This window comes from Microvirga vignae, from assembly GCF_001017175.1.
Classification (GTDB): domain Bacteria; phylum Pseudomonadota; class Alphaproteobacteria; order Rhizobiales; family Beijerinckiaceae; genus Microvirga; species Microvirga vignae.
The window spans coordinates 1-55,654 of sequence record NZ_LCYG01000042.1; the positions used below are offsets into that span (position 1 = coordinate 1).

Here is a 55,654-nt window from a genome sequence, read left to right on the forward strand (position 1 = left end):
ATGTGCCGCCTGATGACCAAAAGGTTAGCCCATGCAGCAGCTTAATTTCCAAACATCCTCTAGAGCATCGGATGAGAACAGTGGAAACCACTTTTGGGTCCGATACTCCCTTCCCCTCATGAGCGCATCGTTGATTGCGGAAAACCGGATCCATTTTTGGAGCACGATGCGCCAATCACGGACGCCCGCACAAACGAAAACGGCCAGGCGAAACGCCTGACCGCTTCGACCTTCAAGCGCCGAGCGCTCAGCCGACGATGCGGTACTTCACGAAGCCTTCCGGGGCATCGCCCATCTTCTCGACCTTGATGCCGGCCGGCTGATAGGCAGCGGCATTCGGCCCCGTCGTGAAGGTCATGGTGACGCCTGCGGGCACTGCGAGCGACCACGAGCCATCGATCTTCGGCGCGACTTCCTTCTTCTCGATGATGTAGCGCATGATCGCATCGCGGGTGAGATCGGGCGCCTCGAACACGATGGTCGTGCCGTCGTTGCCAGGGAAGTTGCCGCCACCGCCCGCGCGGTAGTTGTTCGTCACGACGATGAACTGCTGATCGTCCGTCACGGGCTTGCCGTTATGGGTCAGGTCCTTGATGCGGTGCGCATCGGCATTCACCACCTTGCCGTTGTCGTCATAGCGCGAGGCTTGGGTCGGATCGATCTTATACTGCACGCCTGCGATGACGTCGAAGTTGTAGGCCGGGAACTTGGAATTGATGAGTTCCTGCTCGCCGCCCTTCGCCGGATCGATCTGGTTGTAGATGCCGGCCGAACGCTCGAGCCACTCGCGCACCTGCGCGCCCGTCACCTTCACCACGCGGATCGTGTTCGGATAGATGTAGATATCCGCCATGTCCTTGATGGCGAGCGGACCGGGCTTGATGTCGGTGAAGTAGTTCGGGCCGCCGCGGCCGCCGGCCTTGAAGGGCGCGGCAGCGGACAGGATCGGCAGATCCTTGAAGGCAGACGCCTTGAGCTGGTCCGCCACGTACCAGGCCTGCGCCTCGGCAACGAGCTTCACGGACGCATCGTCCGCCACGAGCGAGAAATAGGAATGGATCGGCACGGAAGTGGCGCCGACGGGCTCACGCACATATTTCAGCGTGGCGTCGTGACCGGCCTGGGCTGCGGCCATCACGGCTGCATCGGAATCAACCTTCGCCACCACCTTGCGGTCGACGCGGTCATAGATCGGGCGCGCCTCGGTGCTAAAGCCCGCCGCCTTCCAGGCATTGCCTTCCTTCGTCAGCTCGAGATCGATGAGGCCCAGGTGACTGCCCCAGAAGCCGGCCATCACGGCAGGCTTGCCATGGAGCGTGCCCGCCTTCACGTCGACGCCGGGGATGTTGTTGAATTCCTTGCCGCCGGGGAACACGAAGTGCTGGTGGCCGGTGAGGATGACGTCGATGCCGTCGACCTTCGCCAGATGCAGCGCAGCGTTTTCCTCGCCGCCCTTGCGTTCGCCGCCCGCGATGCCGGAATGGCAGAGCGCCACGACGATGTCGGCGCCGGCCTTCTTCAGATCCGGCACATGCTTGTGCGCAGCATCGACGATATCGAGCGTCGTGGCCTTGCCGTCGAGATGCGACTTGTCCCACTGCACGATCTGCGGCGGCACGAAGCCGATGACGCCGACCTTGATCGTCTGCCTGGCTCCCGCCTCGTCCACGAACTCGCGGTCGAGAACGAGCCAAGGCTTCTGCAACAGCTCGCCGTTCGCCTTGACGACGTTGGCGCAGACCAGCGGAAATTTCGCGGCACCCAGCGAGTTCTGCAGGAACTCGAGACCGTAGTTGAACTCGTGATTGCCGAGCGTGCCGCAATCGTAATTGAGCTCGTTCATGGCGGCCACCATGGGGTGCACGTCGCCAGCCTTCATACCGCGGCGATAGGCGATGAAATCGCCCAGCGGCGAGCCCTGGATCATGTCGCCGTTGTCGAAGAGCAGGCTGTTCTTCGCCTCGCCCCGCGCTGCCTTCACGAGGGTCGCCGTGCGCGCGAGACCCACCGTGTCGTCGGCCGCATCGCGATAGTAATCATACGGGAAGATGTTCACGTGAAGGTCGGTGGTCTCCATGATGCGGAGCTTCACCACCGGGCTGGCGGCCCAGGCGAGATTGGGCAGGCCCGAGAGAGCGGCGGCGGCCACGCCGGTTTGAAGGACGCGGCGGCGGGTAATCGACGATGTCATGAGATAGTTTCCCTCTGGTGGAACGTTGTTCCTTAACCGGAGGGAAGCACATCTTTTATGACAGGATCAAGATAGCCGGCTTAAGGATCTCGGCCGTACGACATCCTACGGCATCCCCGGCCCTGGCCCCTCCGCGTCATCCCCGGGCTTGGCCCGGCCATGACGGTGAAAGGCCATGACGTGGAGGATGTCATCACGATACCCGCAACGCCTCGTCGAGGTCGCGGTAGAGATCCTCCACGTCCTCGATGCCGGTGGACAGACGCAGGAGGTCGGACGGGCAAGGCGTTCCCGGGCCCTCGATGGAGGCGCGGTGCTCGACGAGGCTCTCGACGCCGCCAAGCGATGTCGCCCTTTTCCACAGGCGAACCTTCGCGGCCGTGCTGATGGCGGCAGCCTCCCCGCCCGTCACCTGGATCGAGAGCATGTAGCCGAAGCCGCCCTCCATCTGCCGCGCGGCGATGTCGTGACCGGGATGCTGCGGCAGGCCGGGATAGAGCACACGCGCCACCTTCGGGTGCGCGGAGAAGCGCTGCGCAAGTTCGAGAGCGCTTTTCGCCTGCGCGGCCGTGCGCACATGGAGAGTGCGCATGCCGCGCATCAGGAGATACGCCTCGAACGGGCCGAGGATCGCGCCCTGCATCTTGCGGATGGAAGCGACCTTCGCCCAGAACTCGTCGGCCTTCGCACCGGCGAGCGCGCCCGCCACCACATCCGAATGACCGTTGAGCACCTTGGTCGCGGCATGCATGACGATGTCGGCGCCGAGATTGAGCGGACGGGTATGAACCGGCGAGGCGGTCGTGGAATCGACCGCCAGACGCGCACCCGCCGCATGGGCGATCTCGGCGACGGCCGCGATGTCGGTGATTGTCCAGAGGGGATTGGAGGGCGTTTCGACCCAGAGGAGCTTGGTGCGGCCCGGAACGACGACGGCACGCAGGGCATCGAGATCGTCCGTCTCCACGAAATCGACCGCCAGGCCCCAGCGCACGGCCTCCGTCATCAGCCAGTTGCGGAGCGCCCAGTACATGACCTTGGAGGCCACGATGTGATCGCCAGGATTCAGCGCCTGGAACACGGCGGTGGCTGCCGCCATGCCGGAGGAAAACAGGAGAGCGCCGGCCTCGGCTTCTTCCAGCATCGCCAGCACGCCTTCAGCCTCGCGGATCGTCGCGTTGTCGGGGCGGCCATAGACGTAGCCGGAGGAATAGGCGTTGTCCTCGTCGCGGATGTAGGTGGTCGCCACATGGATCGGCGGCACCACCGCTTTCGTGATCGGGTCCACGTGGCCCATCGCCTGGGCGGTCAGGCTGCGCTTCGACCACGGAGAACGCGATGATGACATGGGAACCTCCGGCAAGCGTGACGGTTGCGTCACGGAATGTAAGACGCGCACCTCATAAAGGGATTTCAACGATGCATACAGATCAAACTGCGCCGGGCAGCCATGCAACGCCGCCTCTCTTGCGGCTTCTGATCTCCGTCCTGCCGGTCGTGGCTGTCAGCGCCGCCGGCGGACTCGTGACGAGGGCCAAGATCCCAACCTGGTATGCCAATCTCGCCAAGCCCGGATTGACGCCGCCGAACTGGCTCTTCGCACCCGTCTGGACCACCCTTTATGCGCTGATGGCCTATGCGCTCTGGCGCATCCTCTCCCTGCCGAAGAACCAGCCCGGGCGGACAGCGGCGGTAACGCTCTTCTTTGTGCAGCTCGCGCTGAACTCGCTCTGGTCCTTCGCATTCTTCGGCGCGCAGAGCCCGCTGGCGGGTCTTATCGTCATCGCCGCGCTGATCGTGGCGATCCTCGCCACGATCGTTGCATTCTGGAAGCTCGATCGCGTCGCCGCACTTCTTTTCGTGCCGTATCTCGCCTGGGTCTCCTATGCGACCTTTCTGAACGGCGCGCTCTGGCAGCTCAACAGCTGACTATTCCGGCTTGTCGAAGAGGTCCGGATTCGTGTTGTGGCGGTCGAGAACGCCGACGAACGGGAGCTGGCGATAGGAATGGGCGACATCCATGCCGTAGCCGATCACGAACACGTCGGGGCAGGTGAAACCCACATAATCCGGATCGATCGACACGGCGCGCTTGCCGGGCTTTTCCAGGAGAACGGCGGTCTTCACGCTCTTGGCGCCGCGGGCCATCAGAAGGTCCTTGGCGAAGGTGACCGTGCGGCCTGATTCGAGAATATCGTCCACGAGCAGCACGTCGCGGCCGCGCACGTCGCTTTCCACGTCGCGCAGGATCGTGACGTTGCCGGACGAAACGGTGCCGTCGAGATAGCTGGAGAGATGCACGAACTCCACCTGGGGGCTGAGGCCCGCACGGTGCAAGGCACGGATCAGATCCGCCGCAAACATGAAGCTTCCCTTCAGCACGGCGACGACCAGCAGGTTCTTAGGTTTGGAATTCGCGATTTCCTGCGCCAGAGCCTCGTTGCGCTTGGCGATGGTCTCCTCGTCGAAGAGAACCCGGATACGGTGGGAAGCAGTCATCGTCGGTCTGTCCAGAAACAAGTGGAAGCGTTTGAAGGCTTCTCCCTTCACGACCATGGCGGAGCGCGGAAGTCAAACGGACTTCACGATTTTCACGGCGAAATCGGACGCTTGAGCCGTTCCAGGACCGATCCTGCGGCAATGTCCCGCGACCACCTCGCTTTCCGTCCATGTCCCGCAAGTTTATGGCTTGCTAACCATGGCGGGGCGATAAGTTGAGACGAATCGCCTTGTGGCTGGACTTCCGGTCCGTCACTTTTGCAGATGCTCCAGGAGGGTTCAGGCGCGCGTGAGAGCCTATTACGACGAGGAATTCGATGAAGACATGGCTGTCCCGGCCGTGCATTTCGAGAATGTGGGCGTGCGTTACGGCATGGGGCCCGAGGTCCTGCGCGACCTGACCTTCTCGATCGAGCCGAATTCCTTCCAGTTCCTCACGGGTCCCTCGGGCGCAGGCAAGACCACGCTGCTGCGCCTCATCCTGCTCTCGGTGAAGCCGACGCGCGGGCTGATCTCGCTCTTCGGAGAGGATGTCTCCAAGATCTCGAAAAACGAGCTGACCGGCCTCCGCCGCCGCATGGGCGTGGTGTTCCAGGATTTCCGTCTGCTCGATCACCTGACGACCTACGAGAACGTCGCGCTGCCCCTGCGCGTCCAGGGCAAGGAGGAGGCGAGCTACCGCGCCGAGGTCGTGGAGCTGCTGCGCTGGGTCGGTTTGGGCGACCGCATGCACATGCTGCCGCCCGTGCTCTCGGGCGGTGAGAAGCAGCGCGCAGCCATTGCCCGGGCGCTGATCGTGCGGCCGGACCTGCTCCTCGCCGACGAGCCCACCGGCAACGTGGATCCCTCGCTCGCCCGGCGGCTGCTGCGCCTCTTTATCGAACTCAACCGGCTCGGAACTTCGGTGGTCATCGCCACCCACGATTTCAGCCTCATGGACCAGCTCAACGTTCGCCGCCTCGTGCTCGGCGACGGCCGGCTGCATATCGACGAGTAAGCCGGATGAACGCGCCCCAACCCCGCCTCAGGAAGGCCGCGGCGCAGAAGCCGCAGGGAGGAGAGAAGCGAAAGCTCCCCGCCTCCTTGAGCCGCAACGCGCCGCTCGTGCCGGTCGACTCGGCAGGCGGTCAGGCGCTCGCCGCCGTCATCGCGATCCTCACCTTCCTTGCTGCTCTGTGCGCGGGCGGCGCGGAATTGATCTCCGCCAGTTCCGCTCAGTGGCGCTCGGAAATCGCCCGCGAGGTCACCATCCAGATTCGTCCCAACCCCCAGCGCTCCATCGACGATGATGTGGCGCGCGCGGTGGCGTTGGCGCGCCAGGCACCGGGCGTGGAAGAGGCACAGCCCTTCACGAAGGAGGAGTCCGAGCGTCTTCTGGAGCCGTGGCTTGGAACCGGCCTCGATTTCAACGACCTGCCGGTGCCGCGCCTGATCGTGATCAAGCTCAAGGAAGACGAGCGCCCCGATTTCGCTCCCCTCAAGCAAAGCCTGCAGAAGGAGGTGCCCGGCGCGACGCTCGACGATCATGCGCTCTGGGTCTCGCGCCTCTCGACCATGGCCAATACGATCATTGCCACGGGCGTGTTTCTGGTGACCCTCGTTCTCATCGCGGCGGGGTTGGCCGTCATCTTCGCCACGCGCGGTGCCATGGCCGGCAACAAGGAAGTGGTGGAGGTGCTGCATTTCGTCGGTGCCAACGACGACTTCATCGCCAAGGAATTCCAGCGCCGCTTCTTCCGCTTAGGCCTTCGAGGCAGTGCTATCGGCGCGGGCGGCGCCCTCGTTCTCATCATCGTCTTGGGACTGATCACCCGCTCCTGGCGGGCGAGCCCGGCCGGCGACCAGATCGAGGCCCTGTTCGGGGCGTTCAGCATCAGCTGGACAGGTTATCTGGTCGTCATCCTGATCGCGCTCCTCGTGGCGCTGATCACGGGCATCGTGTCGCGCCTGACGGTGAGACGTTTTCTTAACGGAAATGGTTGATTCTGAGTTACCCGTGGAAAAAGAGGGCTGCCTCTCCATTGCCGCATTCTCCACTATCATCGCCCAGGATGACCTCGCGAACGCAGACTTGGCGAACGCAAAACTGGGCGACGCCGAGCGCCATGGAACCCGCTGAAGCCGTGGGCTGGGGCTGGACGATGCTTGGCGCTCCGACACATCCGACCAGGAGGTCCTTGACCCGACGGCTCTTGGGCGTCGGCGCTTGGAGCCTTTCCGCTTTCTGTCTGATCGGCTTCCTCGGATTTCTTGCCTTCGTCTACAGCATCGATCGCATCGAGCAGCCGCCCGAGACGCGTGCTGACGGCATCGTCGCGATGACAGGCGGCGCGCAGCGTATCGGTGATGCCATCGACCTCCTGGCGAAAGGCTACGCCAAGCGCCTCCTGATCTCCGGCGTCAACGAGAAGACCAACCGCGATCAGATCTCCCGCCTCAATCCCGGCCAGCGGCAGCTCTTCGATTGCTGCGTGGACCTGGATTACCGGGCCCGCAACACCATCGGCAACGCCATCGAGACGCGGCGCTGGGCTGAATCGAACGGGTTCGACACCATCATCGTCGTGACCTCGAACTACCACATGCCCCGCATGCTGGTGGAGCTCGACCACGCCCTGCCGAACCTGCAGAAGATCCCTTACCCCGTTGCAGCGACCATCGATCCGCACGAGTGGTGGCGCAATCCCGCGACAGCCAAGGTTCTCGTAACGGAATACGTGAAGTTCCTCGCCGTCTGGGTCCGCACCCGCTTCGAGGGAGATCCGGAGAGTTCCTCTGTCGCCCACATCATCAGCGGCGGCGCTCCGAGCCAGAGGGCGAACGTTCAGACATCGTTGCGCTAGAGCATCGTGCGGACCCGAAGGGCCGCGCCAGCGAAAAGTGGATCCGGTATTCCGCACGATGCTCTCATTTGAGGAGAAAGTATCGGATTGGCCCCAAAAGTGCCAATCCACTTTTGGGTCCGATGCTGTAGAGCCAGGAGATAAAACCGATTAAGGTGCGCCACCCGCGGAGCTGCACGCTCCGCTTTTTTACGTTTTTCACGAAGCCATGCTGTTCGTTCGATCCCTGCTGTTCAACATCGCCTTCTACGCCAATCTGATCCTGTGGCTGATCCTGCTCCTCCCGGGCCTCCTGGTGCCGCGTCGGACATTCATCAGGTTCGCTCAAGCCTGGGCGCACTCGTCTCTCTGGCTCCTGAGGGTTCTGGCCGGGACCAGGATCGAGGTCCGTGGACGCGAAAAGATCCCGGCCGGCGGGGCCCTGGTCGCCGCCAAGCATCAATCTCTTTGGGAAACCTTCGCGCTGGTGACCCTTTTCGATGATCCGACCTTCATCCTGAAGCGGGAGCTGATGTGGATTCCCTTCTTCGGGTGGTATCTCTGGAAGGCGGGCTGCGTTCCGGTGAACCGCAAGGCGGGATCGTCGGCCCTCATGCAGATGACGGCGCGGGCCAAGGAAGAGGCGCAGCATGGCCGCCAGATCATCATCTTTCCGGAAGGCACGCGCCGCCCACCGGGAGCGCCGCCCGCCTACAAGTACGGCGTGGCGCACCTCTATCATAACCTCGGGTTCCCCTGCATCCCGGTGGCGCTGAATTCGGGTCTCTACTGGCCCCGCCGTCAGTTCATCCGCCGCCCCGGCACGATTCGCGTTGAAATTCTCGATTCCATTGCTCCCGGACTATCGCGTGAAGAGTTCTTCAAGCTCGCCCAGGAGCGGATCGAGGAATCGTCCGACCGGCTGCTTGCGGAGGGGCAGCGGGAGCTGGGCATGAGCGATTCGGCCCAGAAAGCTGCCGTATCAGCCTCAAAAGTTTGATATTGCTAAGCTTTCCGGCATCTTGACGGTTCGCCTCGCCCTTCCTACATATAAGAACATATGGCGAACAAACGTACCATATCCTGGAATATGGCCATGCGGGATCTCCGCAACGACCGAATGCGGAGGGCTGGCGTGCGCGAGGAACGCTTACGGGCAACGGCGGGGCTTCGCTCCTCCTCCACCTTGAGCTCATGGCGCGGCCTGTCCGGCCGCCGTTACATCGTCGGCGTGCATCCCCTCGACCTCAAGGAACTGCTGGAAGTCACCGATGCGGTGATCCTGGCCGTCAGCCGCGACGAAGGCGGCACTGGTCACGTGGTCGATTCCGTGCTCGCCGGGCCTGAGCCCAGCACGGAGACGCGGACCCGCTGGCTCGAAAGGGTGCAGGAGCGCGGCGCCTCGGAACTCCACATCCACCGCCTTGCCGATACGGAAGCACGCCGCCGCGAGATCCTGGCCGACCTGCGCGAGAATGCCGATCACGCCTCCTGATCGAGCGCCTCGACGAGCCGCTGCATCAGCGGATCGACGACACCCATGCCGAGAAGATGCTCATGGGTCGAGCGCACGTAATCCGGATTGGCGCCGGAGATTCCTCGTCCCTGCCGCACCAGAGCCAGCACCTGATCGAAGGAGAGATTGCCCGCATATTGCTCATGCCTGCGGTCGGCCACGTAGCCGATGGCCGTGACAGCCCTGCCGTCGTCGAGCCGGACGGGCAGGTGCCGCTCCAGATAGACGCTCGTCACCTGTTCGCGCTCGCGCAGGTAGTGCACCGTGGATTCAGCCTCTTGCCTCGTCACGCGAAACGCGACGCCGTGGCAGCGCCCGCCGCGATCGAGCCCGAGAACGAGTCCCGGATTCTCGGGCGTTCCGCGATGGACATGGGAGAGAACGCAAAGCGCGCGGCGATAGCCGTGAAGATGAGCGTGGCGGCGCTCGACAAAGGGAAAGCCCGGCCTCCACATGAGGGAGCCGTAGCCGAAGACCCACAGATCGTCAGACCCGTCCATCATCGCTTTTTCGTGCCCGAACCTTGCCTGCTTTGTTTTTTAAGGAGCGCAGCAACCACGCAAAAAGTGCTCTCCACTTTTCCTCACGGGCGCTACCAGTTACGAAGCAGCAGCACAACAGGAGATCTTGCATGGCTGAGGCCATCCCCTCGGAAAACAGGCGCCGTAGCCGCTTCTGGCTCTACACGCCCTTCGTCCTGCTGCTTCTCGTCACGATTGCCTGGAGCGTGGCCTGGTTCTTCATCCGCCACCGCGCTACCGAGGCGCTCGACGCATGGCTTGAGGCAGAAGCACAAAGGGGCCGGCAATGGACCTGCACGGACCGCACCATCGCAGGCTATCCATTCCGCATCGAGATCATCTGCGACACGCTCGATCTGAAGCAGGGCGCGGTGACGGCCTCCTTCGGACGGACGGAGGCCATCGCTCAGGTGTATCAGCCGCGCCTCGTGATTGCCGAGATCGCAGGACCTCTCCGCGCGAGCGACGGCAAGGTGAATGTGCAGGGCCAGTGGAATCTGATGCAGGCGAGCATCCATGCCTCGCAGACCGGGCTTCAGCGCATCTCCGTTGCGGCGAACGCACCCAGGTTCAATGTGACCGGACTTCTGCCGCAGGAGATCGCAACGTCGGGCGAGCGTCTCGAACTGCATCTGCGTCCCAATCCCTCGCGAGCTTCCGAGAAGGCTTATGATGCGGCACTTTCCGTGAAGCAGGCGCGCATTCCGCTGCTCGATGCGCTCATCGGCGGCATGGAGCCTGCGGATCTGAATGCGGATGTCACGGCAACCCAGGTCGTCGGCTTTCAGGGCCGCCCGGTTGCCGAGGAACTCGAGCGCTGGCGGACGGCGGGCGGCACGCTCGACATCCTGATGCTGTCCGGCGCCAAGGGCCCGCGCCGCATTGAGGCGAAGGGCCGCTTGAATTTCGACGAGGAACATCGACCCGCGGGCCAGCTCAACGTGGCCGCCGCAGGCCTCGACGGCCTCATCGGCAATGTCACGGGCAACCGCACGGGCGGCGCGCTGCTCGGCGCGCTTCTGGGGCAGAACCCGCGCGCTCAGGGAAAGAACCCGCAGCTTGCCCCTCTGCCGCCGCTGACCCTCAACAACGGTTTTCTTGCGATGGGACCTTTCGTGGTCCCGAACGTCAGGCTGCAGCCGCTATATTAAGGGTCATTGCAATCTCACACACGTCATGGCCAGGCTTGTCCCGGCCATCCCGATGCGGACACACGTTGCGTCCCTCGTAAGCGAGATCACCGGCACAAGGCCGGTGATGACGAGAGAATGAACGCTCAAGCCTTGTCCTCCCGCCTGCGCCCAAAATCGGGCTCCGGCGTTTCCTGGCCCGACGAGATGATGCCGCGCCGGATCGCCCGGGTGCGGGTGAAGAGATCGAACAGCTTGTCGCCCTCGCCCCAGCGGATGGCGCGCGCGAGGAGCGCGATGTCCTCGTTGAGGCGACCCAGCATTTCGAGCACCGCTTCCTTGTTGTGCAGGAAGATGTCGCGCCACATGGTGGGATCGGATGCGGCAATGCGCGTGAAGTCGCGGAAGCCGCCGGCGGAGAACTTGATCACCTCGCCTTGCGTGACGGTTTCCAGATCCGCCGCCGTGCCCACGATGTTGTAGGCGATCAGATGCGGCACGTGGCTCGTGATGGCGAGCACGAGATCATGATGCTGCGCGGTCATGATCTCCACATTCGAACCCATGGCGGCCCAGAAGGCGCGCACGCGCTCGATCGCCTGCTCGTCCGTACCCTCCGGCGGCGTCAGGATGCACCAGCGGTTATGGAAGAGCGTCGCAAAGCCCGCATCCGGGCCTGAATGTTCTGTACCCGCCACCGGATGCGCGGGCACGAAATGCACGCTTTGCGGCAGATGCGGCTGAACCTGCGCGATGACGGAGGCCTTCACCGAACCCACATCGGACACGATGCAACCGGGCTTCAAGCCAGGCTTCATGGCTTCGGCCACGGCACCGCACACGCCCACCGGCACGCAGAGGATGACGAGATCCGCATCCTTCACGCCCGAGACGAAATCGGTCGTCGCCTCGTCCGCGATCCGCAACTCGCGCACGCGCGCCACCACCTCCTCGCTGCGATCGATCGCGACAACCGTACCGGCGAGATTGAGATGCTTCGTCGCCCGTGCGATCGACGAGCCGATCAGGCCGAGGCCGATCAGGGCAACGCGGTTGAACAGCGGCTTGTCGAGAGGAGGCCCAAGACGCTCAGGCATTCCTGGCTCCATTCATGAAATCACGCAGCGCCTCGACGACGAGGCGGTTCGCCTCCTCGCTGCCGACCGTCAAACGAAGAGCATGCGGCAAGCCGTAGGCATCGATGCGGCGCAGGATCAGTCCGCGGCTCGAGAGAAACTCGTCCGCGTCTTTTGCGGTCTTGCCCGTCTCTTCGGGGAAGTTGATCATCAGGAAGTTCGCAACGCTCGGCGTGACCTTCAGGCCAAGCGCCTCGATCTCGTTGGTGAGCCAGTCGAGCCATTGCGCATTGTGCTCGGCGGCTTTCGCCACATGCGCCTCGTCCTGAACCGCCGCGATGCCGGCGGCCATCGCGGGGCCGTTCATGTTGAAGGGACCGCGAATGCGGTTCACCGCATCGACGATATGCGCAGGCGCAACCATCCAGCCGATGCGCAGACTCGCAAGGCCGTAGATCTTCGAGAAGGTGCGCGTCATCACCACGTTCTCCGCGGTGGCGACGAGTTCGAGACCGGACTCGTAATCGTTGCGGCGCACGTATTCCGCATAAGCCGCATCGAGCACCAGCACCACATGCGACGGCAGGCCCGCATGCAGGCGCTTCACCTCGTCGAAGGGAATGTAGGTGCCGGTCGGGTTGTTGGGATTGGCCAGGAAGACGATCTTCGTCTTGTCCGTCACCCTCTCAAGGATCGCATCCACATCCGTGCGGTAGTTCTTCTCCGGCGCCACCACGGGCGTGCCGCCGGCAGCCAGGATCGCAATGCGATAGACGAGGAATCCGTGCTCGCTGTAGATGCCCTCGTCGCCAAGCCCCACATAGGCGGTGGTGATGTACGAGAGCAGTTCGTCGGAACCCGCTCCGCAGACGATGCGGTTGGGATCGAGCCCATACTTCGCGGCGATGGCCTCGCGCAGCTTGGTGGCGGAGCCGTCCGGATAAAGCTCGAAATGGTCCGCGTTCCGCACGGCCTCGATCGCTTTCGGCGAGGGACCGAGCGGCGTCTCGTTCGAGGAGAGCTTATAGACCTTCGATCCCCCTGCGGCCTTGCTCTTGCCGGGCACATAGGCGTCGATCTTCATCACGCCGGGACGGGGTTCGGGACGAACGGACATGGACAACTTCCTACACAATCAGGTCAGGGTCAGGCTCTAGCGCAGCTTTGCGATCATTTCACGTGGAAACGTTCGGCATGGCTGCCGACTTCCACCAGCTGGGCGAGGCTCGCGCCTGCTTCCGTCAACTCCCGATGGAGGCGGGAGGTCTCCACGATGCCGGGCACGGCAATGAGCTCGGAGAGGCCGTTGGCATCGGCGGCGCTTGCCACCACCTCGCCGCCGAGCCGCATCAGCGCCTCGTTCGCGCCCTTGTGCCAGCGCTCGAACTGGGCCGTATAGAGCACCACGTCGCGCACGGCGGCATCCGTGAGGGGCTTGGAGATCACGAAGACCGGAGTGCCCGCCGGGTGGTCCGGACGCTCGATGAAGGGCAGGCGCGCGATGATCTTCGGGCGGTCCCTCTCGGCGAGCGTGCGCCACCAGGCGCCGCTCGTCGCGCCCTGATCGAGGCGGAAGATGCCGAGATCGCCCTTGGAGTTCGCCACAGCCTCGATCACCGCAGCCGCGCTCGGATGGGTGACGTAGGGCACCGTGAAGCCGAAATGGAACCGGGCCGAGTCGCGCATGGGCGCATCGCCCCCCGACACGTCGGCATGGACCGAGTAGTTCGATTGCACATAGGTGAAGGTGCCGATGATCACCCGCCAGATGCTCTCGACCGTATCGAGCGGGAGCAGGCCCTGGTGGCGCTCGGCGAGCGAGCGCATCATCGCGGCCTCGCGGCCCGGACGGAAGGCGGAGCTCAGGCCCGTCTCGGAAGCCTTCTTGGACTCGATCAGCCGGTCGATGATGGTGCCGCGCTCCATGAGCAGCCGGTGCATCGCTTCATCGATCCGGTCGATCTCCTGGCGCAGCTCGGCAAGGGACGGAACGGGCTTCTCGGTGGACATGGCTTCAATCCTGGAACAGAGCGCTCTTCTTTGGCCGGTTTGGAGTCGCTTGTCATCACCCAATAGGCCGCGCCGGGGATGACACCTCTCGTAATGGCGGTCCCGGACGTGATCCGGGATCAGCCTTGGCCCGCTCAGCGTGTTCGCCCCATCCGGTCTACCCTCCGCGTCATGGCCGTCCCTGGACGTGATCCGGGGACAGCTCCGACCCTCCCGGTCTGTTCACATCGCCGATGAACCCTGCGCGTCATCCCCGTCTTGGACACGCGGCGCTCCCAAAGACGGAGATGCCCGGGACAAGCCCGGGCATGACGGCGGAGGGTGCTCCTAATCGCGGAGGATCGTTCCCACTTTGTTCTTGACAATGTTCCTAAGCTGGGCCATGGTCGGGCTGTCCTGACCTGCCGAGGGGCGCGCTCGCGAGGCGTCGTGACTGCGGGGTCGGGAGCGGTCTCGCGGGTGAGGGTACGCAGCCTCACCCGGCGGGAGGCCCAGGCTGCGGCGGGGGCTCACGGCTGGTCGCAGGCCGCCTGCTCTAAACGGGCAGTCTCCGCCTGCGGCAGTCGCTGAACTTCGGCCCGCCTGTCCGCCTAAAAGAACTGTGCGCGAGGGGCCGTCGGGTTCCTCTCACACTTCAGACCTCGAGCCGGACCGCTCCTCGCGCCTCCCTCGATCCCTCACCCTCGAAAGGCTCTCACGCCCCGAGGCCGCTTCCGCTCGCCCGCAGGCTCTTTGACATCTCACGCACCCGGGTCATCCCGACGGCCCGAATGCACCACGTCGGACTTCATGTTCGTTGACGGCTCGATCCGTCCGAAGTACCCGTTGTTCGGAAAATCGAACGCAGCTGCCAATCCATGACATCGTCCCCCCTCTCCCTGGAAGCGCGAAGCCAAGCCGACGACCCGTCGAGCCTGGTCATGCGCTTTGGCGCGGACGAGCCTTTGATCATGGATTCAGGCGTCGCCTTGGCCCCCTGGCAGATCGCCTACCAGACCTACGGCACCCTCAATGCCGGCAGGTCGAACGCGGTGCTGATCTGCCATGCGCTGACCGGCGACCAGCACGTGGCGAACGACAATCCCGTCACAGGCAAGCCCGGCTGGTGGCTGACCATGGTCGGCCCCGGCAAGCCGGTGGACACCAACCGTTTCTTCGTGATCTGCGCCAACGTGATCGGCGGCTGCATGGGCACCACGGGCCCGGCCTCGACCGATCCGGCGACCAGCCAGCCCTATGCCTTGAACTTTCCAGTGGTGACCATCCGCGACATGGTTCGGGCCCAGGCGGCCCTGATCGACAAGCTCGGCATTGAGACCCTGTTCTGCGTTCTCGGTGGCTCCATGGGCGGCATGCAGGTCCTGCAATGGGCGGCGAGCTATTCGCATCGGGTCTTTGCCGCGCTTCCGATCGCGACGGCCGCGCGCCATTCGGCCCAGAACATCGCCTTCCACGAGGTCGGCCGCCAGGCCGTGATGGCCGATCCGGACTGGCGCGGCGGGCGCTATCTGCTCGAGGGTACGCGCCCCTCGAAAGGTCTCGCCGTCGCCCGCATGGGCGCGCATATCACCTATCTGTCCGAGATGGCCTTGCACCGGAAGTTCGGCCGCAATTTCCAGGACCGCAGCGCGCCGACCTTCTCGTTCGACGCCGATTTCCAGATCGAGAGTTACCTGCGTTACCAGGGCATCTCTTTCGTCGAGCGTTTCGACGCCAACTCCTATCTCTATGTGACGCGTGCGATGGATTACTTCGATCTCGCAGCGGAGCACGGCGGCAGCTTGGCCAAAGTCTTCAAAGGCTCGGCCACCCGCTTCTGCGTGATCTCCTTCACCTCAGACTGGCTGTTCCCGACATCCGACTCGCGCGCCATCGTGCATGCGCTGAACGCCGCTGCAGCTTCCGTCGGTTTCGTCGAAGTGGAGAGCGACAAGGGTCATGACGCCTTCCTGCTCGACGAGCCCGCCATGTTCGCGGCAGCAAGCGGCTTCATCGATGCGGCGGCACGTGTGCGGGGGATCGCATGAGCCCATCGAGCCTCGCCCTTCCGGCGACGGACAACGTCACCGGCCACCGCCTCGATTTCCTGCTCGTCACCGACATGGTCGAGCCCGGCTCCCGCGTGCTCGATGTCGGCTGTGGCGATGGCGCCCTGCTGTCGCTCCTGCGCGAGCGCAAGAACGTCGACGGACGTGGCATCGAGATTTCCCGCGAGGGTGTGAATGCCTGCCTCGCCAAGGGTCTGCCCGTCATTCAGGGCGACGCGGATACGGACCTCGCCGATTACCCGGATGACGCCTTCGATTACGTGATCCTTTCGCAGACGATCCAGGCGACGCGCCAACCACGTGTCGTGCTGGAGCACCTGCTGCGCATCGGCCGGCGGGCGATCGTCTCGTTCCCCAACTTCGGACACTGGCGCGTGCGCGTGGATCTGGCCCTCAAAGGCCGGATGCCGGTGACGGAGAACCTGCCCTATTCCTGGTACGACACGCCGAACATCCATTTCTGCACCATCCGCGACTTCGTGGAGCTGTGCCGCGAGGTCGGCGCACAGATGGAAAAAGCCGTTGCGCTGAACGCGGGCGGCAGGCCCATGCAGGTGAGCCTGCCCTGGTGGGTGTGGAACCTGCTCGGCGATCAGGGCGTGTTTTTGTTGAAGCGGCGGTGAGATATCTCCGGCTCCGTCATGGCCTTACGCGCGTCATGGCCGGCCCTGTGCCGGCCATCCACGTCTTTAAGCCGGCGCTGTGTTTCCCAAGGCGTGGATCCCCGGGCCAAGCCCGGGGATGACGAGGATGGTTCGGGGACCGGCGGAGAGCGGGGATGACGAGGAGCATTATCCCTCCCCCGACGACAGCGGGTGCAGGTCGCGGACCATGCTCTTCAGGCGCTCGTCCAGAACGTGCGTGTAGATCTGCGTGGTCGAGATGTCGGAGTGACCCAAAAGCTCCTGCACCACGCGCAGGTCCGCACCGTTCTGGAGCAGATGGCTCGCGAAGGCATGGCGCAGCACGTGGGGGCTGATCTTGTCGGCCCGTAAGCCCGCTCCGGCGGCGACAGCCTTCAGGTCACGGGCGAAGGCCTGACGGGTGAGATACCCGCTCTCGCTGTCAGCCGGGAACAGCCAGGGACCGACCGCCTTCCCCTGCTCTTCGAGCAAAGCAAGATAGACGCGGGCCGCATCCCGCGCCGCGTCCGTGAGAGGGACAAGTCGCTCCTTCGCGCCCTTGCCCCGAACCATGAGGAAGCGGTCGCGGGTCTTGGCCGCACTCCGGGGAAGCGAGACCAGCTCGGAGACGCGAAGCCCTGTGGCGTAGAGAAGTTCCAGCAGACAAGCCATGCGGGCAGCCCGCAGGCGCTCGGCAGGGGGAGCCTCAGACCGGGCAACCCCCTCATGAGCGACTTGCAGCAGCCGGTCGACCTGATCGACCGAGAGAACCTTGGGCAGTGCCCTGCCCCGCTTCGGCGCGGAGACGGCCGCCGTGGGATCGGCGGGGGCATAGCCCTCTACGTAAAGAAATTTGTGGAACTGGCGGACCGCGGAGAGCCTGCGGGCGGCCGAGGTAGCCTTCAGGCCACGCTCTTCGAGACTGGCCATGAAGCCGCGGATGGTGGCAGCGGAGGCGTTGTCAGGTTCGACGCCAGCCTCGTTGAGAAAGCCAAGATAATCATCGAGATCGCGCCGATAGGCATCGAGCGTGTTCTTGGAGGCGCCGCGCTCTGCGGCGAGCATGTCCAGGAAAAGGCTGGCCTGGCGCGCGCCCTTCATGAGGACGAGGGCGTCCGCTGGGTGGGAACCGGCACCGTGATCTCGCGTGGATCAGGATTGACGAAGGTCGCCAGCGCGAACATGGCGGCGAAGCCCAGGCCCGCGAGAACGGCAATAACGAGGAGAAACCGGAACAATGTGGGCAAGGGAGCCTCTTTCAGCGTTCCTCCGCTAGAACCATGCAAAAGCCGCAAAGGCAAGACCAAACCTTGGGTTACATTCCACACGCCACACCATAAGCGCCCTATGCCGGAGCCGGAGCCCCGTGCTAGGACAGGGCCATGAACAATATCAGCCGCTTCAATCCGCTCGATGAAGCTGGCGGGCAGACTGAAAGTCGCCGGCGCGGCCATCCGATCAGCCGCCAGCTCGGCACGCGGTCGATCGTGCTCGTCGGGCTCATGGGCGCCGGAAAAAGCACGGTGGGTCGTAGATTAGCCCAGATGCTCAAACTGCCTTTCCGCGACGCCGATCATGAGATCGAGGCGGCCGCCGGCATGACGATCCCCGACATTTTCGCCATCCATGGGGAGGAGCATTTCCGGGACGGAGAGCGCCGGGTCATCGCGCGCCTCCTCCAGGAAGGTCCCATGGTGCTGGCCACAGGCGGCGGAGCCTTCATGAACGAGGAAACCCGCCGGAGCATCGCCGAGCACGGCATCTCGATCTGGCTGAAGGCCGACCTCGACGTGCTCATGCGCCGAGTCCGCAAGCGCGACTCGAGGCCCCTGCTGCGCAATCCCGATCCGGAAGGCACCATGCGCCGGCTCATGGAGATCCGCTACCCGGTCTATGCCCTGGCGGATCTCACCATCGATTCGCACGAGGCACCCCATGACCGCGTGGTGGCCGACATCATCAAGGCCCTAAGCGGCTGGTTCGAGAAGGAAAAGCAGGGGAGCGCCGAATGAGCATCGCAGCAGCTCAGGTCCAGAACACATCCGTGATCACGGTTCCGGTTCCCCTCGGCGACAGAGCCTATGACATCCTCGTTGGACGTGGTCTCATCGAGGTGGCCGGCCCCCGTATCGCGGCGCTAGGCGCGCGCGCCGCGGCGATTGTGACAGACGAGCATGTTGGCCCGCTCTACGCACAAGCCCTCAGCCAGTCCCTCCAAGCGAACGGCCTTCGCAGCTCAGTGATCACTCTGCCCCCAGGCGAGGCGACGAAGTCCTATACCAGCCTAGAGCGGGTCTGCGACGCCGTCCTGGAGGCCAAGATCGAGCGCGGCGATCTTGTCGTCGCCTTGGGCGGCGGCGTGATCGGCGATCTTGCCGGGTTCGTCGCGGCCATCGTGCGTCGCGGCGTGCGTTTCGTGCAGGTGCCGACCACCCTGCTCTCACAGGTGGATTCTTCCGTCGGCGGCAAGACCGGCATCAACTCCCGCCACGGCAAGAACCTTGTCGGCGCCTTCCATCAGCCGAGCCTCGTGCTCGCCGATACCGCGCTGCTCGATACGCTGCCTGTCCGGGAAATGCGCGCAGGCTATGCGGAGGTGGTGAAATACGGCCTCATCGACGATGCGCGTTTCTTCGCCTGGTGCGAGGCGAACTGGCATGGCATCTTCAACGGTGACCTTGAGCGCGATGAGGCTGTTGCGCAGAGCTGCCGCTCGAAAGCCGCCGTCGTGGTACGCGATGAGCACGAGACCGGTGACCGCGCGCTTCTCAATCTCGGCCATACCTTCGGCCACGCACTGGAGCGGATCACACGATACGATTCCGCGCGCCTCGTTCATGGCGAGGGTGTCGCCATTGGCCTCAACCTCGCCTTCCGTTTCTCCGCCGCGCTGGGGCTTTGCGCGATCTCGGACGCGGAGCGCATTGAGGCACACCTTGCGGTTGTTGGACTTCCCACGCGCCTCTCCCATGTACCGGGTGGGTGCGGCACGGTCGATGAACTGCTTGACGCCATGGCGCAGGACAAGAAGGTGAAGGGTGGATCGCTCACGTTCATTCTGGCGAAGGGCATCGGTCAGAGCTTCATCGCTCCCGGAATCGAGGCCGAGAAGGTCCGCGCCTTCCTGACAGGTGAAATCAACGCATCGCGATCATGATCGAGGAATCCTCTTCCGGCGATCTCTGGCTTGCAGCTCTGGTCGTCGTCATCTGCCTCTTGTGCTCGGCCTTCTTCTCAGCCGGCGAGACGGCCTTCACGGCCGCTTCGCGTGCCCGCATGCTCATGCTGGAAAAGGGCGGCGACAAGCGTGCCCAGCTGGTGAACCGGCTGCTCGAAATGCGGGAGCGCTTCATCGGCACTGTTCTGATCGGCAACAACATCGTCAATATCGGCGTTTCGGCCTTCGCCACCAGCGTGCTTGTCGCGATCTTCGGCGATGGCGGCGCGCTTTATGCCACCGCCATCATGTCGGTGCTGGTGATCGTGTTCGCGGAGGTTCTCCCTAAAACCATCGCCATCTCGTCGCCTGACAGCGTCACGCTCTTTCTCTCGCGGCCGATGTCCTGGATCGTGGCGTTGCTCGGTCCGCTTGCCATCACCATCGAACGCATCGTGCGCCTCATGCTGCGTCCCTTCGGCATCCGAATCGGCGAGAACACGCCGATCCTCTCGGCGTCCGAAGAAATCCGCGGTCAGGTGAATCTGCTGCACAAGGAAGGCGGTGTCGCGAAGGTGGAACGCGACATGCTGGGCGGCCTTCTCGATCTCGAGGATCTCACCGTCTCGGAAGTGATGGTCCACCGCACGAAGATGCGCACCATCAATGCGGATCTCTCATCGGAAGAGATCGTGCGTGAGGTGCTCTCCTCACCCTATACCCGCATGCCGCTCTGGCGCGGAAGCCAGGAGAACATTGTCGGCGTTCTCCATGCCAAGGACCTGCTGCGTGCGCTTGATGCAGTGGGCGGTGATGCGAGCAAGCTGAAGGTGGAGGCGATTGCGCTGGAGAGCTGGTTCGTGCCGGACACCACGTCTCTGCGCGATCAGCTCAAGGCCTTCCTCGCCAAGAAGACTCACTTCGCACTCGTCGTCGACGAGTACGGCGAGGTGATGGGCCTTGTGACCCTCGAGGACATCCTCGAGGAGATTGTTGGCGACATCAAGGACGAGCACGATCTCTCGGTGCAGGGCGTGCGGCCGCAACCCAACGGCTCGGTGAACGTGGACGGCTCCGTGCCGATCCGCGATCTCAACCGCGCCATGGACTGGAATCTGCCGGACGAGGAAGCTACCACCATCGCGGGCCTCGTCATCCATGAGGCTCAGACCATCCCCGATACGGGCCAGATCTTCACCTTTCACGGTTGCCGCTTCCAGGTGCTGCGCAAATCGCGCAACCGCATCACCGCGCTCAGGATCACGCCGCTTCAACCCGTGCGCGGCAGAGAGAGCTGACGCTCAGGCCTTCAGAAACGCAAGCAACGCCCTGTTGACGAGCTCGGGCTCCTCCAGGTGTACCCAATGCGTTGCCTTCTCGACCTTTTGTGCTTGGCCGTCGGCGCACAAGGCCAGACTCTCCTCACATAAGCCGAATTCCAGGAAACGGTCGCGCATACCCCAGATTGCAAGGACCGGCGGCCTCAGCTTGTCTGATGAGCGTTGAAGAGGCCCGAGAGGCAACGCGCGATACCAGTTCAGCATGCCTGTGAGCGCGCCGGGCTGCGACCAGGCTCTCTCGTATTCTGCCAGATCCTTTTCCGAGAACGTGCCTGTCCGGCTCGTGCGCAGGAGCGCACGCTTCAACGCACGGTGATCGTTGGCCGAGAAGAGAGCCTCGGGAAGATAGGGAACCTGAAAGAACCCGATATACGAGCTTCTCAGCATCTGGCTGGGATGACGGCGCATGTAAGCGCCCGCAATGGCTGGATGCGGCGCGTTGATGGCGATCAGCCGCTCGATTCGCTCCGGATATCGAGACGCTGCCCACCAGGCGACAAGGCCGCCCCAATCGTGACCGACGAGGGAATATCGGCCATATCCGAGCATCTCGCTTAAAGCGACGACATCCTTCGCCAGCGTGTCGAGATCGTAGGCCCTGCGGCCTTCCGGCTTGTCGCTGAGATTGTAGCCGCGTTGATCCGGCACAAGCACGTGAAGGCCGGCGCTCGCCAGCGGTTCGATTTGATAGCGCCAGCCCCACCAGAATTCCGGGAAGCCATGCAGGAGGAGGACGAGGGGCCCGTCCTTCGGCCCGGCCTCGATGCAATGGAATGTGATGCCGTTGGCCTGAAGGCGGATGCCGGTCGTGCGAGGGTCGATTGCCTGCGCCATGATCCGTCGAATTCAGGCCTGAGCGGCGACGGCTTCTCGCACGACCTGTAAGGTGGATTCGTCCGTCGCCATGAACTGCGCACGGGCGAGCTCGGCGAAGCGTCCGCCCTTTGCCACGAGTTCATCGAAGGTGCCGGATTCGATGATGCGGCCGTGATCGAAGACGAGAATGCGGTTGGCGTTGCGGATGGTAGCGAGGCGATGGGCAATCACAAAGGTCGTGCGACCTTTCATCACCTCATCGAGCGCCCGCTGCAGCTTCCGCTCGGTGGCGGCATCCAGTGCGCTCGTCGCCTCGTCCAGAATGAGGATCGGCGGGTTCTTCAACAGCGCACGCGCAATCGACAGGCGCTGGCGTTCGCCGCCGGAGAGCGAGCGCCCGCGCTCGCCGATCACCGTATCGAGCCCGTCCGCCTGACGGGAAATGAACTCGATCGCCTGGGCGCGCTCCAGCGCCTCGATCATTTCCGCATCCGTGGCATTGGGGCGACCGACCTGCAGGTTCTCGCGGATCGTGCGGGCAAAGAGCATCGGCTCTTGGAACACGACGCCGATATTGCGGCGAAGCGAAGCGAGAGTCACATCGCGGATGTCGTCACCATCGATGCGGATGCAGCCGGATTGCGGATCGAAGGCCCGGTGCAGCAATCCCAGTGTCGTCGACTTGCCGGAGCCCGTTGCGCCCACCAGCGCCACGTTCTCACCCGGATGGATCGCGAAGGTCACGTCCTGCACGGCGGCCCGCTTGCCGTCGTAGGAGAAGCTCACATTGTCGAACACGACTTCGCCCTTGAAGCGAGCAACCGTTTTGGCGTTGGCACGATCGTGCACGGCGGGTGTCGTGTCGAGAATCTCGAAGAATTCCTGCAACTTCGGTGCCTGCATGAAGAGCTGATTGATGAAACTTACAGCCTGCTCCAGACGTCCGATGAGCATCGTGGCCATGCTCATGAACATGACGATCTCGCCGATGGTCGCCAAGCCGTTGAGATGCAGCCATGTTCCGAGCAGGAAGATGGCGGTCACCGTGATGGTGGCCGAAGCCCGCGAGGCTACCGAGGCCAGCGCCCACCAGGACAGAACAGGGTTCTGCGCCTGCAGCAATTGATGGATGATCGTGCGCAGCGAGCGGCTCTCAGCCTCAATGCGTGTGAACGACTGGATGACCGGCACGTTGCCGAGGGCATCAGAGGCATGTTCGGCGAGGCTCGAGTGGTAGCGCTCGACGGACCCCTGCAGGGTTTCGGTCTTGCGCAGCACGATGGCGGTGAGCACCGAAAATACGCAGACGAGCACCACGAGGAGAATCCCCAGCCGCCAGTTCAGGAACACCGTGAGCGGCAGGAGAACCACAAGCGCGATGAGTGCAGACAGATGCTCCCGGAAGAAGCCGAGCCAGAGCCAGGACATGCCGCCCGAGCCTTCCAGCATCACCTTCAGAACACGGCCCGAATGGGTCGAGGTGTGAAAGGCGAGCGGCAGTTCGAGGACGTGCTCGAAGTAATTGGCGATGACGGCGAGGCGACGGCGATGGGCCAGCCTGTCCGCATGCAGCGCCACGAGGGCGCTTGCGCCAATGGAGAAGAGACCGAAGGCCACCCAGGCTGCAATCAGGGGCATCAGCACCGAGAAGGTGACCGGAGCCGAGCCCGGAATTTGCGCGCGAGTGAGAACGTCGATGATACGGCCGAACAGGATAGGCTCGGCAAAGGCCGAAATCGCCAGGGCGACGTTGGCCAGAGCCAAGAGGGCGCCAACCCTCAGGTCAGACCCGAGTTGGCCCAGAACCCGCACATATAGCCTGATCAGCCGCATGGGATCGACCTGCAACCGTGGCGAAGCTCATCAAAAGAACTCCGCTCCTGATAGAGAGTTTCGTAGTCCTGTTCGCTCAGAATGCCAAGGCTCGGGTCCATAGCCGCCTCACGCCTCACGCTGAGATTCGCCACGGGGATGAATATGGCCGTGTTTCCTGAAGCGTTTGTGGAGGCTACCGATCCACCTCCGCCTCGGGTGTGCCGCCCGCTGCAGCCGAGGCTTGGGCAGGAGGATAGCCCCCTCCTCCGTCTTACGGATGTGGAGGGTCCGCGTATGGAACTCCTCAAGGCCCGGACGGTGCCCAATGGACATGACGGTTGCACCTTTCAGTTCATCATCGAACAGGGACAGCATGGAGTCCTGGTTCTCCTCGTCGAGGGCGGAAGTGGCCTCGTCCATGAAGACCCAGCGGGGCTTGTGGAGCAGAACGCGGGCGAAGGCGACGCGCTGCTGCTGGCCGAGAGAGAGGGTCTTGTCCCAGCGCTCATGCTTGTCGAGCATGTCCAAAAATTCGCCTAGGCCGCAGCGCTCCAGGGCAGCACGGATATCCGCATCGCTGAAGGTATCGGGCGAAGCCGGATAGCTGAGCGCAGCCCTGAGCGTTCCGAGCGGCAGATAAGGACGCTGCGGCAGAAACATCATCTCGTTGCCGGGAGGAATGCGGATCCTGCCGGAACCCCAGGGCCAGATACCGGAGATCGCCCTGAAGAGCGTGCTCTTGCCGGCGCCGGATTCGCCCATGATCAGCACCCGCTCTCCGGGCTGAATTTCCGCCGTTGCATCTTCGATGAGAATGCTGCCGTCGCTCAATGCAATGGATACCCCCTCAAAGCTGAGCCAGCCGTTCGGGTGCGGCTGAATATCGATCTTGCCGTTCTCGGCCGTGACCTCTTCCAAGTCGATGGCCGCCTGGCGGAAGGTGGCGACGCGCAGCACCGCCGAGCGCCAATCGGCAATCTTCGGGAAATTATCGACGAAGTAGCGCAAAGCAGCCTGCACCTGATTGAAGGCACCGACCACCATCATCATGCCGCCAAAGGACAACCGCCCACTGAAGTACCCCGGCGCGGCGGCGATGATCGGAACCACGATCGCGACCCACCCATAGCCCGATGTGATCCAGGTAAGGCGGGCAAGAGCCCCCGAGAGGCGGCGTGTTGCCTTGAGGACCGCCTCCACGAATTCATCGAGGCTGCGCCGCTCGTCATTCTCGCCGTTGTACAGAGAAACGCTCTCCGCACTTTCATTCACGCGCACGAGCGCAAAACGTAAGTCGGCTTCACGCGCATAACGGAACGTGTTGAGGCGGATCAAGGGACGCCCCACGAGCCAGGTGAGTCCAGAGCCGATGCCTGCATAGCCGATCGCAACCCACACCATGTAACCAGGGATCGAGATCTCGTTGCCGCCGATGACGAAGGTTGTCGTGCCAGAGAGCGTCCACAAGACGCCGATGAAGCTGACGAGCAGGAGAAAGGCCTGAAGCATCCCAACGCCAAGCTCCGTCGACAGCTCGGAGAACAGGCGACAATCCTCCTGCAGGCGCTGATCGGGCTGGCCGCTCGCTTCTCCCATGAAACCGAGCTGATAGGCACGGTTGGGCTTGAGCCAGAGATCGAGCAGAACCTGGGTGAGGCGCTGCCTTAAGCGGATCTTGAGCCGCTCCTGAAGCCAAGTCTGCCCCACAACCAGCGCAAGCAACGCGGCGACGATGACAAGAAAAACAATGAGTTGGTTGAAGAAGGCGGATGCATCGCGCTTCTCCACTGCATCGAAGAAGGCGCCGTTCCATTGGTTCAGGCGCACCTGTCCGATCATGTTGCCGATCAGAACGACCACAATGGCGATGGCAAGCCGCAGCATCGGCCAGCCCTTTCGGTTCCGGAACATGTCACGAAACAACAGAAACAGTTCTCGTCCAATGCTGGGACGATGCTCTTGCGCAGGTTCTGGGCCCTGATGCAGCTCCGGCCGATGAGCGGCAGCGTGATCCGCCTCCTTCGCCAGAGTCTTCTCCTGACCGGGACCGACCTCCTGATCGCTCCCTGTCGCGGGAGGCGGGGGCATTTGTTTGCCCAATTTGGGATCGAAGTCCGGCATGGTCCCTAAAAGCGTACTCTTTCCGGGCCGACATTGGCGCTGAAAGCTAAAGAGCTACGCTTCCGTTTAAGTTCCGGACTGCGACAGAACGGCTAAGTCTTGCAATCAGGCGAAATCTTGGATCAGCGCCTGTCCGCTGCGACGACCAGCACCCAATAGACCTTGTACTTGGAATTGGGCGTATAGGCCGTGGCAATGCCGATCCGTGTTGCCTTTGAGTCGAGCAACACACGATTGTGCTGAGGGCTTTCCCGCCAACCGGAAAAAGCTTCGGCGAGCGTATGGTAGCCTGCAGAGAGATTGGCAGCCGGCGCGACGTAGCCTGCCGAGGACAGGCGGCTCTTGAGCGCATCGGCGGAACTCGGCCTGTCGGCAGCCGCCATCGCGTCTGCCTCCGCCTGCGCAGCCGCCTGCAGTTCGGGATCGAGGATGAGCGGACCCAGACCATTGTTGCGGCGATAGGCGCCGATCATGTTCCGCGCCATGGCTGCATCTACGGCAGCGCCTGGATTGGCCATCGAGGCATAGAAGCTCGGCGTCTGCGAACGGGCTTGGCGCTGATCGGACTGGCATCCCGCCAGGACGAACGCGGCAAGGCTTAAACAGATAAGGCTTTTCATGCCCGTGACTTATCCTTGAGAAGAGTTAAGGTTTCATCCTCATCCCCGGTCTTTTTGGACTCGTCTGCCTTGGCCTCCTCGGCTTCCTCGGGCTCAGGCGTGCTCGGTGTGGGCACGCCAATGCCCGCCTTCCGAAGCCCCCGGAAAATATCGAAATAGATATCGCTCGACACGCGGGCCGCCGCATCAATGTCGTCCACGAAGCAGACGAGATCGAAGTCGATCGTGTTCTCCGTCACCTTCTTGAAGAGCACGCGCGGATTGGGTTCGCTCATCACCTCGCGATGCGCCAGCGCTGCGCGGCGCATGATGTCCGCCATCAAATCAGGATCGGTTGCGCGCGGCACGGGAACCGAAACGAGCACGCGCCCGACGCGGTCGTTGCGCACGCGATTGCGCACAACGCCCGAAATCAGGTTTGAATTCGGCACGATCAGCGTTGAGCGATCGAAGGTCTGGATCTCGGTGGAGCGCACATTGATCCGGCGCACATAGCCCTCGCCATCGCCCACGACCACGAGATCGCCCACACGGATCGGGCGCTCCCAGAGGAGGATCAGGCCTGAGATGAAGTTGTTGACGATTGATTGCAGACCGAAACCGATACCCACCGACAGGGCACCGGCGACGATAGTCAGCCGCTCCAGGCTCAGACCCAGATAGGTGAAGGCAACGACGCCCGCCGTGATGACGCCTACATAGCCCGCCGCCGTGCGGATCGAGTTGCGCAAGCCTGCATCGAGGTCGGTGGCCGGCAGGAAGGTGTTGTCGAGCCAACGCTGAATGATGCGCGTGATCGTGAAACCCGCCGCGAAAAGCAGCGCCGCGATCAGGATCGATGACAAGGAGATCGTGACATCGCCGACACTGAAGCCGAAGAACAGGGCCCGCAGCGAACTCATGACATCCGTGGATTCGATGCCCCAGGGCAACAGGACCAACAGGATGGCAATGACGATAAGCGCGAGCCGCGCGATGCCGCTCGCCAGCACGCCGATCTGCTCCAGGGAGCGACGGCGGATACCCGTATTGGCCTGCAATGTCGTGGCAAGCCTGCTCTGTCCACGCAGCGACCCGCCGATGAACTCATCGGCCAACGCAATGCCGAGGATCAGCATGGCGATGATGGTTGAGATCGAGACCGCCTGCTCGACGACGAAGGAAGCAAGAGCCGTGTAGCCGCCCAGCACGCTGCCGAGGACAAGAGTCACGACGAACCAGCCGAGGCTTCGCACCGGACCGCCGATATCGACCTCTTGTGGAACGTAAGGACCTAGGCAGGCTTCATCCTGACTCTCTCGCGTCGCAAACCGGCGCAGCAATTCCGCGAAGAGAAGCGCCACGGCCAGCGCGAAAACCGCCCTGGTGATCACCGTGATCGGCAGGGCCGCGGCGATGGCCTTGTTGAAGGCTTCGATCACCTTGCCGACGACCATGACGGTGGCGAGCGTGACGGAGAAGCGCATGATGCGCGCAGCGGAAGCGTCCCGGATAGGGATGAGGCGCCACGACGGGTGATCCGGCGCAAGAATCGCATCGATGAGCGCACGCACGAAGGCAATGAAGGCCAAGCCGCCGAGCAGCGATCTCACGACCTGCTCCAGACGCGGCGGGACGACGTCCGCGGAGTCGAAGGCCACCCAGACGATCCAGCTTCCGGCAATGGCGGGACCCGCGCCCAGCACGAGAACGCCGACGGCAGCCATCAAGCGGCTCCGACGTGGAGGATCCGTGACCGCCGGATCACGGCGGACGAGACGCGGGGCGATCGAACGACGGCCGATATAAAGCGCGACGGCAGCGCCGATGGCCAGTCCAAGGAAGAAAAGGACGCCAAGGGTCGCGTTGCGCCGCAATTGGTCGAGGGCGTCGGACAGCACGATCCGCTGGGCTTTCAGCTCCCGCGGGATCGCCTGAATCACGTTCATCCAGAGGTTGGGGCTGAGGAGACCATCGCTCTGCTCGAAGAGCGCGCGCGCGAAACCGGCCCGGCGCAAGTCGCCGATCTGTGCGCTCAGTTGCTCGGCCTGCACCAGAAGCGCGCGCCCGAGACGCTGGGTTTCATCGAGCTCCGCAACGGCAGCCTCGCGGTCGGCACGATCCTTGGCGACATCGGCGCTTTCCTCGGGCTGGCCGTTGGCGGGCTTCGGTCCGAGCTGGGAGAGACGCTGGCGGCTTGCCTCCAGCCTCGGCGCCTGCTCGTCGATGACAGTGCGGATGTCGGAGATGATCGGTTCGATCTGCTGGCGCAGGTTCTGCAGCTCCGCATCGGACAGCACACGCCCCTGGAGCGCCAGCTCCTTCTGGTCGAGATCCGCCTTGAAGCCATCGAGCTTGGCACGGGCCGCTTTCGTTTCAGCCGAGACGTTTGCTGCGGGCGCATCGGAGGCGGCGGCCGGAGGCGGCGCCGATTGCTGAGGCGCGGGGGCCTGAGGTGCGGCAGGGGCTTGAGCCTGGGGTTGGGCCCGGGGTGGCGTTTGCGCCTGCTGGGCTAGAGCCAAGCCTCCCGAGGTCAGGCCGCACGCAATGATCGCGGCAGAAAAGAGCCGCTTCAGTCCAATCCCTGTCATTCAGTCCGCCTTATCGCATTCCCTTGGGAGCCGGTTCTTTGCGAATCAATAAGGCGAAAACTCGCCGCCGGGCAGCCGAAGCGCAACAAAAAAGCCTGGGCGGCTGGGTGCCCCCAGGCTTTCTCGAAGAATTTTGTCTTTTACCGCTGCGCCGGTTCGTTGGCCGAGGGCTTGGCCTCCGGCACGGGATAAGCCGGGTTCGCGGGCGTGATCCGGTTCGTGGGATTGGCATCGGAGGAACCGGTGGTCGAACCGGTTGTGGCCGAACGAGCGGCGTCCGTACCGGGATCATCAGGAGATTGCGAGCCTGCCCAGATCAAGTAGCCGCCCACGGCGATGACGAGCAGCAGGAGCGAACCGAGCAACACGCCCAGAACCGGGCGGCCGGAGGCACCCTGGCGGGCGCGATCGTCGGGAATTTGTTGAGCCATCTCAAGCCTCTTTGGAAAGCATGGGTTTCAGGGCGAGCAGCAAGGCTCGGCGTTATCAGGGCAACGCCAGATACGAGGGGCGGTTCCTGCCAAGCATCCGCACGTCGCCAGCAAGCATTCAGAGACCCTCCCCTGGATCCAATGCAGCGTTTCGCCGTTGTTCGAGACGGGCCACTAACCAGTGTCAGAGACGAGGGGTCGATGGTTTGGGCAGGCTTTGGAAGCATCGATTGTCGCACCCCCCGGCATGGCTTTCGTCTCCCGGCCCGAAGCCATTTTTTCGCCGTCTTGGGCGCCCTTGGGTAATCTCTGATTCAAGGAGAAATCATGCAGGACAATCGCATCAGTCTGGACGGGACTTGGGAATTTTTGCACGTGGCCGATGATCGCCTGTCCGGCCCGGCGGAGGTTCGCCAGATCGTGGTGCCAAGTCCCTGGCAGGCCCAGTTCTCGGACCTGCGCATGCGGGCGGGGATCGGCATCTATCGCAGGACGATCGAAATCGAGGAAACGTGGCTGCACGACAGCATCTGGATCCGGTTCGGCGCCGTCTTCCACAACACGAAGGTCTTCATCAACGGTGAGGCGGTGGGCCACAATGAGGGCGGCTTCCTGCCCTTCTCGTTCGATGTGACTCCTCACCTCAAGCCGGGATCGAACGAGATCAAGGTGCGTGTGGACTCGCCCACCGACAACCCGGCCGAGTTCCCGGATTCGCCCTTTGCCGAAATCCCGTTCGGCAAGCAGAGCTGGTATGGCCCGCTCTCCGGCATCTGGCAGTCGGTCTATCTCGAACGTCGCATTCCCGATCACATGAACCGCGTGCGCCTCGTACCGAATTTGGCGACAGGTGTCGTGACGTCGGGCGTGTTCTTCGCGCGCCCCCTCACGAACGCCACGCAGATCCGCATCGAGGTGACGGATCCGTCAGGTCAGGTCGCGGTCGATGAGATGCATGAGACGCAAGTCGGCGTCACCAGCATGCCGTTCGAGCTGACGGTGCCGGATGTGCAGCCATGGTCGCCTGATCATCCGAACCTCTATCGCGTCCGCTTGCAGCTCATTCGCGGTGGCGAGGTGAAGGACGAAATCGCCGACAATTTCGGTTTCCGCACCATCGAGACGCGCAACGGCAAGTTCTATCTCAACGGCAAGCCGCTCTATCTGCGCGCCGCGCTCGACCAGGATTACTACCCGGACACGATCTGCACCGTTCCGTCGGTGGAATTCCTGGAGGATCAGTTCCGGAAGGCGAAAGAACTCGGACTCAACTGCCTGCGCTGCCACATCAAGGCAGCGGATCCGCGCTACTACGAAACCGCAGACCGCATGGGCATGCTGATCTGGACGGAGCTTCCCAACGGCGGCATGGCCACCGACCGTTCGCGCGGACGCAAGGAAAAGCTCCTGAAAGGCATCGTCGACCGCGACTGCAACCATCCGTCCATCATCATCTGGACGATCATCAACGAAAACTGGGGCGTCGACCTCGTCAACGATGCGGATCACCGCGACTGGCTCAAGCGCACCTTCGCGTGGCTCAAAGCCTATGACCCGACACGCCTCGTCGTCGACAACTCGCCGCTCGCCCCGAGCTTCCACGTGGAGTCCGACATCGCGGATTATCACTTCTATGCTGCGTATCCCGACCACCGCGCACAATGGGATCAGTTCGTTGATGAACTCTCGAACCGCGCCTCTTGGCTTTATTCGCCCCATGGCGATGCGGTGATTACCGGACGCGAGCCGCTCATGTGCTCCGAGTTCGGTAACTGGGGCCTGCCCTATCCGAAGGATTTGCGTGATGCCAAGGGCGAGGAACCCTGGTGGTTCGAAACCGGTCACGACTGGGGCGAGGGCGTGATGTATGCCCACGGTGTCGAGAATCGCTTCTCGGACTGGAGCCTGGATCGCGTATTCGGCGATCTGCGTCGTTTCGTGATCGCCGCGCAATGGCAGCAGTTCCGCGCCTTCAAGTATGAGATCGAGGCCATGCGCCGGAAGCCCAACCTGGCTGGCTACGTGATCACCGAACTGCACGATTGCCACTGGGAATCGAACGGCCTTCTCGACATGCGCCGCAATACTCGCGTGTTCCACGAGCTGTTCCACATCTTCAACACGGATACGGTGATCGTGCCGAAATGGGAGCGCGCCTCCTATTGGTCCGGCGAGGCGGTCGCTTTGGAACTTGCGGTCGCGCATGGCGCGGGTCCGGCTCTGGAGGATTGCAAACTCGAGATCGGCATCTGCAACGAGATGCAGCAGGTCGACTTGCCGCGCATCGAAGCGCCGGATGTGCTCGATCTTGGCCGCATCGAGATCCAGCTGCCGGAGATGGACGAGGCATCTTTGCGGCGTATCAGCTTTACGCTACGCGCATCCGATGGTCGCCTCATCGCGCAGAACCACCATGACATCTCCATTCACCCGAAGCGCACAAGGCCTATGCATGTGCGGGAGCTGGTGTGGTCGCCGGATGAGGACATCCGCGAGCGCTTCCGCGCTCTCGGCTACACCATGGCGCGCGCCTTCGAGGAATCGACGCTGATCGTTTCCCGCACGCACAACAAGGCGATTACCGATCATGTGCGTGCCGGCGCCAAGCTCCTGCTGCTGCCGGAAGAGGACATGACTCTCTATCCGTTCTTCCCGCACTGGCAGGCGGTGAGGGTGCAGTCGCGGCACGGCACCCTGTGGTCGGGCGACTGGGCCTCCTCCTTCGGCTGGCTGCGCCGCTCGGGCCATTTCGCCCGCTTCCCGTCGGGCCCGCTGCTCGACGAGACCATGGACCGCGTGCTGCCCGATTTCGTGATCTCAGGCTGCAACCTGCTCGATTTCCAGGCCCGCGTCTTCGCCGGTCTCGTGGTCGGCTGGATCCACAAGCCGGTCGCGCTGGGCGTCGAGCGCTCCTATGGACGCGGCCGCCTTGTCGCCTCGACGCTCCGCCTGTTCCGAGATGCGCCGCTTGCCGATCCCACTGCAACGATGCTGACGGATGCCCTGGTGGAGCTGGCGGTCGAGTCCCGTGCTGCCCGTCTCGAAGAAGCCGTGCGCGCGGCGGAAGCCGCTGCCTGATCGACCTAGACAATCCGAAACAGAGACGGCGCGGATCTCTCCGCGCCGTTCTCATATGCGTCTTGGAAGATTGCTGCTGCTATTCGGCGGCCACTTTCAGGTTCTCCTCCGACCACTCCACCTCGCTATCGATGAAGAAGCGATCAAGCGCGCTTTCAAGCCGAGGCATGAGGATGCCGCGCTCAGTCGATAGCGCCGTCTTGAGAACCGGCAGATCGCCTGCCTCTGTCACGAGGCTCGGATCGAAGCCTGCCCTCTCGGCTGCGTGCGCCGCCAGGTCGCGCCAGGAGATCTCACCGATATTGGCCATGTGCCAGATCCCTGTTCCGCCGTCGATCAGCAGATCGAGGGACGTGTTCACGAGGTCGGGTACGTATGTCGGCGACACGACATCGACGCTGGCCTCGATGCCCTCCCCCTTGCTCAAGGTATTGAGGATCGACCAGACGAAATTGTAACGATCCCATGGACCAAAGAAGGCGCTCGTGCGAATGATGAGGGCTTTGTCGTGCGTGGCCAGAACCCGCCGCTCGGCTTCCGCCTTGCTCGCGCCATAGACCGTGGTGGGATTGACCTCGTCACTCTCGACATAAGGTCTGTCGAGCGTTCCATCGAAGACGAGATCGGATGAGAAGGTCACGAGCGGGATGCCAAGATCCGCGCAAGCCTTCGCCAGGATCTCAGCCCCCACAGCATTCTCACGGAAGCAGGCTGCGGCATCGTCTTCAGCCTCCGACACGCGCACATAACCCGCGGTGTTGATGACGGCCCAAGGCCTGTGGCAGGCAAGAGCCTTCTTCACGCTCTTTGCATCTGCAATATCCATGTCGTTGCGCGATAGCAGCACATGGTTGAGGCCGCGGAACTCGGCAAGCCGCGAAAAGGCACGCCCCAGAGTTCCGGTCGCGCCCGTAATCAGAAGCTGGCGCGGCTCGTCAGCCAGCCAGCAGGAGCGAGACTGCTTAGGGGGACGCTTGTAGAAGCGAATGTCGCGCTTCCACCATCCCGCACGGTCGAGAACGGGATGATCATAGCTGCCGGCCTTCGCCAGCGCCTCGGCGGCATGGGCCAGAGCCGTACGCCGGGGTTCGGGAGCCCGCACATCGAAGGGGCCAGCCTCATAGAAACCGTTGCGTCGCGTGAGAAGGCTGTTCCAGTCCACCGCGCCGAAGAGCGACCAGACGGTCACGGCGCGAATGTCAGCACCTTCGTCCCGCAAGGAGTTGACGTCGTTCCACACCTCGACGAGCCAGCGCAGTTGATCGTCGCGCGAGCTGCCATGGTGGGCTTCCGTCACCGCGATGGGGCGCTTGTAGCGCTCCCATACCTCGCGCAACCGGGCTGCCGGGCCGAGATCTTCAGACGGCAACGGCATACGCACCGCTTCCGCATCCGCATATTGGTGGCGCCCATTGCCTCCCCAATGGTGCTCAGGGTAGCGCTTCATGTTCTCGTCAAGGTAGCGCTCGCTCGTAAGGTAGTGATTGATGCCAATGATGTCGGGCGCAGCATCGCCTTCGAGGAGGAGTTCGAGATCAGCTTCGCTGACGCCATGCTCGATGAAGATCGGCCACCAGGGGTGATCCCGATCCACCATGCCGCACAGGAGATCGAAGCTCAGGAAACGGCGCTGGTTCTCATGCTCGGCCTGATAGGCCAGCAAGGGAGTCGAGAAGGTCTTGCCCATGTCGTCCGTCTGCACAAGCTGTGCATCCGGCCGAACCTTGCGAATGGCACGCATGGACAGAACAGTGGCCTTGCATTCGTTCACGAGGATCCTGAGGAAAGCCTCATAACTCGTACCGTGCGGATACCAGTGGCCATAGAGCCCGGAGAAGCGCGCCGTGGTGAGCGGCTCGTTGACGGGTGTGTAGAGATCAAGATGCGGGTAGCGCTCGGCCACATTGGCAGCATGACGCGCCAGAAGCTCCGGCCAAACGGGATCGAGCATATGCGTGTAGCTCGGGCCGCTGCCATGATGGCACAGACCCGCGATAGCGCGGATCCCGAGCTTCTGAAGCCGGTCCAGTCGCTCGTCGTGCCACGTGAAATCCGTGCGGTCCGGGCTCTCGGGAGAGATCGTCTCCCAGAGAACCGGGTGTCGCAGCGTGCGGATTCCAAGTTCAGCAATACGATCGAGATCCTCGATGCGATTGGTGTACCCAGTCTCCAGGCCTTGGTCGCGGTAATCGTCGCCAACACGCGCAACGGTACATTCGATTCCGCCCCAAAGCTCCAGGGATCGCTTCATCATTCAGCTCCGAGCTAACTTTTTACCGAACGTTCAAAAACTATGCTCAGAGCAATTTGTTCGATGAATCATATCCGTCATGACATCATTGCAGCCGATGACGGCATGGCCTTGACGCTCGACGTATCCGCACCAACCGGGAGAGCTTCGTTGATGCGCCGGAAGGTGGCGAGCGCTTGGCCGACGATCTGGTCCATGTTGTAGTAGCGATAGGTCGCCAAGCGGCCGACGAACCATACATCGGGAGTTGCCAAAGCCAAGCGCTCATACTTCTTGAAGAGTTCCTGGTTCTCAGGCTTCGGAATCGGATAGTAGGGGTCGCCTTCAGCAGACGGATACTCGTAGGTCAGAGCAGTCTTTGCATGCTCCTGGCCCGTGAGATGTTTGTATTCCGTCACGCGGGTGTAATCGTGCGTCTGTGGATAGTTCACCACGCCCACGGACTGATGCCACAGCTTGTTAAGGGTGACATGTTCGAAACGGAGCGAACGATAGGGCAGCTTCCCGAACTGGTAATTGAAATACTCGTCGATGGGACCGGTATAGATGACGCGGCGATGCGGCACGATGTGCCTGATGTCTTCATAATCCGTCTGCGTCATGATGTGGATGTTCGGGTTGCTCACCATCTTCTCGAACATCCGAGTGTAGCCGTGTTTCGGCATGAACTGGAATTCGTCCGTGAAGTAGCGGTCATCCCGGTTCGTGCGGGTCGGCACGCGCGAGGTCACCGACTTGTCGAGTTCCGACGGGTCGAGGCCCCATTGCTTGCGGGTATAGCCGCGGAAGAACTTCTCGTAGAGTTCGCGCCCCACTGTCGAGACCACCACATCCTCTGACGTCCTGATTTCACCGATCTTCTCGGCGCGTTCGGCGAACCAATCCTGCAGCTGCTCGGAGGTGAGATTGAGACCATAGAGCTTGTTGACGGTGTCGAGATTGATCGGAATCGGCACCTGCATGCCGTCCACTTCGGCCAACACCCGGTGCTCGTAGAAACGCCACTCGGTGAAGCGCGAAAGATAGTCGAAGATCTGCTTCGAATTGGTGTGGAAGATGTGAGGGCCGTACTGGTGGATCAGGAGCCCATTGTCATCGTAACGATCATAAGCATTTCCGCCAATATGGTTGCGGCGGTCGATGAGAAGGGCGCGTTCATTTCGCTCGGTTGCAAGACGCTCGGCCAGAACACTACCGGCAAAACCGGCGCCGACAATAAGCCAATCATACATTCAAATTACTCCGCAGGCGTGGTGGCATAGATGGGAAGGGAGGCAGCGGCAGGACGGTCCGCCGTCGTTTCGCCTGTGGTGTCGAGCATAAGTTTGTGCATGGAGGCCCACGTCTTGTCCCATGACCCCTGAGCGAGATGCCGGTCGACCTTGGCAAGCCAAGCCTCTTTCGGTCGGCCTAAGATGGTTTCGACCTTGGCGACCACCTCCTCCGCATCGCGTGCGATCTCGACGAGACCCTTTTCGCCATAGGGCTTCACCACATCCGTGATGGGCGTCGAGACCACCGGCACGCCGGCGGCGAGGAATTCGGGGGTCTTGGTCGGGCTGATGAATTTTGTCGCTTCGTTGAGCGCGAAGTTCATGAAGCCGACATCCCAGCCCGAGAGATAATGCGGCAGCTCGTTGTAGGGCTTACCGCCGAGCCAATGAATGTTGGAGCGCTGCGGCAGGGTAGCGGGATCGATCTTCACAACCGGACCGATCATGATGAACTGCCAATCGGGGCGACGGTCCGCAACCTCGGCCAGAAGGTCGATGTCCATACGCTCGTCGACCACGCCGAAGAACCCAAGGCGCGGATGCGGGATATGCGCCTGATCCTCTGGCTCCTGATGGATCGAACGCGCCTGCGAGAAATGGTTGAAGTCGATGGAGGACGGAAAACCGTGGACGCTCCGATGGCGGTTCTTCTTGGCTTCATAAAGACTCATGCCGCCGGTGAACACGAGATCACAGCGCGAAAAGAGGGCGCCCTCGAGATCGAGCAATTGCTGCGACGCACCACGAAAGAGCGACAGTTCGTCCATATTGTCATAGATGCACAGATCACACTCGAAATCGCTGGTGAAAGCCATGGCCATCGGCGTGTAATACCAGAATACGCGCGAGCCATTGGACTCCCGTCCGATCAAGCCCTCTATCAGATCGTGCTGCTCGGCGATGATGTCCTCTTGTGAGAGGCCTTCCGGCAGCATCGGCACGGCGATGGTGACGCCCTGCGGGCGAGTGCTCACGTCCATATGCGGCTTGATGCCGGCCTTGAACATGGGTTCTTCAAGAATCAGGACATCGTAATGCTTGGTGGCGCGGCTAAGCAGATGCTGCGGACGCTGCCAGACGAAATCCCATCGAAGGTGCGAGAAACAGACGAGGAGAGGCTTTTCGGAACTGGCCTGATAAGGCGAACGGAGGGCATGCGGCTGCGTCATCAAACGCTCATGCATAGCGCGATCCTCAAACTACAGATGTGTGTCACGGTCGGACGGAAAATCACAGTCCGGGGCGAATGAAAGCTATGACTTTAGTGAAGCGCACCGGAGAAGGGTCACGGGCGCAATCGTTTATCCAACGCAATGGGTGCTATTTGGTTCCAACTGCATTCATGTTCGTGAACGACTATTCATGATGATCGTTCGTATCACTTCTTCTCCAGCATCAGGGTTCCTTGCTTTTGGATGAAGGTCTTTGCCTTTTCAGCAACCATGGCGAGGATCCACGGTAGCTGCACTTCCACGCGCACCTGTTCTTCCATCACCTGGACATTGCCGTTCACGTTCTGCCCCATGGCTCCGACACGGAAGTCCATGCGGTCTCCGGCCCAGCTTTCATCGATGGACGCAATCTTGTCGCCGAACTGCGACTTGAGGCTGCTCATTCCGCCCTGCAGCCTGCGCAAAGCCTCGGCCTTGCCAAGGTTATGAGGGATTGAAACGACGAGAGGTTTAGACATGGCGCTACTCCGCTTGTTGAGACAACAAGCGGGGCGACACGGCTCAGGTTCCGCCGTTAGAGCATTTCGACCTTGATGGCGCGGATGACGATAGTTTCCTGCTGGAAGCGGCGCTCAAGCTCGGCGCGGTAGTTTTCCCACCAGGCGTGATCGAGTTCGCGTGCCATCACTTCGAACACGACAATATCATCATGGGAGGTATGACCACCCTCTTTCCAAACGCCTTCGGCTGGCGCGCGGGTAAAACTGGTGATGCCGCCGAACCGCTCCGACAATTCGGAGCGAACACGCCCGTAAGCCTTTCCATCGAAGCGGCGGCCTGCATTGTCGGCCATCGGCAGAAGGATCTGCACCAGATGCATCGCCTTTATCCTGCGGCATGAAGCAACCACAGGACTTCTACGAAGCCCTGTGCGATGCAGCAGGAAATAGTTCAGGAAAGAAGAAAGGCGAGCCCTGAAAGATCAGGCAAGAAGAGCAGCAAAAAGATCCTGATCCGTTTCAGGCCAATCCTCATCGACCCGGTAGCGGCTCGACGGTTTCGAGACACGCCACGGGTGGCGTGTCGAAGCCTGGAACGCCTCGGACGGGCGCAGGCGGCGGGCCGTGCCGTCGGAGAGCACCTCGTCGATCACGACGAAGCCGAAGATGTTGAGCTTCGTCGCCATATCCTTGGTTGCTCGGTCATCCGCCGAAACCGGCAACGAGCCTGCGGCATAAACCGCATCCATGAGGCTCTTCTGATCACGGCGCGGATTGGCCAACGAGCGCATGCCCGGAAAGCGGATAACGTTCGTCGGCTGAGACGATCTCGATTCCATGTAAGCAACCCTTGGTCCCGAATCGGGCCAAGAATCGCCGCAAGGGATTAAGAAGCGCCTAACTCCATCGAGGTAGGCCCCTAGTTGAGCCTGTGCAGGGAAACATAGCCGGTGCCGGTGGCGGTCAGACCCAAGGCCTGGGCCGGTCCCTTGGCCAGATCGATGATGCGTCTGTGAGCGAAAGGCCCTCGATCATTGACGCGGACGACGACCGAGCGGCCGTTCGATTCGTTCACGACCCTAAGCCTCGTGCCGAAGGGCAGATAACGGTGGGCGGCCGTCATATCGTAGGAGTTGAACCGCTCTCCGCTGGCGGTCTTGCGGCCATGAAAGCCGGGGCCGTACCAGGAGGCGGTGCCCCTCTGAAATTCCTGACCCAGGCTGGCTTGCGAGATGGATCCCGTGGTTGTGGGATCATTGGAAGCAGTCGTATTGCATGCGGCAACGAATAGAAGTGGCACCATTGCTGACACGCGGGTGAGGATGTTCTTCAAAAATAGTCTCCCCTTCCGTTTTAATTGGAAGTGAAGCTCAACTTTAAAAAGGCAAGAATAAGGCGCTTCGATTTTCGCCTTGCATGCTCATACTTTTGAGCCAGTGGATTAATTGGATCTATAGCCTGTGATGGGTGCAACTCAGCCAGAAATAGCCTGGATACAGTTTCATTCTCCTTGAGCAATTCTCGAATTTCTACCTCTTTTGGAGCTTTGCCTCTGGTTGCCGAACTCGGCTGTTCTAATTGAGTTGGATTACGGGTTTTTCCTGTAACCAGCAGCACCGAGGGTTGCCGATCCATGCCGAATGCCTTGCACCCGCCGCGTGTGGCCATCGTCGGCGCAGGCCCCGGCGGCCTCGCCTCGGCCATGCGGCTGGCACGCGAAGGCATTTCCGTCACAGTCTTCAAAAGCGAAACGGCCTTGGGCGGTCGTACGCGAACGATTCATGCACCCGGTGGCTACAAATTCGATATTGGGCCCCACGTTCTTCCTCTATCCGCTGGGCTGCCCTGCTTTCGTTTGCGACACGCGCCATGGTGACAATCGCAGCGCGCGAAAGTCCCCTCTCCATTCTTCTGCCCATCACCATCCTCACAGGCCTTGCAATCCAATGGAGCGTTCTCCTGCGGATCGGAGGAGCACGTCGGACGGGATGGATGGGCAGGCTCTTTCCGGTGGGATGACGTGATCGACAGACCGAGGATAGAAGCAACGAAAACACCGAAGGACGAGAGCTTTCCCGTCGCGTCTCTCGCGCTATCGCCGGAGCATCGGGGAGCCATTCTTGCCTTCTACGCTTTCGTGCGTGTGGCCGACGACATTGCCGATGCGCCGAACATCAGCGCCGCCGAGAAGCTCACCCGCCTGGAGGCTCTCGAGCAGGCGCTCGTCATAGGCGATCCGAGCGTTCCTGAAGCCGCACGCCTCTATCGGATTGCCAGGGAGCACAAGAGCGGCATCGTCCAAGCCCGTGACATGCTGCGCGCCTTCCGGCAGGACGCCATCAAGACCCGCTATAATGACTGGACGGCTCTGATCGATTACTGCCGCCTCTCCGCCAATCCAGCGGGACGTTTTCTGCTGCAGCTCCATCAGGAATGTGCCTCGGCGCAAGCCCCTGCTGATGCCCTGTGCACCGCGCTGCAAATTCTCAATCACCTGCAGGATTGCCGCCAGGACTACGAGCAGTTGGGACGCATCTACATTCCCCTTCAGTGGATGATGTCCACAGGCGGCGAGGGAGCCTTCTTCTCCACTCTACAATCGACAGCGCGCCGCACCGTGATCGACACCATGCTCCACCGTGTCGATGAGCTGATCGACCGAGCGCGTATCCTGCCCGAGCGGCTGCAGAACAAGCGGCTGCGAGCGCAAAGCATCGCGACCATTGCCCTCGCAGACCGCTTGAGCCAGCTCCTGCGTCGCAGCGACCCGGTTGTCGAGCGTGTCGAGGTCAGCAAAGCAGATGCAGCCTGCGCCTTCCTGACCGGACTGGGAGGTCTCATCCGCAAGCCTGTCAACGGCGATGCACGCATCACCGCGGCGGTGCGCCGCTCGGGCTCATCCTTCCGGCTGGGCATGCAGAGCCTGAGTCATGAGCGCCGCCGGGCCATTCACGCGGTCTATGCCTTCTGCCGCGCTGTGGACGACATCGCTGATGGTGCGGCCCCTGCCTTCGAAAAAATCCGAGCTTTGCGGGAATGGCGCCGGGAGATCGACCGACTGCATCGCGCACCGGAAACCCCCATTGGGCGCGAGCTCGCCCGCGCATCGAGCCTGTTCAAGTTGCCGATCGAGGGATGCCATTCTCTCCTGGATGGCATGGAAATCGACAGTGCCGAGCGGGTGCGCCTTGCCAGTGATTACGATCTCCAGCTCTATGGACGGCGCGTGGCAGGTTCTGTCAGCACCCTCTCGATGCATATCTTCGGTGCGCCGAAAGCCCGCGCCTTCGCTTGATCTCGGACACACCCTGCAGCTCGTGAACATTCGGCGGGATGTGGATGAGGATGCTGCGCGAGAGCGGGTTTATGTTCCGCTCTCGCGTCTTGCCCAACTCGGCCTGAAGGATGCGCCGGCTGCCGTCCTCGTCGCCGATCCACGCTTCGCCCGTGTGTGCGAAACTTTGGCCGAAGAGGCTCGTGCAGGCTTTGCCTCCGCGGACGAAGCCTTGACGCGCCTTGATCGGGCGCCCCTCAAGCCTGCGATCCTGATGATGGAGAATTACCGTCGCGTTCTCGAACGGCTCACCGCCCGCGGCTGGGGCGTACGCCAAGGGAAACTCCAGCTGAGGACAGCAGACAAACTGCGTCTCCTCTCCCGTGCTATGAGGCCCGCATGACGGCGAGACGCATCCATATCGTCGGCGCCGGCATTGCCGGCCTGAGCGCCGCCCTCGCCGTCACGAAGGAAGGAGGCGAGGCCATTCTCTACGAGGCGGCCCCGCAGCCGGGCGGGCGCTGCCGCACGCTGCATCCTACTGTTGGCTTTCCTCATGACAACGGCACCCATGTGCTGTTCACGGCGAACCGGCATGCGCTGAACCTCCTCAAAGCCGTTGGGGCGAGGGACAGATGGATCGAGCCGGAGCCGAAAGGACTTCCCATTCACGATATGCGCACGGGAACCAAGCAACGCATCGGTCTGTCGCCCTGGTCCTGGCTGTGGCCGTCGCGACGCCCGAAAGGCTTGGGCCTTGCCGATCTCTCGCGCATCGTGCGCCTCGCCTTTCCGGCACAGGAATGCTCCGTGGGCTCCATCATCGGCGACAGGCCCATCATGGACAGTCTGATCGGCCCTCTCACGGTCGCCGTTCTCAACACGCCGCCGAATGTCGCCTCGGCCAAGCGGCTTGCTCTCGCATTGCGGCGTCTGCTGTGGCCGCGCTCAGGCCGGCTACTGGTGGCGAAGAATGGTTTAGGCGAGGATCTGATCCAACCAGCGGTCGCAGCCCTGCAGGCACGAAGCGTCTCTATCCTGACGGGACAGCGCCTGAGACACCTTCTGACCAATGGTGAGCGCGTCATCGGCTTGAGCCTGACGGATCGCACGGTCGCCCTTGGTCCTGAGGATTGTGTGATCCTGGCGCTACCGCCCTATGAAGTTGAACGCCTGATCCCTGTGTTGCCTGTGCCGCAGCGGTTCGAGGCAATCCTCAATATTCATTTCCGTCTCACAGGTCTCGAGAAGCCTCGCTTCATTGGTTTTACCGGAGCATTGACACAATGGCGTCTTGTGCGTCGTGATCATGTAAGCGTCACGATCTCGGCCGCGGATGCAGTGATTTGCCGGAACAGCACGGATCTCGCGATCAGTTTGGCGTGAGATCGCACCCACGCTGCGAGAATTGGGCCTCGACGCTGAGACTGATCGCCAGCCGGAGGCCCGCATCGTGAAGGAGAAGCGCGCCACCATCCGTCAGGCCGCAATGCCGCTGCCACAGCCGCCGCTGCGACCCCTCGCCAATTTGGCGTTGGCTGGCGACTGGATCGGCGTGCTCCCGGCCACCATTGAAAGTGCCGTCGCCTCGGGGGAAGAAGCGGTGTTGGCCCTGCATCATGCCCTTGGAGCCGGAGCCCACGTCTCTCGTCAACATTCGCTCCGACGAGAGGACGCCGCATGACCGAGGATCGTCCGCCCTCACCGTTCTTCTTGCAGCGTCACGCGGATTCTGCGCAGGCATCGAGCGCGCTACTCGCACCGGTCGATCTCTCAAAGCCGATCTCTCAGCTCGCGAATGCCTCCTGAACATCCTGCGGCACGGCCGTGACAAGGCCGAGTCGGTCACGACGCACCCAACGCCAGAGCATCAGCGAGGCGACGACGCCAAGCCCCATCGCCAAGCCGATCCAGATGCCGGTACCGCGAAGCGGCGTGCCGAAGGCCAGGATCACGCCGAGCGGGAGACCGATGCCCCAATAGCCCAAGGCCGCATAGATCATCGGTACGCGTGTATCCTGCAAACCGCGCAACATGCCAGCGCCCACGGCCTGCGAGGCATCGGCGAGCTGGAAGATCGCAGCCATGATCAGGAAGGAAACGGCAAAGCCGATCACCGGCGCGTTCTTCGGATCGCTGAGATCCAGGAAGGCGCTCAGCAGCAGGTGCGGCGCGAAGAGCATGAGAGATGCGGTAACGATCATGAAGCTCGCCGCAAGAGCAAAAGCGGTCCAGCCCGCCCGCGTCACGCCCGCTGCATCCTGCGCGCCATAGGCCCTGCCCACGCGCACTGTCGCCGCCTGGCTCAATCCGAAGGGCACCATGAAGCAGAAGGATGCGATCTGCAGGGCAATGGCATGAGCGGCAAGCTCATTGGCACCGATGCGTCCCATGAGCAGCGCCGCCGCATTGAAGATCGTGACCTCGAAGGCAAGCGTCAGGCCGATGGGCACGCCGATGCGCCAAAGCGTCCGGTAACGCGGCCAGTCGGAGCGCCAGAAGCGTCCGAAGATGTGATAGCGTCTGAGCTTCGGATCGAGGCCAATCACAAGGGCCAGGGCCACGAACATGAAGGTGCTCGACACCACCGTGCCGACGCCTGCGCCGATCAGGCCGAGGTGAGGCATGCCGAACTTGCCAAACATGAAGCAATAGGCGGCCCCTAAGTTCACCGGCACAGCAAGAATGCCGATGATGAGGGGCCAACCGGGACGCTCCAATGCGGCCAGGAACGAGCGCAGCACCAGATAGAGCAGGAACGGCAGCAGGCTCCATTGGAGCGCGCGCATGTACTCGCCCGCCTCATGCGCGAGCCTCGGCTCCTGCCCCATGGCGAGGAGGATGAGTTCGCCGTTCCAGGAGACGATCCAGATCGGCACCGCAACAGTGAGCGCCGCCCAGAATCCCTGCCGGACCGTACGGCGCACCTCGCGGACGGAGTGACGCCTGCGACCCAGTTCCTCGGCAATCAGAGGCGAGGTTGCGCTCATGAGGCCGATGCCGAAAATCAGGAAGGCGAAATAAAGATTCGTGCCGAGCGCACCGGCCGCCAGGGCCTCGGAGCCGAGCCATCCCATGAGGATGACATCCGATGTCATCAGGGCGTTCTGCGCCACGTTGGTCAGAATCAGCGGCCAGCCCAAAGACAGCGTGGCCCGCAGCTCCGCCAGCCAGGCGGATTTATCGAATGTCTCATTTTTCGCGATCATGATGGCCGGTTCTTACCCAAAGGAAGCCCTGAAAGCCACACCATGGCCTCGAAAAGAGGGGGAGAAAGCAAAAACAAGGAACTCAGCTAAACCGCGCCCGTTCACTCCCACGCCTCACGCTTTCGCGTTCTGCCGGAGTTCCCGATGGCGCAGACTGCGCTTCCCACGTCGATCGATTTTCTTGCGCCTCCCGTGCTTTGCAACGAGCAGGGCGAGGTGCGCACGGTCGGCGTGGAGATCGAGTTCGTGGGGCCCTCCGCCGAGAAGACGGTGCAAGCCTTGCAGGAAGCGCTGGGCGGCCGGCTCATCGAGGTGGACCCGCATTCCTTCGCCCTGAAGGATTCAGCTATCGGCGAGCTGACGGTCGAGCTCGACAGCCGCTTCCTGCATCCGGGCAAGAGCGCAGGCAGCCAGAAAGGCGTGCTACCCAAGATCGCGGCCCTCTTCGGCTTTGCCGCAAGCTATCTCGTGCCCTGCGAGCTGGTGACGGCACCGACCCCCATCGACCGCCTGCAGGAGCTCGACCGAATTCTCGGTATCCTGCGCAAGCTCGGCGCGAAGGGCACCCAGGATGCGCCTTTCTACGCCTTTGGGCTTCACTTCAATCCGGAGATCCCCCGTCAGGATGCTCAGACCCTTGCAGCCTTCATGAAGAGCTTCGTGCTCCTGAACCCTTGGCTGCGCCGCGAGGTCTCGCCCGACCGCACCCGCGATCTCCTTGGCTTCGCCGATCCGTTCCCGGCAGATTACGTGCGCATGATCGCCTCGCCCGACTACTGGCCCGACATCCCGCGTTTCATTGATGATTATCTGGCGGCAAACCCCACCCGCAACCGGGACCTCGATCTGCTCCCGCTCTTGCATCATCTCGACAAGGAGCGCGTGCGCGCCGTGCTGCCGAACGAAAAGATCAACGGACGGCCGACCTTTCACTATCGGCTACCCGATGCACGCGTGAGCGACCCAGGCTGGAGCATCGCGCCGGATTGGAACCGCTGGGTGGCGGTGGAGCGCTTGGCTGCCGGTCGCGAGAAACTCGACATGGTGGGCGGCACCTATCTGGCTTTCGAAGGCGAGGACAAAAGCTGGGCCAACGTGGTGGAGCAGGTCGTGCGGTCATGACGAGGCCTTTGATCGGCGTCACCACGTCAAGGCGTGGCGGTTGGCGCAGTTACCTCATGCATCGCCTGGCGCTCGCCCGCGTGGGTGCGCGCTCCGTTCGACTCGTGCCAGGCGAGCCCCTGCCTGAGGAGCCCTTGCAAGGCCTCGTCATCGGCGGTGGCGACGATATCGGCGCGGAGATCTATGGCGGAAAGGTTCTGCCCGACGTGCGCATCGACCCGGAGCGCGACAAGATGGAGTTGTCGCTCCTGAAAGCTGCGCTGCCTCAGCAACTCCCCATCCTCGGCATCTGCCGGGGCTCGCAGATGATTAACGTGGCTCTGGGAGGAACCCTGCACACGGATATCTACGAGGTCTATGTTCAGGCGCCGAAGATGCGCACGGTTCTGCCGAAGAAGCGTGTGGCCATCGAGCCGGATTCCCGGCTAGACAGGATCCTGCGCTGCAATCCCTGCCTCGTGAATGCATTGCATCATCAATCCGTGGATCGGCTCGGCGAGGGATTGAAGATCGCAGCCCGCGACGAGAGCGGGATCGTTCAGGCCATCGAGAACGAGAAGGCGCCGTTCCTCATCGGCGTTCAATGGCATCCTGAGCTTCTGGTCTGGAAGAAGCCGCAGCAACGGCTGTTCGCCGCGCTTGTGCGGGCGGCGGAAGAAGTCGCCGCTCCTTTGACGGCTGCGGCCATGGTCTCGTGATCAGCTCACGCGCTTCGTCGTGCGCGGGAACAGCGGCACGATCTTGTTGTCATCATCATGCGGCGTCAGGTGGCGCTGGATCGCGGCATGCAGATCGCGGCTGATGATGGGCTTTTGCAACAGCGGGAACTCGCCCGCATCACCTGCTGCGACCGGATTACCTGTGATCAGCAGAACGGGAAGTCCGGGGAAGATCTGACACACCTCGCGGGCCAGCATGAAACCGTTCATGGTGCCCGGCATGGCGATATCGGTCAGTACGAGACTGGGCCTGCGCGCATTCAGGCTCTTGATGGCCTGCGCGGCATCGGTGGCGATGCTGGTAACATAGCCGAACTCTTCCAGGGTGGATTGCAGAGCGAGAGCAACCTCGAGCTCGTCCTCAACGATGAGAACCTCCGCATTCTGTCGCATGTCCTCGCTCGGCAGTTCATCGTCGCCATTGCCTCCGAAAGGCAGCATCGTCGCGGCCTGGGCGCGCGGCAGGTATAACGTGATCGCCACATCCATGCCGTTGCGGGAAACCTTCGAGGCTCCGCCGATGCCTTGCAGGAAATGCAAGCTGCGGTTCAGGCGCAGCCATGACGAGACATCGATGTCCTGCAGCGTGAAGGCCGGTTCTGCAGCCTCATCCAGATCCGGGGAATTTTCCCCGGCAATGCTGCGGATCGTGAGCTGAACAAAGTCACCCTCGATCTCCAGATTCGGGAGGGAGCCCTTCTCGACCTGCGCGTTCTGCGCTTCGAGAGAGATCGCACCACCCTGGGTCAGAGCATCGCGCACATAGGCGCTCAAGGTCACAATTGCCGTTTCGATATCATCTGAATCGGCCTCGACCGGCCAGAGCTCCTCGTCCAACGATACACGCAGCTCTACGGTGTCGCGCAGGAGGGAGCGCCCCATCAAGGCTGCAACTGAATTAATTCTTTCAGACAGGTCGAGATATTGAACCTTGGGTTCACTCTGCCGGGCGAAAGCGGCGGACTTGGCGATGAGTTTGGCAGCCTGATCGGATGCCACGAGCGCCGACAGCAGCTTGCGCTGGATCGATGGTTGATCCTTCATCTGCCGGGCAACCGCATCGATATTGGCGCTGATCACCATGAGCTTGTTGTTGAGATCATGAATGATTCCCTCCCGCAGGTGCTCGACGGCCTGAGCCTTCTGAATGCGGCGCAGAACTTCCTCGTCCTCGACGGGAGATGGTTCTTCAGAAGAATGGAGCGCCACCTGCGCCGCAGCCGGCTCGACGGTGATGGTCTCAAAGATGGACGCATCATTGATAACCGGCTTCTTTCGCTTGAGGATCCTGCGGACCTGCCGCCCCACCAGCAAAGGAGCCCCCGCTGCAACCGACAGGAAGAGGGCCAGAGCGACGACAAGGGTTTCCGAGTTTCGGGTATAGGCAGCCCCCGCCAGCGCCAGACCTGATAGAATCAGGGCGCAGGACAAGATCAGAAAGGACAGCCTCAGGATCGCTGGCACCGGTTGCTCGCGTTTCTCACAAACCCATTGACCTGACGCCCGCAAGACGCCACTTCGGGACGTTATCTTGTGTAGCACGAATGAACGACAGGCGAGATAGCTCTCGCAATAAAGTTCTCGTTCCGGATTAAGGAGATGAATGTGCGGCTTTCTTATGTCCTTGGCCTTCTGTCAGCCGTGGCCGTGTCCAGCCTACCCCTGAACGGAGTTACAGCGCAGGAGGCCGTCGAGCGCCGTGTGAACGAGTTGCTCGGGCAGATGACCCTGGAAGAGAAAGTCGGACAGTTGAACCTCGTCTCTCACGGCCCTCCTCTGCGCTGGGAAGACATTTCCGAGGGTAAGGCCGGAGCGGTGCTGAACTTCAACAATGCCGAAGACGTGGCCCGGGCACAGGCGCTCGTCCAGCAATCGCGGCTCAAGATTCCGCTGCTCTACGGCCTCGACGTCCTACACGGCTTCCGTACCCAATTCCCCCTCCCCTTGGGAGAAGCCGCAGCCTTCAACCGGCGCATCTCGTTTCTCGCCTCCGAGTGGGCCGCGAAGGAAGCTTCTTACGTGGGCGTGAACTGGACATTCGCTCCCATGGCCGACCTCTCACGTGACAGCCGCTGGGGCCGCATCGTCGAAGGATTTGGCGAGGACCCCTATCTCGGCTCCGTGCTGACGGCCGCGCGGGTGGAAGGTTTCCGGAAAGGCGGTCTCGCTGCTGCCACGAAGCACTTCGCGGGCTACGGTGCGCCCCAGGGCGGGCGCGACTACGACACCACCTACATCCCCCGCGCGGAGATGTACGATACCTATCTCCCCTCATTCCGCGCAGCGGCGGAAGCAGGCTCGGCGAGCTTCATGGCCGCCTTCAATGCCCTCAACGGCGAGCCCTCGACCGCGAATGCGTGGCTGTTGACGGATGTGCTGCGCAAGCAATGGGGCTTTGACGGCTTCGTCACCTCCGACTGGGTCGGCATCGGTGAACTGGTGAACCACGGTGTCGCGGCCGATGGCGCCGAGGCGGCGCGCAAGGCGATTCTCGCCGGCGTCGACATGGACATGATGGGCCAGCTCTACATCAGGCATCTACCCGACGAGGTGCGCGCTGGCCGCGTGCCGGAAAGCGTGATCGATGAATCGGTCCGCCGAATCCTACGCACCAAGATGCGTCTCGGTCTCTTCGAGCAGCCCGCCATCGACCCCAAGCGCACGGATGCGAACTTCCCCTCCAAGGAAGCGCGCCAGGCCGCACGTGAGGTTGCGCGCGAAACCCTGGTGCTGTTGCAGAACAAAGACGACCTGCTGCCGGTGAAATCCGGCACTCGCTCGATCGCCGTCATCGGGCCCCTCGCCGATGCGCCTCAGGACCAGATGGGCCCGCATGCCGCCCGCGGTCACAAGGAAGACAGCGTCACGATGCTTCAGGGCATCCGCCAGCGTGCACAATCCGCCGGAATCACGGTGAACCATGCGCCTGCCTGCGATCTCATGTGCCGCTCGACGGAACAGCTGTCCGCAGCCATTGAGGCTGCAAAAAAGGCCGATCTCGTGATCGCCGTCTTCGGCGAGCCGCAGGAGCTTTCGGGCGAGGCGGCCTCTCGTGCCTATCTCGACCTCAGCGGCAAGCAGAAGGAGGTTCTGGAGGCGCTCGCCGATACAGGCAAGCCGATCGCGCTCGTGGTCATCGGCGGTCGCCCTCAGGTCCTGAACTCACTGGTAGAGCGCATCCCGTCGATCCTCATGGCTTGGTATCCAGGCACCGAGGGCGGCAATGCCGTGGCCGATGTGCTGTTCGGCGATTTCAACCCGAGTGGCAAGCTCCCTCTCACATGGCCGCGCGCTACGGGCCAGTTGCCCATGTACTACAACCGCCTGCCCTCGAGCCGCCCGACTCTTCCGAACAACCGCTTCACGCTGCAATACATCGATGAAGCCATCACGCCGCTCTACCCGTTCGGCTGGGGCCTCAGCTATACGCAGTTCGCGTATTCGGACGCGACCATTGGGCAAAAGCAGCTCGATGCAGGTCAGATGCTGGACGTGTCCGTGAACGTGACAAACAAGGGATCACGGGCCGGACAAGAAGTGGTGCAGCTTTACACCCGTGATCCGGTGGCAAGCCGCAGCCGCCCTCTGCGCCAGTTGAAGGCCTTTGAGAAGATCAGTTTGAATCCGGGTGAGACGAAGCGCGTGAGCTTACGCGTTCCGGTCGAATCCCTGGGCTTCCATCTCGACGACGGCAGCTATGTCGTCGAGGCGGGCGCGATCCAGGTTTTCGTCGGTGGGAGTTCTCTAGCCGGACAGGTAGGCGAGGTGGAGATCGTGAAGACGATCAGCCTGCCGCCTGATGAACGGCGCGCCTCTGCCTCCACCAGCGTCGTGCAGTAAACCTTAACCGAGCCGCCCGAAGCCACTTCGGGCGGCTTTTTGATTGGTGGACCCCGCCAGTCAGGCGCAGTAATGTTTCCCCAATGGACGTACAGCTGAAACATGCCAAGCACCGCATCGTCGCCGCCCGAACTTTAAGGTCGGTGAAGACAATTGCTGCCTCTGAGCGGACAGGCGCAGCAGATACGCTCCTCGGCATGGCGCTCACCTTCATCGCGGGCGCGATCAATGCCGGCGGCTTTCTCGCCGTCGGGCAATACACGTCGCATATGTCCGGCATTCTCTCGTCCATGGCGGACAATCTGGCCCTGGGCAGCGTGACGCTTGTTGCGGTTGGCCTTGCAGCATTCGTTCCCTTCGTCTCAGGGGCAGCCTGCTCCGCGATGCTGATCAATTGGGGCAGGCGGCATCATCTTGGCAGCCGCTATGCCCTGCCCCTGATGCTGGAGGCCGTGCTTTTGTGCATCTTCGGCGTGCTGGGCTGGATGGCGCATCCATCGCCCCGATTCTTTGCGGGTGCCATACCGCTTCTTTGCTTCATCATGGGTCTGCAGAATGCCACGGTGACGAAGATCTCCGGCGCGCGCATGCGCACGACCCATGTCACCGGCATCGTGACGGATATCGGCATCGAACTCGGCAAACTTCTTTACTGGAATCGTAGCCGGAATCTCGAAGGACTCGTGATGGCAGACCGCGAGAAGCTGCGCCTGCTGCTCCTGCTGCTCGGCTCGTTCCTCACCGGCGGAGTCACGGGCGCCATCGGCTTTAGCCATCTCGGCTTCCTGTTCTCCCTGCCCTTCTCCCTGCTGCTCGTGCTGCTGGCGGGCCCACCGCTCGCGGAGGATTTCATCGGCCACGCCAATCCTTCGCAAACACGGTAACCGCCCTTCCATTGCCGACACCTTTGCCAACCCCTGTCAAAGGACTATGCTCAAGCTAGCGCCGTGCGCGGCAACCAAGTGCGCATGGCGCTCACAAGGGAGGAGCCGGGCATGTTTGCCTGGTCAAAAGCATAAAGGTTGGAACAAACCATGCGTATCGGCGTGCCGAAAGAAATCAAGAACCACGAGTACCGTGTAGGCCTCGTACCCTCATCCGTCGCAGAGCTTGTGCACCACGGTCACAGTGTGATGATCGAACGCGGCGCGGGTCTGGGCGCAGGAGTGACGGATCGCGAATATGAAGCCACAGGGGCCGTCATCGTTGACGGGCCAGACCGGATCTTCGCAGAGGCGGAGATGGTCGTGAAGGTGAAGGAGCCCCTGGCGGAGGAGCGCAGGCGTCTTCGCCCTGGCCAAGTTCTCTTCACCTATCTCCATCTCGCGCCCGACCTGAAGCAGACCGAGGATCTCGTCAAGAGCGGCGCCACCTGCATCGCCTACGAGACGGTGACGTCGGCAGCCGGCGCCCTGCCGTTGCTGACGCCCATGTCGGAGGTCGCCGGGCGTCTCGCGCCGCAAGTGGGGGCGCATTGTCTCGAGAAGGCACAAGGCGGGCGCGGCGTTCTGCTCGGCGGCGTTCCCGGCGTGCCTGGGGCGGAAGTGGTCATTCTCGGGGGCGGCGTGTCTGGGACGCATGCAGCCACCATCGCCCTCGGCATGGGTGCGCATGTCACGGTGATCGACCGCTCGGCCGATGTGCTGCGCCGCCTGTCGGCCCAGTTCAACGGAGCCGTGCGCACAGTCTTCTCCACGCGCGATGCCGTTGCCCAGGCCGTCACAAACGCCGATCTGGTCATCGGCGCCGTTCTGGTGCCCGGAGCGGCAGCCCCGAAGCTGATCACCGCCGAGATGGTGCGGCAGATGAAGGCGGGCTCCGTATTCGTCGACATCGCCATCGATCAGGGCGGATGCTCCGAAACATCGCGACCCACGACCCATTCCGCCCCGACCTACATCGTGGACGACGTGGTTCATTACTGCGTCACCAACATGCCGGGGGCAGTGGCTCGCACTTCCACGTTCGCGCTCAACAACGTCACCCTGCCCTTCACCCTTGCGCTGGCGGACAAGGGATGGCGACAGGCACTGAAGGATGATCGTTTCCTGCGTGACGGCCTCAACGTCCATGCCGGAAAGATCACATGTCGCCCGGTCGCGGAGGCGCATGGGCTTGCCTATACTCCGGCCGAGGAGGTTCTCGGCTAATACAATGCAAGGAACATCGAACGAGGCGTGGCAGTTCACTCATGACAGAGTGGAGCGTCACCCATGCCTCGTTTGAGCAGCAACCCCGTCGAAGTGTTGGCCCGCTTGGGATACGGCGCGCGCGGAGTTGTCTATGGCCTCGTCGGCTGCTTGGCCCTTCTTGCCGCGATCGGTTCGGGCGGCCAGACCGGCGGCAGCCGCAGCGCACTGCAAACCCTTCTCTCGCAACCGCTAGGCCAAATCTGGCTTGTTCTGATCGCGCTTGGTCTCTTCGGATTCTGCATCTGGCGCGTGGTGGAGGCGCTGACCGATGCCGACCATCGCGGATCCGACATGAAGGGCTGGGGCGTCAGGATAGCCCATCTCATCAGCGGCGCGATTTATGCCGGCCTTGGCGTGTCTGCCTTGAGGCTTGCGTTGGGCCGGGGCTCTGGCGGCGGAGAAGACCAAGCCGCACAGGATTGGACGGCTTGGCTCATGAGCAAGCCCTTCGGATTATGGCTTGTGGGCCTGATCGGCCTCGCCGTTGCGGCGACAGGTCTCGGCTTTGCCTGGAAAGCCTGGCGCGGTGATGCCGCAGCGCGTCTTTCGCTGCCGGCCGACAAGCGGCAATGGGTGATCTCCCTCGGGCGCATGGGATTTGCCGCGCGCGGCGTCGTCTTCGTCATCATCGGCGGCTTTCTCATCCTCGCGGCGCTTCACGGCTCTTCGTCAGAGGTCCATGGTCTCGGCGGCGCTTTGCAAACCCTGCAGCAGCAACCCTATGGCTGGGTGCTGCTGGCGTTGACGGCGATAGGCCTCTTCGCCTTTGGTCTTTTCGGCTTGGTGCAGGCTCGCTACCGCCACATCGATGCTCCAGACATCGACGACGCGAAAGCAGCCGTGGCACAGATAGAGCGTTGATCCGGGTTCAACCTGATCGCTTACGACACGTGCTCAAAGACGAAGGCGCCAAGAGGGGAGTTTCCTGAATGCCTTTGTGCATGATTGTCTCAAGAGTTCCATGCCGCGAGACCAGTCCAGTCCGCGTCGTGAGAATCTCGATTGGCCCAATAGTAGCCGCATTCGATCATGGCGATCTTCTGCTCCGCGAGGCTGACCAGAACACTGTCAGGCGTTGAAAGTCTCAGCTCCCGCAACACGTCCTTGATCTCCTTGAGGGCATGGTTAATGACCATTGGAACTTCACCCGCCATCAATTTCTGCTCCAGTACCATCGGCAATGCTCCACATAACTGCGGTGGATGATCCACGTCCTTTCGGTCTGACGATCTCACGGCCAGCCAAAAGCAGAGTCCATCGCACTTGATCAAACGAGCAGGTCACCGTCGGATCGACTGCTTCGGCCATGAGCTTAAGCGTCCCAAGAGGACGTCAGGCTTACGGTCACGTTACAGTTGTGTAATGCAGTTGTCGGGTTCGGGAGGTGTTCCCGATCACATGACAAGCGCTCTGACGGCTCTTCTCACCGCAGACTGAAGCGAAGAGGCACCGTAAAGGTGAGTTGCTGCTTCGGAAGCGAATCCGGTGCTGGAGGCAGTGCGGTTCCGGGTGCCGCTGTCGCCAAGGCGGCCTGGTCGAGAATATTGTTCCCCGTGCTGCGCACCAATGATGCACTGATGATGCGGCCGGAGCGCTGCATCATGAAGTGGATGGTTGCGACGCCCGATATCTCCTGCGAGCGCGCGGCATCAGGATAGCGAAGGCGGCTGCGCAGGGCCGCTGCCAGTTGAGCCGCATAGCGATTGATCACGTTCGGATCCGCGGAAGCCGCAGCGCCTCCGGTGTTCTCGCGTGACGAGGCGGCCTGCTGCTGCCGTGGAGCCGAAGAGGCAACGTTCTTCTTCAGCGGGGGCTTATGCGGCTTGGGAGGATCCTTGCGCTCCGTCTTGGGCTGCATAGACGGCTTCACCGGCTCTGGGACAGGTTTCGGCTCGACAGTCTCCTCCGGCAGAGGCAGGGCTTCGACCGCCTTTGGCTCGTCCTGGCGGAGAGCGCAACTGCATCCTTTGCCGGCACTTCATCACATCGCCCATATGGGAGCCCCAATTGCGTATGTATGGGACGCTTCTCAACCGGCGACTTGCAATCAGGGCGGAGCGGGTTGTCGCAAACGACGTGAAACTCTCGACCACGTATCAGCTTCAGGGAGTTGCTGAAGACCTGATGGAACAGGCACGGATTGATCGTGATATGGAGTTCCTGCGTCAGGAGGAGCTTCGACTCACTTCGGAGGTCAGATTGCTGGATCAGGCGATTTGGAACACGGCATTGCTCGTCGAAGCGTGCACCAAGATTCGAACCAACGGTGACGCTACGGAAAATCCTATGAATGCGCTCATAGTGCACGATCCGGGCTCTGTTAACGAGTTCATCGAGACCAGCGATTTTGCTCAAGCCGCATATCTGACGGAATTTGGAAAACTCTATCCCATCATGAGAGACGATGAGGTCGAGGCATCCTTCCGCACAGCGGTCGACAGGATGTTCTGGAACATGGGGGTGACACCGATCTCGTTCATGCCTGGCGACGATGACGATAAGGCTAGCGCTTATCGTGATGTTTCATGGCTGATCCTCAAGCAGTTCCAAACGCCGGAAATCCGAGCGCTCGAGTCGGGTGCCATGAGGCTGCAAGATCTAAATATTCAAGCAGAGATCAGCGATCTGATGGAACGGGCACTCGGGCCGCCGATCGAGATCATGACCCATCGGGCCCTACCAGATGGTCGTTTGTCCTCTGAGAGGCCGAAGAAGAGACGCCAAACGACGGTGCGGGTAGCAACAGCATGAAGCCAGGAAAGAGAGCCCACCAGATCCTTGCGAATGCTAAGGAAGCCTCGCAAAAGATCATTGATGACCTACCTATTCATAAAAAGGTGCAAAGGCTGAACGCGGAAAGAATTGTCGCGGCTTGCGAGTCTCTGATTACCGCTAGGCCCATCCAGGAGCCGACGTCTACTGCGGTGGAAGAGGTTGGAAAGCTTCGGTATCCAAAGTTTCCGGCTACACAGTCGCTTCTTAACCGTTATGCTGGAATACTGCGCATCTGGCGCACGGCGTTTCATAACATCGTCGATCTCACGAGTCCAGTTCCGAAACGGGACTCCGGGGAGTTGTTCATCGAGCCGCAATCACTTCAAGGACTCGATGCCGGGACTCGTGCACAGATAGAGCTTATGATGGCGTTGCTGAACGAGGCGAATAGAGACCGCAATCGCCTCCGTCAGATAGTCAGGCAGAAGATCCCCGCTCCGGATGTTTAAGCGGGTGCCAGCTCGAATTCCAATCAAGAATTGGCCCCGCTGAGGCAGTGGCTCAATGACTTGAAACGCATCAATGGCTACCTAGAAGTGGACGCGGCTGGCGTCCGCATTACGGCGCATGCACGTCCACGCGTCATCGTCATGCCAAAGGATGTTCTGGACTCTATTTCCCGAATATGTGGACTATGAAGGGGTCGTTGCGGGAGTGCGTGCATCTGAGAAACAACTGGTTCTCGCAACGATCCGATGATGGAGATGGCGTCCGCGGAGGGACTCGAACCCCCGACCTCAGGTTTCATCCCACTTCGGCTTTCACCGCCGCCCGAAGACGTTCGTGGTCTGGACTGTCCCTTCACCATAGGCCGAAGCCCTTAGGTGCTGCCCGTCCAGTCTCTACACCTTCCCCTCGCGGGGCTTGGCTCGGGATCGGCATACCGCATATGCAGTGAAGCTTTCCCCGACTTTGAGCAGATCGATTGCAGCGTTTCCGAAC

Annotated in this window: 52 protein-coding genes and 1 pseudogene; 25 read left to right on the plus strand and 28 right to left on the minus strand. The window is 62.2% G+C overall.

Features of this window, described 5'->3' with window-relative positions; all coding sequences use genetic code 11:
* Nucleotides 1-247: 247 nt before the first annotated feature.
* Together AA309_RS15995 and AA309_RS16000 are read right to left on the minus strand one after the other, a co-directional pair.
* A complete protein-coding gene (locus AA309_RS15995) occupies nucleotides 248-2,191 on the minus strand; it encodes a bifunctional 2',3'-cyclic-nucleotide 2'-phosphodiesterase/3'-nucleotidase (protein WP_047190029.1) in 1,944 nt (647 codons plus the stop codon).
* 193 nt (nucleotides 2,192-2,384) lie between these two features.
* A complete protein-coding gene (locus AA309_RS16000; protein ID WP_047190030.1) occupies nucleotides 2,385-3,539 on the minus strand; it encodes a trans-sulfuration enzyme family protein in 1,155 nt (384 codons plus the stop codon).
* Nucleotides 3,540-3,610: 71 nt separating this feature from the next.
* On the opposite strand from AA309_RS16000, the gene AA309_RS16005 reads away from it, so the two are divergent.
* Nucleotides 3,611-4,120 carry a TspO/MBR family protein gene (locus AA309_RS16005; RefSeq protein ID WP_047190031.1) on the plus strand — a complete coding sequence of 170 codons (510 nt, stop codon included), beginning with the start codon at nucleotides 3,611-3,613 and terminating at the stop codon, nucleotides 4,118-4,120.
* On the opposite strand, the gene hpt is transcribed toward AA309_RS16005, so the two are convergent.
* Nucleotides 4,121-4,690, minus strand: coding sequence for a hypoxanthine phosphoribosyltransferase (gene hpt / locus AA309_RS16010; RefSeq protein ID WP_047190235.1), 570 nt, complete (start codon nucleotides 4,688-4,690; stop codon nucleotides 4,121-4,123).
* A gap of 325 nt (nucleotides 4,691-5,015) precedes the next feature.
* Here hpt and ftsE point away from each other — a divergent pair, with 325 nt between their 5' ends.
* The 5 genes from ftsE (at nucleotide 5,016) to AA309_RS16035 (ending at nucleotide 9,007) form a co-directional block, all read left to right on the plus strand.
* Complete coding sequence (gene ftsE, locus AA309_RS16015) at nucleotides 5,016-5,687, plus strand: cell division ATP-binding protein FtsE (protein WP_047190236.1); 672 nt, start codon at nucleotides 5,016-5,018, stop codon at nucleotides 5,685-5,687.
* 5 nt (nucleotides 5,688-5,692) lie between these two features.
* Complete coding sequence (locus AA309_RS16020) at nucleotides 5,693-6,673, plus strand: cell division protein FtsX (RefSeq protein ID WP_047190032.1); 981 nt, start codon at nucleotides 5,693-5,695, stop codon at nucleotides 6,671-6,673.
* A 122-nt stretch (nucleotides 6,674-6,795) separates the two neighbouring features.
* A complete protein-coding gene (locus AA309_RS16025) occupies nucleotides 6,796-7,533 on the plus strand; it encodes a YdcF family protein (protein ID WP_084731302.1) in 738 nt (245 codons plus the stop codon).
* A 208-nt stretch (nucleotides 7,534-7,741) separates the two neighbouring features.
* A complete protein-coding gene (locus tag AA309_RS16030; RefSeq protein WP_047190033.1) occupies nucleotides 7,742-8,512 on the plus strand; it encodes a lysophospholipid acyltransferase family protein in 771 nt (256 codons plus the stop codon).
* Between the two features lie 96 nt (nucleotides 8,513-8,608).
* Nucleotides 8,609-9,007: a hypothetical protein gene (locus AA309_RS16035; protein ID WP_244470381.1), complete on the plus strand. Its 399-nt coding sequence runs from the start codon at nucleotides 8,609-8,611 to the stop codon at nucleotides 9,005-9,007.
* On the opposite strand, the gene AA309_RS16040 is transcribed toward AA309_RS16035, so the two are convergent.
* The gene (locus AA309_RS16040) at nucleotides 8,995-9,531 is read right to left on the minus strand and encodes a gamma-glutamylcyclotransferase (RefSeq protein WP_047190034.1); all 537 of its coding nucleotides are present in this window, start codon (nucleotides 9,529-9,531) and stop codon (nucleotides 8,995-8,997) included. The two genes, AA309_RS16035 and AA309_RS16040, sit on opposite strands and share 13 nt — an antisense overlap.
* A gap of 128 nt (nucleotides 9,532-9,659) precedes the next feature.
* Between AA309_RS16040 and AA309_RS16045 the strand changes: the two genes are divergently transcribed.
* A complete protein-coding gene (locus AA309_RS16045) occupies nucleotides 9,660-10,700 on the plus strand; it encodes a DUF2125 domain-containing protein (RefSeq protein ID WP_047190035.1) in 1,041 nt (346 codons plus the stop codon).
* Nucleotides 10,701-10,825: 125 nt separating this feature from the next.
* On the opposite strand, the gene AA309_RS16050 is transcribed toward AA309_RS16045, so the two are convergent.
* The 3 genes from AA309_RS16050 to AA309_RS16060 are packed head-to-tail and all read right to left on the minus strand — an operon-like array spanning nucleotide 10,826 to nucleotide 13,765.
* On the minus strand, nucleotides 10,826-11,776 hold the full coding sequence (locus tag AA309_RS16050) for a prephenate/arogenate dehydrogenase family protein (RefSeq protein ID WP_047190036.1): 951 nt from the start codon (nucleotides 11,774-11,776) through the stop codon (nucleotides 10,826-10,828).
* Entirely contained in the window at nucleotides 11,769-12,878 is a 1,110-nt protein-coding gene (gene hisC / locus AA309_RS16055; RefSeq protein WP_047190037.1) for a histidinol-phosphate transaminase, read from the minus strand. Before hisC ends, AA309_RS16050 begins: the two co-directional genes overlap by 8 nt.
* A 47-nt stretch (nucleotides 12,879-12,925) precedes the next feature.
* Nucleotides 12,926-13,765: a chorismate mutase gene (locus tag AA309_RS16060; protein ID WP_047190038.1), complete on the minus strand. Its 840-nt coding sequence runs from the start codon at nucleotides 13,763-13,765 to the stop codon at nucleotides 12,926-12,928.
* Nucleotides 13,766-14,622: 857 nt separating this feature from the next.
* Here AA309_RS16060 and metX point away from each other — a divergent pair.
* Both metX and metW read left to right on the plus strand, forming a co-directional pair.
* Nucleotides 14,623-15,792: a homoserine O-acetyltransferase MetX gene (gene metX, locus AA309_RS16065; protein WP_047190039.1), complete on the plus strand. Its 1,170-nt coding sequence runs from the start codon at nucleotides 14,623-14,625 to the stop codon at nucleotides 15,790-15,792.
* Nucleotides 15,789-16,436 carry a methionine biosynthesis protein MetW gene (metW, locus tag AA309_RS16070; RefSeq protein ID WP_047190040.1) on the plus strand — a complete coding sequence of 216 codons (648 nt, stop codon included), beginning with the start codon at nucleotides 15,789-15,791 and terminating at the stop codon, nucleotides 16,434-16,436. The genes metX and metW overlap by 4 nt, the downstream gene beginning before the upstream one ends.
* A 168-nt stretch (nucleotides 16,437-16,604) precedes the next feature.
* On the opposite strand, the gene xerD is transcribed toward metW, so the two are convergent.
* Together xerD and AA309_RS16080 are read right to left on the minus strand one after the other, a co-directional pair.
* The gene (gene xerD, locus AA309_RS16075) at nucleotides 16,605-17,537 is read right to left on the minus strand and encodes a site-specific tyrosine recombinase XerD (protein WP_047190041.1); all 933 of its coding nucleotides are present in this window, start codon (nucleotides 17,535-17,537) and stop codon (nucleotides 16,605-16,607) included.
* The gene (locus tag AA309_RS16080; protein WP_047190042.1) at nucleotides 17,534-17,683 is read right to left on the minus strand and encodes a hypothetical protein; all 150 of its coding nucleotides are present in this window, start codon (nucleotides 17,681-17,683) and stop codon (nucleotides 17,534-17,536) included. Before AA309_RS16080 ends, xerD begins: the two co-directional genes overlap by 4 nt.
* Before the next feature lie 135 nt (nucleotides 17,684-17,818).
* Here AA309_RS16080 and AA309_RS16085 point away from each other — a divergent pair, with 135 nt between their 5' ends.
* From AA309_RS16085 to AA309_RS16095, 3 genes are read left to right on the plus strand one after another with little or no spacing between them, the layout of a single operon-like run.
* Nucleotides 17,819-18,448, plus strand: coding sequence for a shikimate kinase (locus AA309_RS16085; protein ID WP_047190043.1), 630 nt, complete (start codon nucleotides 17,819-17,821; stop codon nucleotides 18,446-18,448).
* A complete protein-coding gene (gene aroB / locus AA309_RS16090) occupies nucleotides 18,445-19,593 on the plus strand; it encodes a 3-dehydroquinate synthase (RefSeq protein ID WP_047190044.1) in 1,149 nt (382 codons plus the stop codon). Before AA309_RS16085 ends, aroB begins: the two co-directional genes overlap by 4 nt.
* A complete protein-coding gene (locus AA309_RS16095) occupies nucleotides 19,590-20,891 on the plus strand; it encodes an HlyC/CorC family transporter (RefSeq protein ID WP_047190045.1) in 1,302 nt (433 codons plus the stop codon). Before aroB ends, AA309_RS16095 begins: the two co-directional genes overlap by 4 nt.
* Nucleotides 20,892-20,894: 3 nt before the next feature.
* Here the strand turns inward: AA309_RS16095 and AA309_RS16100 are convergent, their stop codons facing one another.
* From AA309_RS16100 to AA309_RS16125, 6 genes are all read right to left on the minus strand, one after another.
* Entirely contained in the window at nucleotides 20,895-21,767 is an 873-nt protein-coding gene (locus AA309_RS16100; RefSeq protein WP_047190046.1) for an alpha/beta fold hydrolase, read from the minus strand.
* 12 nt (nucleotides 21,768-21,779) lie between these two features.
* The gene (locus tag AA309_RS16105; protein WP_047190239.1) at nucleotides 21,780-23,582 is read right to left on the minus strand and encodes a glucan ABC transporter ATP-binding protein/ permease; all 1,803 of its coding nucleotides are present in this window, start codon (nucleotides 23,580-23,582) and stop codon (nucleotides 21,780-21,782) included.
* Nucleotides 23,583-23,690: 108 nt separating this feature from the next.
* Nucleotides 23,691-25,652, minus strand: coding sequence for an ABC transporter ATP-binding protein/permease (locus AA309_RS16110; RefSeq protein ID WP_160310479.1), 1,962 nt, complete (start codon nucleotides 25,650-25,652; stop codon nucleotides 23,691-23,693).
* Nucleotides 25,653-25,807: 155 nt separating this feature from the next.
* Nucleotides 25,808-26,305: a CAP domain-containing protein gene (locus AA309_RS16115; RefSeq protein ID WP_047190047.1), complete on the minus strand. Its 498-nt coding sequence runs from the start codon at nucleotides 26,303-26,305 to the stop codon at nucleotides 25,808-25,810.
* Nucleotides 26,302-28,875, minus strand: a complete 2,574-nt coding sequence (locus tag AA309_RS16120; RefSeq protein WP_047190048.1) for a DUF3772 domain-containing protein — start codon at nucleotides 28,873-28,875, stop codon at nucleotides 26,302-26,304. The genes AA309_RS16115 and AA309_RS16120 overlap by 4 nt, the downstream gene beginning before the upstream one ends.
* 140 nt (nucleotides 28,876-29,015) lie before the next feature.
* A complete protein-coding gene (locus AA309_RS16125) occupies nucleotides 29,016-29,306 on the minus strand; it encodes a hypothetical protein (protein WP_047190049.1) in 291 nt (96 codons plus the stop codon).
* A gap of 327 nt (nucleotides 29,307-29,633) precedes the next feature.
* On the opposite strand from AA309_RS16125, the gene AA309_RS16130 reads away from it, so the two are divergent.
* The gene (locus AA309_RS16130; RefSeq protein ID WP_047190050.1) at nucleotides 29,634-32,384 is read left to right on the plus strand and encodes a glycoside hydrolase family 2 protein; all 2,751 of its coding nucleotides are present in this window, start codon (nucleotides 29,634-29,636) and stop codon (nucleotides 32,382-32,384) included.
* A 79-nt stretch (nucleotides 32,385-32,463) separates the two neighbouring features.
* Here the strand turns inward: AA309_RS16130 and AA309_RS16135 are convergent, their stop codons facing one another.
* The 8 genes from AA309_RS16135 to AA309_RS34340 form a co-directional block, all read right to left on the minus strand.
* Complete coding sequence (locus AA309_RS16135; protein ID WP_047190051.1) at nucleotides 32,464-34,638, minus strand: family 1 glycosylhydrolase; 2,175 nt, start codon at nucleotides 34,636-34,638, stop codon at nucleotides 32,464-32,466.
* 74 nt (nucleotides 34,639-34,712) lie between these two features.
* Nucleotides 34,713-35,867, minus strand: a complete 1,155-nt coding sequence (glf, locus tag AA309_RS16140; RefSeq protein ID WP_047190052.1) for a UDP-galactopyranose mutase — start codon at nucleotides 35,865-35,867, stop codon at nucleotides 34,713-34,715.
* Nucleotides 35,868-35,872: 5 nt separating this feature from the next.
* Nucleotides 35,873-37,078 carry a glycosyltransferase family protein gene (locus AA309_RS16145; protein WP_047190241.1) on the minus strand — a complete coding sequence of 402 codons (1,206 nt, stop codon included), beginning with the start codon at nucleotides 37,076-37,078 and terminating at the stop codon, nucleotides 35,873-35,875.
* Nucleotides 37,079-37,287: 209 nt separating this feature from the next.
* Nucleotides 37,288-37,599, minus strand: coding sequence for a polyhydroxyalkanoic acid system family protein (locus AA309_RS16150; RefSeq protein ID WP_047190053.1), 312 nt, complete (start codon nucleotides 37,597-37,599; stop codon nucleotides 37,288-37,290).
* 56 nt (nucleotides 37,600-37,655) lie between these two features.
* Nucleotides 37,656-37,961, minus strand: a complete 306-nt coding sequence (locus tag AA309_RS16155; protein ID WP_047190054.1) for a hypothetical protein — start codon at nucleotides 37,959-37,961, stop codon at nucleotides 37,656-37,658.
* Between the two features lie 102 nt (nucleotides 37,962-38,063).
* On the minus strand, nucleotides 38,064-38,420 hold the full coding sequence (locus AA309_RS16160) for a hypothetical protein (protein ID WP_052954767.1): 357 nt from the start codon (nucleotides 38,418-38,420) through the stop codon (nucleotides 38,064-38,066).
* 80 nt (nucleotides 38,421-38,500) lie between these two features.
* On the minus strand, nucleotides 38,501-38,914 hold the full coding sequence (locus AA309_RS16165) for a septal ring lytic transglycosylase RlpA family protein (protein WP_244470382.1): 414 nt from the start codon (nucleotides 38,912-38,914) through the stop codon (nucleotides 38,501-38,503).
* 20 nt (nucleotides 38,915-38,934) lie between these two features.
* Nucleotides 38,935-39,306 (minus strand): hypothetical protein, encoded by a 372-nt coding sequence (locus AA309_RS34340; RefSeq protein ID WP_162489283.1) that lies wholly within the window; start codon nucleotides 39,304-39,306, stop codon nucleotides 38,935-38,937.
* Here AA309_RS34340 and AA309_RS34345 point away from each other — a divergent pair.
* The 4 genes and pseudogenes from AA309_RS34345 to AA309_RS16185 all read left to right on the plus strand — a co-directional run.
* Nucleotides 39,215-39,416: pseudogene (locus tag AA309_RS34345) on the plus strand (NAD(P)-binding protein); the annotation flags it as partial. The gene AA309_RS34340 and the pseudogene AA309_RS34345 overlap by 92 nt on opposite strands.
* Before the next feature lie 185 nt (nucleotides 39,417-39,601).
* Nucleotides 39,602-40,876, plus strand: coding sequence for a squalene/phytoene synthase family protein (locus AA309_RS32115; protein ID WP_052954768.1), 1,275 nt, complete (start codon nucleotides 39,602-39,604; stop codon nucleotides 40,874-40,876).
* Nucleotides 40,848-41,258 carry a squalene/phytoene synthase family protein gene (locus tag AA309_RS32120; protein WP_052954769.1) on the plus strand — a complete coding sequence of 137 codons (411 nt, stop codon included), beginning with the start codon at nucleotides 40,848-40,850 and terminating at the stop codon, nucleotides 41,256-41,258. The genes AA309_RS32115 and AA309_RS32120 overlap by 29 nt, the downstream gene beginning before the upstream one ends.
* Entirely contained in the window at nucleotides 41,255-42,241 is a 987-nt protein-coding gene (locus AA309_RS16185) for a hydroxysqualene dehydroxylase (protein ID WP_047190056.1), read from the plus strand. The genes AA309_RS32120 and AA309_RS16185 overlap by 4 nt, the downstream gene beginning before the upstream one ends.
* Here AA309_RS16185 and AA309_RS34350 read toward each other — a convergent pair.
* Nucleotides 42,228-42,512 carry a hypothetical protein gene (locus tag AA309_RS34350; RefSeq protein ID WP_150117601.1) on the minus strand — a complete coding sequence of 95 codons (285 nt, stop codon included), beginning with the start codon at nucleotides 42,510-42,512 and terminating at the stop codon, nucleotides 42,228-42,230. The two genes, AA309_RS16185 and AA309_RS34350, sit on opposite strands and share 14 nt — an antisense overlap.
* 130 nt (nucleotides 42,513-42,642) lie before the next feature.
* Entirely contained in the window at nucleotides 42,643-44,064 is a 1,422-nt protein-coding gene (locus AA309_RS16195; RefSeq protein WP_047190058.1) for an MATE family efflux transporter, read from the minus strand.
* Between the two features lie 144 nt (nucleotides 44,065-44,208).
* Between AA309_RS16195 and AA309_RS16200 the strand changes: the two genes are divergently transcribed.
* Together AA309_RS16200 and AA309_RS16205 are read left to right on the plus strand one after the other, a co-directional pair.
* Complete coding sequence (locus AA309_RS16200; RefSeq protein ID WP_047190059.1) at nucleotides 44,209-45,186, plus strand: amidoligase family protein; 978 nt, start codon at nucleotides 44,209-44,211, stop codon at nucleotides 45,184-45,186.
* Nucleotides 45,183-45,884 carry a gamma-glutamyl-gamma-aminobutyrate hydrolase family protein gene (locus tag AA309_RS16205; RefSeq protein ID WP_047190060.1) on the plus strand — a complete coding sequence of 234 codons (702 nt, stop codon included), beginning with the start codon at nucleotides 45,183-45,185 and terminating at the stop codon, nucleotides 45,882-45,884. Before AA309_RS16200 ends, AA309_RS16205 begins: the two co-directional genes overlap by 4 nt.
* Here the strand turns inward: AA309_RS16205 and AA309_RS16210 are convergent, their stop codons facing one another.
* Nucleotides 45,885-47,369, minus strand: a complete 1,485-nt coding sequence (locus tag AA309_RS16210) for a response regulator (RefSeq protein ID WP_047190061.1) — start codon at nucleotides 47,367-47,369, stop codon at nucleotides 45,885-45,887.
* 135 nt (nucleotides 47,370-47,504) lie between these two features.
* Between AA309_RS16210 and bglX the strand changes: the two genes are divergently transcribed.
* The 4 genes from bglX to AA309_RS16230 all read left to right on the plus strand — a co-directional run bounded on the left by bglX (nucleotide 47,505) and on the right by AA309_RS16230 (nucleotide 52,798).
* Nucleotides 47,505-49,745: a beta-glucosidase BglX gene (bglX, locus tag AA309_RS16215; RefSeq protein ID WP_047190062.1), complete on the plus strand. Its 2,241-nt coding sequence runs from the start codon at nucleotides 47,505-47,507 to the stop codon at nucleotides 49,743-49,745.
* Nucleotides 49,746-49,888: 143 nt separating this feature from the next.
* A complete protein-coding gene (locus AA309_RS16220; RefSeq protein ID WP_047190245.1) occupies nucleotides 49,889-50,629 on the plus strand; it encodes a YoaK family protein in 741 nt (246 codons plus the stop codon).
* Nucleotides 50,630-50,779: 150 nt separating this feature from the next.
* A complete protein-coding gene (gene ald, locus AA309_RS16225) occupies nucleotides 50,780-51,895 on the plus strand; it encodes an alanine dehydrogenase (protein WP_047190063.1) in 1,116 nt (371 codons plus the stop codon).
* 63 nt (nucleotides 51,896-51,958) lie between these two features.
* Nucleotides 51,959-52,798 (plus strand): DUF1206 domain-containing protein, encoded by an 840-nt coding sequence (locus AA309_RS16230; RefSeq protein WP_047190064.1) that lies wholly within the window; start codon nucleotides 51,959-51,961, stop codon nucleotides 52,796-52,798.
* An 89-nt stretch (nucleotides 52,799-52,887) separates the two neighbouring features.
* Here AA309_RS16230 and AA309_RS16235 read toward each other — a convergent pair whose 3' ends face one another.
* Together AA309_RS16235 and AA309_RS16240 are read right to left on the minus strand one after the other, a co-directional pair.
* Nucleotides 52,888-53,091, minus strand: a complete 204-nt coding sequence (locus tag AA309_RS16235; protein ID WP_150117602.1) for a hypothetical protein — start codon at nucleotides 53,089-53,091, stop codon at nucleotides 52,888-52,890.
* Nucleotides 53,092-53,360: 269 nt separating this feature from the next.
* Nucleotides 53,361-53,795 (minus strand): energy transducer TonB, encoded by a 435-nt coding sequence (locus tag AA309_RS16240; protein ID WP_052954771.1) that lies wholly within the window; start codon nucleotides 53,793-53,795, stop codon nucleotides 53,361-53,363.
* Between the two features lie 155 nt (nucleotides 53,796-53,950).
* Here AA309_RS16240 and AA309_RS16245 point away from each other — a divergent pair, with 155 nt between their 5' ends.
* Nucleotides 53,951-54,688: a hypothetical protein gene (locus tag AA309_RS16245; RefSeq protein WP_047190066.1), complete on the plus strand. Its 738-nt coding sequence runs from the start codon at nucleotides 53,951-53,953 to the stop codon at nucleotides 54,686-54,688.
* Complete coding sequence (locus tag AA309_RS32125) at nucleotides 54,685-55,161, plus strand: hypothetical protein (RefSeq protein WP_052954772.1); 477 nt, start codon at nucleotides 54,685-54,687, stop codon at nucleotides 55,159-55,161. Before AA309_RS16245 ends, AA309_RS32125 begins: the two co-directional genes overlap by 4 nt.
* Nucleotides 55,162-55,654 lie beyond the last annotated feature (493 nt).

What these genes read in the sequence shown, in the direction of transcription:
- AA309_RS16160 (WP_052954767.1), bottom strand. Translation starts at nt 38,420, where the DNA reads ATGGAATCGAGATCGTCTCAGCCGACGAACGTTATCCGCTTTCCGGGC.
- AA309_RS16005 (WP_047190031.1), top strand. Translation starts at nt 3,611, where the DNA reads ATGCATACAGATCAAACTGCGCCGGGCAGCCATGCAACGCCGCCTCTC.
- AA309_RS16095 (WP_047190045.1), top strand. Translation starts at nt 19,590, where the DNA reads ATGATCGAGGAATCCTCTTCCGGCGATCTCTGGCTTGCAGCTCTGGTC.
- AA309_RS16150 (WP_047190053.1), bottom strand. Translation starts at nt 37,599, where the DNA reads ATGTCTAAACCTCTCGTCGTTTCAATCCCTCATAACCTTGGCAAGGCC.
- AA309_RS16240 (WP_052954771.1), bottom strand. Translation starts at nt 53,795, where the DNA reads ATGCAGCCCAAGACGGAGCGCAAGGATCCTCCCAAGCCGCATAAGCCC.
- metX (WP_047190039.1), top strand. Translation starts at nt 14,623, where the DNA reads ATGACATCGTCCCCCCTCTCCCTGGAAGCGCGAAGCCAAGCCGACGAC.
- AA309_RS16245 (WP_047190066.1), top strand. Translation starts at nt 53,951, where the DNA reads ATGTATGGGACGCTTCTCAACCGGCGACTTGCAATCAGGGCGGAGCGG.
- xerD (WP_047190041.1), bottom strand. Translation starts at nt 17,537, where the DNA reads ATGAAGGGCGCGCGCCAGGCCAGCCTTTTCCTGGACATGCTCGCCGCA.
- AA309_RS15995 (WP_047190029.1), bottom strand. Translation starts at nt 2,191, where the DNA reads ATGACATCGTCGATTACCCGCCGCCGCGTCCTTCAAACCGGCGTGGCC.
- AA309_RS16200 (WP_047190059.1), top strand. Translation starts at nt 44,209, where the DNA reads ATGGCGCAGACTGCGCTTCCCACGTCGATCGATTTTCTTGCGCCTCCC.
- AA309_RS16135 (WP_047190051.1), bottom strand. Translation starts at nt 34,638, where the DNA reads ATGATGAAGCGATCCCTGGAGCTTTGGGGCGGAATCGAATGTACCGTT.
- AA309_RS16085 (WP_047190043.1), top strand. Translation starts at nt 17,819, where the DNA reads ATGAACAATATCAGCCGCTTCAATCCGCTCGATGAAGCTGGCGGGCAG.
- ftsE (WP_047190236.1), top strand. Translation starts at nt 5,016, where the DNA reads ATGGCTGTCCCGGCCGTGCATTTCGAGAATGTGGGCGTGCGTTACGGC.
- AA309_RS16145 (WP_047190241.1), bottom strand. Translation starts at nt 37,078, where the DNA reads ATGACGCAGCCGCATGCCCTCCGTTCGCCTTATCAGGCCAGTTCCGAA.
- bglX (WP_047190062.1), top strand. Translation starts at nt 47,505, where the DNA reads ATGAATGTGCGGCTTTCTTATGTCCTTGGCCTTCTGTCAGCCGTGGCC.
- AA309_RS16230 (WP_047190064.1), top strand. Translation starts at nt 51,959, where the DNA reads ATGCCTCGTTTGAGCAGCAACCCCGTCGAAGTGTTGGCCCGCTTGGGA.
- metW (WP_047190040.1), top strand. Translation starts at nt 15,789, where the DNA reads ATGAGCCCATCGAGCCTCGCCCTTCCGGCGACGGACAACGTCACCGGC.
- AA309_RS16025 (WP_084731302.1), top strand. Translation starts at nt 6,796, where the DNA reads ATGGAACCCGCTGAAGCCGTGGGCTGGGGCTGGACGATGCTTGGCGCT.
- AA309_RS16155 (WP_047190054.1), bottom strand. Translation starts at nt 37,961, where the DNA reads ATGCATCTGGTGCAGATCCTTCTGCCGATGGCCGACAATGCAGGCCGC.
- AA309_RS16115 (WP_047190047.1), bottom strand. Translation starts at nt 26,305, where the DNA reads ATGAAAAGCCTTATCTGTTTAAGCCTTGCCGCGTTCGTCCTGGCGGGA.
- AA309_RS34340 (WP_162489283.1), bottom strand. Translation starts at nt 39,306, where the DNA reads ATGCCTTCGCGTGCCAGCCGCATGGCCGAGGCGAGGCCGCCGGGGCCT.
- AA309_RS32125 (WP_052954772.1), top strand. Translation starts at nt 54,685, where the DNA reads ATGAAGCCAGGAAAGAGAGCCCACCAGATCCTTGCGAATGCTAAGGAA.
- AA309_RS16120 (WP_047190048.1), bottom strand. Translation starts at nt 28,875, where the DNA reads ATGACAGGGATTGGACTGAAGCGGCTCTTTTCTGCCGCGATCATTGCG.
- hpt (WP_047190235.1), bottom strand. Translation starts at nt 4,690, where the DNA reads ATGACTGCTTCCCACCGTATCCGGGTTCTCTTCGACGAGGAGACCATC.
- AA309_RS16125 (WP_047190049.1), bottom strand. Translation starts at nt 29,306, where the DNA reads ATGGCTCAACAAATTCCCGACGATCGCGCCCGCCAGGGTGCCTCCGGC.
- AA309_RS16040 (WP_047190034.1), bottom strand. Translation starts at nt 9,531, where the DNA reads ATGATGGACGGGTCTGACGATCTGTGGGTCTTCGGCTACGGCTCCCTC.
- glf (WP_047190052.1), bottom strand. Translation starts at nt 35,867, where the DNA reads ATGTATGATTGGCTTATTGTCGGCGCCGGTTTTGCCGGTAGTGTTCTG.
- AA309_RS16130 (WP_047190050.1), top strand. Translation starts at nt 29,634, where the DNA reads ATGCAGGACAATCGCATCAGTCTGGACGGGACTTGGGAATTTTTGCAC.
- AA309_RS16235 (WP_150117602.1), bottom strand. Translation starts at nt 53,091, where the DNA reads ATGGCGGGTGAAGTTCCAATGGTCATTAACCATGCCCTCAAGGAGATC.
- AA309_RS16050 (WP_047190036.1), bottom strand. Translation starts at nt 11,776, where the DNA reads ATGCCTGAGCGTCTTGGGCCTCCTCTCGACAAGCCGCTGTTCAACCGC.
- AA309_RS34350 (WP_150117601.1), bottom strand. Translation starts at nt 42,512, where the DNA reads ATGTTGACGAGAGACGTGGGCTCCGGCTCCAAGGGCATGATGCAGGGC.
- AA309_RS16185 (WP_047190056.1), top strand. Translation starts at nt 41,255, where the DNA reads ATGACGGCGAGACGCATCCATATCGTCGGCGCCGGCATTGCCGGCCTG.
- AA309_RS16060 (WP_047190038.1), bottom strand. Translation starts at nt 13,765, where the DNA reads ATGTCCACCGAGAAGCCCGTTCCGTCCCTTGCCGAGCTGCGCCAGGAG.
- AA309_RS16020 (WP_047190032.1), top strand. Translation starts at nt 5,693, where the DNA reads ATGAACGCGCCCCAACCCCGCCTCAGGAAGGCCGCGGCGCAGAAGCCG.
- AA309_RS16195 (WP_047190058.1), bottom strand. Translation starts at nt 44,064, where the DNA reads ATGATCGCGAAAAATGAGACATTCGATAAATCCGCCTGGCTGGCGGAG.
- AA309_RS16110 (WP_160310479.1), bottom strand. Translation starts at nt 25,652, where the DNA reads ATGCCCCCGCCTCCCGCGACAGGGAGCGATCAGGAGGTCGGTCCCGGT.
- AA309_RS16000 (WP_047190030.1), bottom strand. Translation starts at nt 3,539, where the DNA reads ATGTCATCATCGCGTTCTCCGTGGTCGAAGCGCAGCCTGACCGCCCAG.
- AA309_RS16100 (WP_047190046.1), bottom strand. Translation starts at nt 21,767, where the DNA reads ATGGCGCAGGCAATCGACCCTCGCACGACCGGCATCCGCCTTCAGGCC.
- AA309_RS16205 (WP_047190060.1), top strand. Translation starts at nt 45,183, where the DNA reads ATGACGAGGCCTTTGATCGGCGTCACCACGTCAAGGCGTGGCGGTTGG.
- AA309_RS16105 (WP_047190239.1), bottom strand. Translation starts at nt 23,582, where the DNA reads ATGCGGCTGATCAGGCTATATGTGCGGGTTCTGGGCCAACTCGGGTCT.
- aroB (WP_047190044.1), top strand. Translation starts at nt 18,445, where the DNA reads ATGAGCATCGCAGCAGCTCAGGTCCAGAACACATCCGTGATCACGGTT.
- ald (WP_047190063.1), top strand. Translation starts at nt 50,780, where the DNA reads ATGCGTATCGGCGTGCCGAAAGAAATCAAGAACCACGAGTACCGTGTA.
- AA309_RS16035 (WP_244470381.1), top strand. Translation starts at nt 8,609, where the DNA reads ATGCGGGATCTCCGCAACGACCGAATGCGGAGGGCTGGCGTGCGCGAG.
- AA309_RS16045 (WP_047190035.1), top strand. Translation starts at nt 9,660, where the DNA reads ATGGCTGAGGCCATCCCCTCGGAAAACAGGCGCCGTAGCCGCTTCTGG.
- AA309_RS16030 (WP_047190033.1), top strand. Translation starts at nt 7,742, where the DNA reads ATGCTGTTCGTTCGATCCCTGCTGTTCAACATCGCCTTCTACGCCAAT.